Genomic DNA, 42,500 nt, shown 5'->3' with positions numbered 1-42,500 from the left:
GTTGTCACCAGTACCCGCTTCCACGACCAGCGGCACATCCAGTTCGGCCGCACCCGACATCTTCTCTTTGATGAGGGCGATGTACTCTTCCAGCTTCTCTTCGCGGATCTCGAACACCAGTTCATCGTGCACCTGCATCAACATGCGGATCGACTGGTCTTCAATGCCCCGGATCCAGCCATCCACGTTGATCATGGCCCGCTTGATGATGTCGGCAGCCGTACCCTGCATGGGGGCGTTGATGGCGGCCCGTTCGGCCGCCTTGCGCAGGCCCGCGTTGCGAGACTTGATATCCGGCAGATAGAGGCGACGGCCAAACAGAGTCTCCACATAGCCCTGGGCGTCCGCCTGCTGGCGGGTACGCTCCATGTACTCCAGCACACCCGGGTAGCGCTCGAAGTAGAGATCCATGTACTTCTGCGCTTCGGCGCGACCGATCCCCAGCTGCTTGGCCAGACCGAAGGCACTCATGCCATAGATGAGACCAAAGTTGATCGCCTTGGCGCTGCGACGCATGTCGCTGGTCACCGCATCGAGCGCGACGCCGAATACCTCGGCGGCGGTCGCCTTGTGGATGTCCTTGCCCTCGGCAAAGGCGGTCAGCAGCCCCTTGTCACCGGAGAGGTGGGCCATGATGCGCAGCTCGATCTGGGAGTAATCCGCCGCCACCAGCTTGTAACCGGCGCACGGAATGAAGGCCTGCCGAATGCGGCGCCCCTGTTCGTTGCGCACCGGAATGTTCTGCAGGTTGGGGTCGGTGGACGACAGTCGACCGGTCGCCGCCACCGCCTGGTGATAGGAGGTGTGCACCCGCCCGGTCTGCGGCTTGATCATCAGCGGCAGCTTGTCGGTGTAGGTGGACTTGAGCTTGGCCAGCCCACGGTGCTCCATCAGCAGACGCGGCAGATCATAGGTCTCCGCCAGCTCGGCAAGCACCTCTTCCGCAGTGGATGGCGCTCCCTTGGGGGTCTTTTTGATGATCGGCAGCCCCAGCTTGGTGAAGAGGATTTCCCCAAGCTGCTTGGGCGAGGAGAGGTTGAACTCCTGCCCGGCCAGCTCGTGAGCCTGTTTCTCCAGCTCTGCCAGACGCACTTCGATCTCCTGGCTCTGCTGGTGCAGCAACTTGGGCTCGATGGTGGTACCGAGTCGCTCCATCCGTGCCAGCACCGGCAGCAGCGGCAGTTCGATCTCGCTGAACACCTTGGCAAGGCCCGGCTCGGCAGAGAGCTTGCCCCACAGCGTCTGATGCAGACGCAGGGTGATGTCGGCATCTTCCGCCGCATAAGGGGCCGCCTGCTCCAGCTCGATCTGATTGAAGGTGAGCTGCTTGACCCCCTTGCCGGCGATCTCTTCGAACGAGATGGTTTCGGCATTCAGATATCTGCGAGCCAGGGAATCCATGTCGTGGCGGCTGGCGGTGGAGTTGAGCACATAGGATTCGAGCATGGTGTCGTAGGCGATGCCCTGCAGCTCGATACCATGATTGAGCAGCACGTTGCGATCGTACTTGAGGTTCTGCCCCACCTTGAGACGGGTCGGATCTTCCAGCAGCGGTTTGAGCTTGCCCAGCACCACGGCCTCGGTCAGCTGTACCGGCGCCCCCAGATAGTCGTGGCCGAAGGGCACGTAGGCCGCCTTGCCCGGCTCGATGGCAAAGGAGACGCCCACGACGCGCGCTTCCATATAGTCGAGACTGGTGGTCTCGGTGTCGAAGGCAAACAGCGGCGCCGCCTGCAACCGTGCCAGCCACTCATCGAATTCGGCCTCATCCAGGATGCAGCGATAGTCGGTTTTGATGGCGACTGCCGGGGCGGCACCTTCATCATCACCCTCGGCGTCACTCTCCTCAGCGCCGCCGGACTCCAACTCTTTGATCAGGTTGCGCAGCTCATACTCGCGATAGACCGCCAGTAGAGCCTCTTTATCGATGGGGCCAAGCTGCAGCTCTTCCAGACTCTGCTCCAGCACCACGTCGGTCTTGATGGTGGCAAGCACATAGGAAAGGCGCACCTGCTCTTCCTGCTCGCGGAACTTGTCGGCAAACGCCTTGGAGCCACGGAAGCCGAGCGCAGCCACCTTGTCGAGGTTGGCGGCGATCTCGTCGATGCTGCCTATCCCCTGCAACAGAGCCAGTGCGGTCTTCTCGCCGACACCTGTCATGCCGGGAATGTTGTCCACCTTGTCCCCCATCAGCGCCAGGTAATCGATGATGAGCTCGGGCGGTACGCCGAACTTCTCGATCACCCCTTCCCGATCGGTCTTCACATCCTTCATGGTGTCGATCAGGGTGACATGGTCGGAGACCAGCTGCGCCATGTCCTTGTCGCCGGTGCTGATGAGCACAGGCAGCTGTTTCTCGGTCGCCTGACGGGCCAGGGTGCCGATCACGTCGTCAGCCTCCACCCCTTCGACCATCAGGAAGGGGAAACCCATTGCCTTGATCATCTGGTGGATAGGGGCGACCTGGCTGCGCAGATCGTCCGGCATGCTGGCGCGTGTTGCCTTGTATTCGGGATAGATGTCGTCACGGAAGGTCTTGCCCTTGGCGTCGAACACCACGGCCACGTGGCAGTCGGGGTACTGCTTGCGAAGGCTGCGCATCATGTTGGCCATGACACGGACGGCGCCGCTAGGCAAGCCGGTCGAGGTGCGCAGATCGGCCTGCTGCGAGGCAAAGAAGGCGCGGTAAAGATATGAAGAGCCGTCGACCAGAATAAGAGGATTGCTAGAGGCCATGAAAATCGTCCTGCCAAGAATAAACAGTCGCTAGGATGCCACAGGGCCCGCACCACACCAAGGGGACTCCCACCATCACCCCGGCGCACCGGTGGGGCACATTGCTGTGGATAACTCTGTGCTCAAAAATGGCACCATTGCATCACGGCCGTGACAAAGCTGTGGATTAAAACAAAAAATATCTTTTAAAACATTACGTTGAGATCATGAAAACTCAACATGACGCATGCATCATGATCTCGATCAATGTGGAAAAAAATTCAAGGGGGGTACTGAGGCAGGATCCAAAACGAAACAATCCTAGCACAGGGAGATGACTTGACCAGCGGAGGTCGAACGATAACCATACAAAAGTACAACAATCTACCCTGGCTCACATTTTCAACAACGAGGAGCCTGTCATGATAAAAGTGGCCGTGATCTTGAGTGGTTGTGGCGTGTTTGACGGCGCCGAAATCCACGAGGCCGTCATCAGCCTGCTGGCGCTGGCCCGTCAGGGAGCATCCGTTCAATGCTTCGCCCCCAATGTCCCTCAGCTTCATGTCATCAATCACCTGACCGGCGAGGTCAGCGAGGGAGAGAGCCGCAACGTGCTGGTCGAGGCGGCCCGCATCTGCCGCGGCCAGATCAGGGATGTGGCTGAACTGGATGCAGCCGACTTCGACGCCCTGCTGGTGCCGGGCGGCTTCGGCGCCGCCAAGAACCTGTGTGACTTCGCCATCAAGGGCGCAGAGTGCCGCATCCAGCCGGATGTGCTGAAGGCCTGCCAGAGCTTTGCCAGAGCCGGCAAACCGGCCGCCTACATCTGCATCGCACCGGCCATGATCCCGCTCATCTATGGGGCAGGCACCCTGGCCACCATTGGCAACGACGAGGACGCTGCCAACGCCATCGAAACCATGGGTGGCAGTCATCTCGACTGCCCGGTGAGCGAATTCGTGGTGGATCAGGAGCGCAAGGTCATCTCCACCCCTGCCTACATGCTGGCCAACAATATTGTGGAAGCGGCGGACGGCATCGAGAAGACCGTCAAACAGCTGCTGGCACTCTGATTGCCCGGCAGACCAAAACAAGCGGGCCGCTCAAGGAGCGGCCCGCTTTCATTCCGGTCAGTCTAGACGGGATCAGATGGCATCGCCCATCTGGTCCATCTTGCCCAGCAGGGCACGCAGACGCTCTTGCCAGGCAACGTGCTCGTTGCGCAGTTGGTGGTTTTCGTCTTGCAGCTTGCTGTTCTGCTCTTTCAGCTCGTCCAGCTCCATCTTCAGCAAGGAGATGTTGTCGACGGCGGATTGTACTTTGGATTCGAGTTGCTCAAGGACTTCTAGTGACATATGCATACCTGTATGTTCAATTGCGATGCCCCACAGAGGGCGATTCAAGCGCGTGGAGCCAGCATACCCTGATGCGCTCGGCACAAACAAGCCAGCACGTTGCAAAATGCGCCCTGCGGCCCGGTATTGCTTAAATATGCGTCGGTTTTTCTCGCAGGCAGCAGGAACCTCGATCCCGGGCGTCCGCCGTGGCACAACCCGCCCTCCTGCCGATGCCGCCATCAGCCATGCAAGGCGATGAAGCCCCCCATCATCAGACAGGCCACGGCGTACATCAGCAGGCCGTAGAGCAGGTTCCAGCGCAGCAGCAGCCCGGCGCTCAGGTTGTAGCGGGACGCCAGCGCCAGATTGGAGCCGGAAAGCGGGCTCGTCCCGGTCGCCAGCCCCCACCCCATGAGGAAGCACATGCCAAGCAGGCTGGGATCCGGTGCCAGCGGCCAGAGCAGCGGCGCCACCCCCGAGATGCTGATGAGAGGATGCACGCCCACTATGGCCACCAGGAAGATCAGCAGCAGGGTCAGGCAGGCTTCCAGCCAGCCGAAGTGGTTGAACAGCGGCAGGCCGTGGCCACTGCCAAAGTCCAGTACTGACAGCGCGCTGTTGATGCCAGCCGCCAGCAGGCCGGCCCCCAGAAACAGCACCAGCTGGCCACCGATGGCCGGGAAGCGCTCCACCACCTGGCGCTTGAGAGCAGCCCCTCGCCCCGCTTGCGGCATGAACAGCAAGGCCAGCAAGGGCGCCACCAGGGCGATCACCGCCAGAATGCTGAGTCCGGGCCAGAAACGGTGGATCACCAGCACCAGCAGTGCCAGGGTCACCGGTAGCCCCAGGGTCTGGAGCCGCAGCGGATAACCTTCAAAGGTCTCCACACCGAGTCGCTCTACCTGCCAGGCTGTCAGCCCCATGGCCAGCAAGGCCGCCAGTATGCCAAAAGGCAGTATGCTGCCCAGTTGCAGACCCGGTGCATAGGTGAGGGCCACCGCCATGGCGACGAAGAAGGGGGACCAAAACGCAGCCGCACAGAAAATCCGGCTCAGCACCATGACCTGACGCCGCTCCAGCGTCCCGTTGCGCTCCAGCCGATCGCCGATGATGAAGAGCACCGAAAGATTGATGACGGCCCCCAGCAGATTGAGGCTGGCCATGGTGCTCCACAGCCCCTTGCGACCGGACCAGGAGGCGGTGCCGGTCAAGAGGCCGGAGGTAGCCAGATTGAGGGTGCTCACTGCGGCAAACATGGTCAGCATGTTGATGTTCGGCAAGAGCCAGTCACCTGGGCTGAGGCTGGCCCCTCGCCACCAGGAAAAGAGCAGCAGCAGGAGCGCCGCGCCGTAGAGGGCCAGCGCCTGGCGCCGTGCGGCCCCCACCAGCCAGGGCCAGGTGAGCAGGGAGGCGGCCCAGGCCGCGATGGCGGCGGGCCAGGGGGAGAAGTCCAGATAAAGGTGCAGCAGGTTGAGCAGCCACATCCCCAGGATCAGAAAGCCTGACCAGCGCTTGACCATACAACGGCCTCGGTCAGGGGATCAGAGGCACTGATCCATGTCCAGGGAAGGTTTGTCGCACTCGGGGCGGCCCACAATCCTGGCAGGCACGCCAGCGACCGTGGTGTGAGGCGGCACCGGGTTGATCACCACGCTGCCGGCACCGATCTTGGCGCCGACGCCCACCTCGATGTTGCCGAGCACCTTGGCCCCCGCCCCTATCATCACCCCTTCCCGGATTTTGGGGTGACGATCGCCACTCTCCTTGCCGGTCCCCCCCAGAGTCACACTCTGAAGGATGGAGACGTCGTTCTCGATGACGGCGGTTTCGCCGACCACGATACCGGTGGCATGGTCAAACATGATGCCCTTGCCGATGCGGGCGGCCGGGTGTACATCCACGCCGAACACCACGGAGATCTGGTTTTGCAGATAGAGCGCCAGGGCACGGCGTCCCTGACGCCACAACCAGTTGGCCACCCGATACCCCTGAAGAGCATGGAATCCCTTGAGGTAGAGCAGCGGGGTGGAGAAGAGGTCGACCGCCGGGTCGCGATCCTGCACCGCGCAGATGTCGGCGGCCACTGCGGCCAGCAGCTCGGGCTCGCTGCGCAGGGCCAGCTCGATCACTTCCCGCAAGGCGATGGCAGGCATGGTGGTGCTGTCGAGCTTGTTGGCGAGCTGGAAGCTCAGCGCCGAGCGCAAATCCCGGTGATTGAGAATGGTGGAATGAAAGAAGCTGGCCAGCATGGGCTCCTGGGCCGCCATGCTCTGCGCTTCCTGCTGAATTTTTTGCCAGGTTCTGGCAACCAGATCATCCATGTTGCAGCCTACTGTTGTTCAGGGTGAGTGCTTTGTCGTTCTTTTGTCAGCACCGAGATGGGGTCCATGTGAATGATCACATCCATCCGCTCGAAGGCCTGGCGGACGGCCAGTTCAGCCTCGTCGGCTATCTGATGGGCCCTGACCAGAGGCAGTTGATCATCGAGTTCCAGATGCAACTGCACGAAACGGGTCGGCCCGGATTGGCGGGTACGCAGGTCATGTACGCCATGCACCCCCTCTACGGCGCAGCAGAGGGCCATTATTCTCGCTTGTTCCTCCTCTGGCAACTGACGATCGAGCAGGGCCTGCACCGATTCGTAGCCGATATGGACAGCCCCCCACACCAGGAACAGACCGATCAGAATGGCAAACAGGCCGTCGGCCCAGTACCACCCCTGCCCCGCCAGCACCAGTGCCACCAGCACGCCGCCATTGAGCAGCAGGTCGGAACGGTAGTGCAGCATGTCGGCCTTGATGGCCACACTGTTGGTCTTGCGGATGACAAAGCTCTGGAAGCTAACCAGCAACAGGGTCAGCACGATGGAGCCGACGCTGACCCAGATCCCCGCCTCCAGGCGCACCACGGGCACCTGATTCAGCATCGACGAGATGCCGTGCATCACCAGCAGCAGGGCGGACCCCGAGATGAAGGCCGACTGCACCAGACCCGCCAGGGACTCCGCCTTGCCGTGGCCGAAGCGATGCTCTTCGTCGGCAGGGGCCAGCGCATAACGGATGGCCAGCAGATTGATGAGAGAGGCGCTGATGTCCATGAAGGAATCGGTCAGGGATGCCAGCAGGCTGGATGAATCCGTCATCAGCCAGGCGATCAGTTTGCCCAGAATGAGCAGGGTGGCGGTGGTCACAGCGGCCATGCTGGCCAGGGTGACCCAGCGGGAATAGTGTTGGTGGCTCAAAACCGGCTTTCCTCCGACGCGTAAAAACTTATTATACCCTGACCCGGACGTCAGTTTGGCGTGCAAAATCAACAGAGTGACTCCCAGATGAACAAAATACTCCTGGTCGACGACGATCTCGAACTGACCCAGCTGCTCACCGAAATCCTGACCCTGGAGGGGTTTGAGGTCACCGTCGCCGAGGATGGGGAAGAGGGATTGCAGCGACTGGCAGAACAGGCATTCGACCTGGTGCTGCTGGACGTCATGATGCCCAGACTCAACGGTTTCGCGATGCTGACCCGGCTGCGCAAGACCCACGACACCCCGGTGTTGATGCTGACCGCCCGTGGCGACAGCCAGGATCGGGTCAACGGGCTGGAGGCCGGTGCCGACGACTATCTCGCCAAGCCGTTCGACGACAGGGAACTGCTGGCCCGGGTGCGCGCCATCCTGCGTCGAACCCAGAGCCAGGCTCCCCAGCGCGGCGGCAGCTCGGAAGAGGTGCGCTTCATGGATCTGGTGCTGCAGCCCGGCCTGCAACAGGCTCGCTGCGACGATCAGTTGCTGGAACTCACCGCCACCGAGTTCGGCCTGCTGGAGTGCCTGCTGCGCAATCCGGGCCAGATCGTCAGCAAGGGCCTGCTCTCCGAGCAGGTGCTGGGCAAGAAGCTCGAACCCTTCGATCGGGCCATCGACATGCACCTGAGCAACCTGCGCAAGAAGCTGCCGGAGCGGGCCGACGGCCAGCCCCGCTTCAAGACAGTGCGGGGACGAGGCTACTTGTGGCTGGAGCAGGCATGAAATCGGCCCGCACCTTCAACGGCCTGTCCACCCAGATCTTCCTCTGGTTCTGGTTCATCTTGCTGCTGGTCGTGGCCGCGGTGGTAATCCTCCCCACCCTGGACCCCCGCAACATCATCCCGCTGCCGGCCCACGAGATCACCCGTCTCAACAACAACCTGGCGGCGCTGCAACGGGGCGCGGATCCCGAGCAGGATTTCGATCTGGCCAAGGCCATCGATGCCGCGGGCCTCTTGCCGGTGGACAACATCTATCTACGCGATGCCAAGGGGCAGATGCAGTCCAGCACCCGGCTAAGCAAGTTCGTGATCCGTTTCATGCTCGACTCGGACAACCCGGCCAAGCCCATGCTGGGCAGCGAGCACCAGCGCGCCATCGCCGGACCCTTCCAGATGGTCCATCACGGTCAGACCTATCACGTCTATTTCGGTCTGAACGTCGAAAACTCCTACCTGTTCCTCTTCATCCAGATCCTGGATCACCCCATCCAGATCCTCGGCATCGCCATGCTGGTCAGCACCCCGCTCTGTCTGTTGCTCGCCTGGCGCCTGACCCGCCCCATACTGCAGTTGCAGCAGTCGGTCTCCCAACTCGCCCAGGGCAACCTGGAAATACAGATCCCCAACCTGGGGCGGCGCGACGAGATAGGCCAGCTGGCCGAACATGTCAGTCGCATGGTCGATACCCTCAAAGACATGATCCAGAAGCAGAAGCAGTTGCTCTCCGACATCTCCCACGAGTTGCGCAGCCCCCTGACCCGCATCCAGCTCGCACAGGCGCTGATCCGCCGCAAGCAGGGGGACAGCGCCGAGCTGGCGCGCATCGAAGGGGAGATAGCCCGGCTCGACAAGCTGATAGGGGATCTGCTGGATCTGTCGCGGGTGCAGCAACATGTGGAGGCGCCGGTGACGCTGCCCCTGGCGGAGCTGCTGGAGCCCATCCTGGACGATGCCATGTTCGAGGCAAACCAGAACGGCAAACAGCTCAGGCTCCCTTCCCTGCCCGCCGAATCCCTCACCATGTGGCCGGAGCTGCTGGCGCGCGCCCTGGAAAATCCCCTGCGCAACGCCCTCAAGTATGCCCGCGAGTTCATCAAGGTGGACTGGTACCGGGAGGGACGGGAATGGGTGATGACCATACGGGATGACGGCCCGGGCGTGCCGGTGGAGCAGCAGCCCCGGTTGTTCCTGCCCTTCTTTCGGGTGGACGATGCCCGCAACGCCAAGACCGGGGGCACTGGTCTCGGCCTTGCCATCGCCGCCGAGGCAATCCAGCGTCATGGGGGGACCATCCGGGCCAGCAGCAATCAGCCGACCGGACTGGTCATCACCATCCGCCTGCCCATGCCCTGACCTCCCCCTTTTCATCGACACGGGTGCTGGGTATGCTGGCGCCCGTTTCGCACCAGCCCAGGATCCTTCCATGCTCGATATCGTGCTCTACCAACCGGAAATCCCCCCCAACACCGGCAACATCATTCGCCTCTGCGCCAATACCGGCTACCGGTTGCACCTGATAGAGCCCCTGGGGTTCGAGTGGGATGACAAACGGGTCAAGCGGGCCGGGCTCGACTATCACGAGTTTGCCGACGTCAAGCGCTGGCCTGACTATGAGGCGTTTCTGGCGGCCGTCGCCCCCCAACGGGTCTTTGCCTGCACCACCAAGGGACGCACCGCCCACTCGGTGGCCCGGTTTGCCCCCGGTGACGCCCTGCTGTTCGGGCCCGAGAGCCGAGGCCTGCCCATGGAGATCATCGAGAGCCTGCCATTCGAGCAGCGGCTGCGCATTCCCATGCTGCCCCAGAGCCGCAGCATGAATCTGGCCAACGCCGTCGCGGTGTTCGTCTACGAGAGCTGGCGACAGTTCGACTATTCAGGCTCGCTCTGACCGCTGACGATATTGGCAAGGCGGCCAGAATTCAGACTGACTGCGCCGTCCCCTGCGCCGCCAGCAGCCGTCCATCACGCTCCAGTCGCCAGCAGAGCCAACCCAGCGTCAGGCCACGACCTGCCATCAGGGCACTCATGGCGGCCCACAGGGCCGCCACACCCCATCCCTGGCAGAGCCACCAGATGGGAAAGAAGCCGGCAAACACCGCCACCAGCATGCTGTTGCGCATCTCCCGGGCCCGGGTGGCGCCGATAAAGACCCCGTCCAGCAGGAAGCACCAGACCGCCAGCAGCGGCATGGCCACCAGCCAGGGGAGCTGACGTTGCGCCTCGGCGATCACCGCCGGTATGTCGGTAATGTGACGGATGAGCCAGTGGCCCCCCAGGGCAAACGAGAGGGTGAATGCCAGGGCGATCAGCAGCGCCCAGCCCAGATTGAGGACGATGGCCTCCCGCAGCAGCGGCCTATCACGCCGCCCGATGGCGCGCCCTACCATGGCTTCCACCGCATAGGCAAATCCATCCAGCCCGTAGGAAATCAGCATCAGGAAATTGAGCAGCACCGCATTGGCGGCCACCGCCACATCCCCCAGCCTGGCCCCCTGCAGAGTCATGAACACGAAGCAGAGTTGCAGGCAGAGGGAGCGGATGAAAATATCCCGGTTCAGGGCGAGCAGCCGCAGCAGGGCCGGCCACTGGCGCCAGCGCTGCCAGGCGTTGTGCCACACCCCGGGGTCAAGTCGGCGCAGATGCCGGCTCACCAGCCAGAACCCCACCCCGAGCGTGCTGTAATCCGCCAGCAGGGACGCTGCGGCCACCCCTTTCACCTGCCAGCCCAATCCCAGCACGAACCAGGCATCCAGCACCATGTTGACGAGATTGCCCAGGATCAGCAGCAGCATGGGACTGCGTGCATCCTGCATGCCCAGCAACCACCCCATGATGACCAGATTGCACAAGGCCGCCGGGGCACTCCAGACCCGCACCGACACATATTGACCGGCATAGGTCTGTACCTCGGAAGAGCCGCCACCGAGGGCGATGATGGCCGGCAGGAACGGCAACAACAGGAGCAACAGCGCCATGCCCAGTCCGATCGCCAAGCCCAGGGCCCGCGCCAGGGTGTCGAGCTGCCCTTCGGCATGGGCTGCACCCTGAGCCTGGGCGGTCAGCCCTGTGGTGGACATGCGCAGGAAGCCAAGCAACCAGAACAGCAGATTGATGAAGGTCGCACCGACCGAGACGCCGCCGAGAAACCAGGCCTGGCCAAGATGACCGATCACCCAGGTGTCCACCAGCCCCAGCAAGGGCGTGGTGACGTTGGAGAACACCATGGGCAGGGCCAGGGCGAAGACGGCTCTGTGGCGGCGAGGATCCTTCAGCCAGGCGGGAATCAGCATGGTGCGCGCCGGGCTCACTCGCCAGCCAGCCGCACGATGCGCGCGAAGTCGGCCACCATGGCCTGCATGTCCACGTGGGGCACCTCACCCGGTGCTACTTTGGGTCGGAAGTTGGCCACCAGCTTCCCCTCGGGGTTGATCAGCACGATGGAGGCGGAGTGGTCGATCAGGTAGTCCTTGCGATCCCCTTCCACGATGGAATAGACCAGCCCCAGATTGCGGACCAGAGGAAAGAGGGCACTGTGAGGTGCGGTCGCCGCCTTGAACTCGGACTCGAAGAAGGCGGTATAGCTCTTCAGGCGGGCGCTGTCATCCCGCTGGGGATCCGCCGAGATGAATACCACCTGGCTAGTGGGGGCTATCTTCTTCAACGCCGGATAGACGCTGCGCAGATCCGCCAGCGTGGTCGGACAGACATCCGGGCAGTAGGTGTAGCCGATGAACAGAAAGCTCCAGTGTCCCGTCAGGTTGGCTGGGGTAAAGGGCTGTGCATCCGCATCCGTGAGGGCAAACGGGTTGATGTCTCGCCCCGCCGGGTAGTAATCGGCCTGTTCCGGCACCGCGGGCTGACTCCAGTAATAAGCCGCCGCAATGGCGCCGATGAACAGCAACAGCAGTAGGTAAAAGCGTGGTTTAACCATATAAAACAAAGCCTTGCTTATGTTAGAAGCCCAGGGGGCAAAACCGGTAGGGGTCATTGTAACCCGCGCGCCCCCGCTGATGGCTAGTCTTGCATCCCGGCGGGAAAGCGCCTGTGCCATGGATCAGCCGCATCGGCGCCAAAACAAGAGCCCCGCTCTGGCGGGGCTCTTGTCTGTACAGGAAGAGGGATCAGGGCCGCAGCCTGTGCTGCGGCTGGGCACGTCTCAGGGGGACGCGCAGCGGGATGACGGGGGCAGTCCAGGGCTCATCCGGCAATCCGATGTCGTGATGACGGCGAAACAGACGAACCAGGCGGACAATCTTGTCTTTGGGGCACCCAAGCCAGATGGTCCAACCATCTCCCTTGTGATAGACCCAGAGCGCATAGAACCATGTCATCCGACTGCCCTTGATGAATCGGGTGATGGAAGATGCGGGCGCTGCGGCCGGCACCGGATCCCACGGCGAGCTTGAAGCCATACCTGTCCTCCTTGCTCAACAGGTCACGCTGACGGGTCTCTTTGTCCCCAACGACGAGCCAACCACGGCAGCGTACTGACTGTACGAGTCCCCAGTCTGAGGCGACTCTCCCTTATGCGCACCGACCCGGCGATCATGCATCCCTGCCATGGCGTACTGCCCGGTGCGACTCCCCCTTCCCTGATCACCGACCATGACAGGGGCCTTATCAAAGGATATATCCGAAATGCATGTCGTGCGGCGAGACTATGTGCACAGGAAGGAGAAGCGAAAAGGTGGGGAGGGAGATGCCATCGGCAGATGAAAATGAAGAGGCCTCCCGCAGGAGGCCTCTTCATCGCATCGGATGCTTACATCCAGTCAGCGTTGCGGATCACGCCGACCGCCAGGCCCTCTATGGTGAGGTGCTGACTGGCGAGATCCACCTCGATGGGGGAGAGCTCTTCGTTTTCCGGCAGCAGCCATACCTGGCTGCCCTTGCGCTGGAAGCGCTTGACGGTGACGTCTTCGTCCAGACGTGCCACCACGACCTGGCCGTTGCGTACCTCCTGGGTCTTGTGTACCGCCAACAGGTCCCCGTCCATGATGCCGATGTTCTTCATGCTCATACCCTGCACCCGCAGCAGGAAGTCTGCCCGCGGGTGGAACAGGGCGGGATCCACCTGGTAGTGGCTCTCGATGTGTTCCTGGGCCAGGATGGGTTCCCCGGCCGCCACCTTGCCAATCAGTGGCAGGCCGTTTTCTTCAGGCTGCACGTCCTCTTCTTCGAGCAGCAGACGAATGCCGCGGGACGTACCCGGCATGATCTCGATGACCCCTTTTTTGGCCAGGGCCTTCAGATGTTCTTCGGCCGCGTTGGCCGACTTGAAGCCAAGCTTCTGGGCAATCTCGGCGCGAGTCGGCGGCATGCCGGTCTCGTTCATGTTCGCCTTGATGAGCTCGAGTACTTCAGCCTGGCGAGGGGTAAGGGGTTTCATAGCATGGGCACCTGTCTTTTTATACAGCACACTGGCAGTATATACAGTGCTGGGGCCAAGGCAAGGCGCAACTGGCATTTGTCGCGACCCGACGCACATTTGTCCCTCCCCCCGCTCTGAAGTGCCGACTCATCGTACCTCTCGGCGACAAGCAGTCGGTGATTTGCTATGCTCACGCCGCATTTTTTTGGAGAGCAGACGCACATGTCCCTTGGACAGAAGATATCCAGAGCCATCCTGCAATGGCCGGTCAGCGGCTTGGTCAATCACAAGAGCCTGCCGGAAAACCCCATCACCGAGCTCAAGCTGGATCCGGCCAGACCCATCGTCTATGCCCTGAAGACCAGCTCGATCACCGACCTGATGACCCTGCAACAGTGCTGCGAGGATCTCGGCCTGCCCGGCCCCTTCACGCCGCTGGAGCTGAACGGTCAGCTGCTGCCACGCTACGTCTGTCTGGACCGTCCGCCTCCCCTATTCGGCACGCGCAACAAGCCGCTCCCCTTCCTGCAGGAGTTCCACCAGCTGCTGGACCTGCACAAGCAGGATCCGGCTCTGGACATCCAGGTAGTACCCGTCACCCTGTTCTGGGGCCGCGCCCCGGGCCGGGAAGGCGAGGAGGCCTCCGGCTGGAACATCATCAGCAGCCTGGCGCCAAACCGCCTGAAGAAGGCGCTGATCGTGATCCTGAAAGGGCGCGAGAACCTGGTGCGCTTCTCCCCGCCCCTCTCCCTGCGCTACATGGCGGACAAGCACGGCACCGACGAGGCCATCGCCCACAAGCTGGCGCGGGTGGCCCGCACCCACTTCAGCCGCCAGCAGCTGGCCGCCACCGGACCCAAGTTGCCGAACCGCAACCTGCTGTTCAAGCAACTGCTGGATTCGAGCGTGATCCAGCAGGCCATCGAGGAGGAGGCCAGACGGGAAGGGATCAGCCTGGAGAAGGCGCAAAAGCGTGCCCACGGCTACATGGACGAGATCGCCTCCAATTTTTCCTATCGGTTGATCCGCCTCGGGGAAAGCTTCCTCGGCTGGCTGTGGAACAAGCTCTATCGCGGCCTCTCGGTCAACGGAGCAGAGCAGGTGCGTCAGCTGGCCCAGGAAGGGCACGAGATCGTCTACGTCCCCTGCCATCGCAGCCACATGGATTACCTGCTGCTCTCCTACGTCATCTACCACCAGGGCATGGTGCCACCCCACATCGCGGCGGGCATCAACCTCAACTTCTGGCCGGCGGGCCCCATCTTCCGCCACGGCGGCGCCTTCTTCATCCGCCGCACCTTCAAGGGCAATCCGCTCTACAGCACGGTATTCCGGGAGTACCTCAACCTGCTGTTCGCCAAGGGCTACTCGGTGGAGTTCTTCACCGAGGGTGGGCGTTCGCGTACGGGTCGCCTGCTGCCCCCCAAGACCGGCATGCTGGCCATGACCCTGCAGGCCATGATGCGCGGACTGGACAGGCCGGTGACCCTGGTCCCCGTCTACCTCGGCTACGAGCACGTGATGGAGGTGAACACCTATCACAACGAACTCAAGGGGAGCCGCAAGGAGAAGGAGAGCTTCCTGCAGGTGCTCGGCATCCTGCGCAAGCTGCGCAACTATGGCCGTGGCTTCGTCAATTTCGGCGAGCCGCTGACCCTCAACAGCTACCTCGGCGAACATGTGCCCACCTGGAAGGAGAGCATCGGCCGGGAGGAACGTCCCGAGTGGATGGCCTCCACCGTCAACCAGTTGGCCGAGCTGCTGATGACCCGCATCAACGATGCCGCCGCCGTCAACGGCTTGACCCTGAGTGCCCTGGCCCTGCTGGCCGCCGAGCGCCACGCCCTGACCCGGGACGAACTCCAGGCCCAGCTCAACACCTATCTGGACCTGCTCAAGCAGGTGCCCTACAGCCCGCACAGCACCATGCCGGACGAGGACGCCAGGACCCTGCTGGAGCAGGCCATGGAGCTCAACAAGTTCGAGGTGAGCGAGGACAAGCTGGGCCAGATCATCAGCCTGGACCGCTATCAGGCGATCCTGCTCACCTACTACCGCAACAACATACTGCACCTGTTCGCCATGCCCTCCCTGGTGGCGGCCCTGATCGAGCGCTGCGAGGGGATCTCCCGCAGCGAGATCGTCGCCCGCTGTGTCGACATCTACCCCCTGCTCAAGACCGAACTCTTCCTGCGCTATGAAGAGGACGAGCTGCCGGAGCTGATCGATGCCCTGCTGGCCGAGCTGTTGCGCCAGCAACTGGTCGAGGCACGCGACGGCGGCTACTGGGTCAACCCCGGCAACCAGATGCGCCTGCTGCTCTTGGCCGAAAGCATCCAGGAGACCCTGCAGCGCTACGCCATCGTGCTGACCCGCATGCTGGCCCAGCCCCACATCGAGGCGGAGCAGCTGGAAGCGGACGGCCTGATGATGGCGGAACGCCTCGGCACCCTGCACGGCATCAACGCCCCCGAGTTCTTCGACCAGAAGCTGTTCAGCACCCTGATCCACACCCTGCGCAGCGAAGGCTATCTGGATCCGGGCTGCAAACCGGATCTCGGCCGCTTCCAGGCATTGGCCGACAACATAGTGCCGCTGCTCAGCAACAAGATCCGCCGCACCATCCAGGCGGGCAACCGGCTCTGAGGCGTCGACACCCAACAAAAAGGCCGCATCATGCGGCCTTTTTTCATCAAGGAAGGGGGCAGGTTAGAGGTAGTGAACCATAACCCCGAGCAGCACCAGCGCCCCCACGTAGTTGTTGTTGAGGAAAGCCTGGAAGCAGGCTTCCCGCTGCCGCTCCCGGATCAGTCGCTGCTGGTAGACGAACAGCGCCGCCGCCCCCAGCAGTCCCCAGTAATAACCGGATCCCAGCCCCATCAGCTGCCCGATCCCCAGCAGGATCAGCAGGGTCGCCAGTTGCAGCGCGCCGATGATCCGCTTGTCGTGACGGCCGAACAGGATGGCGCTCGACTTGAGGCCAAGCTTGAGGTCGTCATCCCTGTCCACCATGGCGTACTCGGTGTCATAGGCGATGGTCCACAGCAGGTTGGCAAGAAACAACAGCCAGGCTTCCGGCGGCAGGGCATTGGCCTGGGCCGCATAGGCCATGGGAATGGACCAGGAGAAGGCCATGCCGAGCACCAGCTGGGGGATGGGGATGAAGCGCTTCATGAAGGGGTAACAGACCGCCAGCAGCAGACCGGCAAAGGACAGGCTGATGGTGAGCGGGTTCAACGTCAGCACCAGGGCGAACGAGAGAAGCGCCAGCACGGCGAACAGCACCAGCACTTCCCGCTCGGCGACCCGCCCCATGGGCAGCGGTCGCCCGGCGGTGCGTTTCACATGACCATCGAAGTTGCGATCCGCATAGTCATTGATGACACAGCCGGCGGAGCGCATCAGAAAAACGCCCACCACGAACACGGTCAGGATCCAGGGGTCAGGCAGGCCACCAGCCGCCAGACAGAGCGCCCACAGGGTCGGCCACAGCAGCAGCAGGGTACCGATGGGCTTGTCGATGCGGGCCAACTGCGCATAGGCCAGTCCCCGCTCCTTGGTTAACAGCTTCACTCCAGCTCCTTATCCGATGGCAACGAATGAGACGATAGCGAGGGCAGGAAAAGTTCATGGACCAGCAGTGGCCATTGCCCCAGAAACAGGCGGGAACGACGCCCCCAGACGGTGGCGGCCGGACACCAGGGATTGCTCGCTATCTCGAAACAGGCCAGTTGCAGGTGATCCCGCCGCGCCGGTGCCTCACCGAAAATGCGCTCTCCCAGCGGCTGCTCTCCCAGATCCTGCAAACCGCCCCCCTGCAAGGCCGCTTCGGCAAACAGGGTCCAACCCAGGATGGCAGGCCCGCCATCACCGTGCAGGATCACCTCGCGGCACATGCCTACGGGGGCCGACACCGCCACCAGCGCCTGCTCGTCCACCGTCAGCGACACGGCGCGATTGCCGAGCAGTTGCACCGAGAGGTGATGATTGTAACGACGCAGGCGCCGGGTCATGGAATCGGCCTCCAGCAACCAGGGACGCAGCGCCTCGGGTGGTTCGCACTCTGCAGGCGCCCGCCACGGGACGAGCTGGACGAGGGGAACAGTCAACTCGGACTTCACAGCTTCACCATCCGGAGATTTCCGTTGTCAGGTTAAAAACCGGTTTATTATCCGTAAATCAATGGCGAATTGTAAGAACATCCGTGCTTGACGGCCCCGATGGCAGCATCAAAAATGGGGCATCCGTCGCTGCCGAGCCATCCAGATGAAGATCTTCAGAATTCTGCTGCTGTCCCTGGGGTGTACCCTCTTGAATACACAGGCCTTCGCCAATGAGGAAGAGGCCACCGATCCCGCCTCCTCCGCCGTCCAGCCGGGATTCGCCTATCACGCTCTGGATCCGGACATCATCACCAACTACCTTGGCGACGGCAAAACCCTCGGCTATGTACGGGTGACGGTAGAGCTGATGGCCACGGACGCTGCCGACCTCAAGTTGCTGGAGCAGCACGACCCCCTGATCCGCGACGCCATCATCCGGCTGATTGGCAGCAAGACGGGCGCACAGATCAAGTCCCTGGTGAACCGGGAAGAGCTGCGCAAGGAGTGTGAGGCCAAGGTCAACGAGCTGCTGGTCAAGGAGACGGGCAAGAAGGCGGTCCGCGAGCTCATCTTCACCAAATACCTGTACCAGTAACCACACCGGGAGGGGTCCTGCCCCTCTCACCCGTTGCATTCACTGTCGAGGACGTCATGGGTCACAAGACGCTGTGTGAGTGGCGCCGTCACGAGATCCCCGCCGATCTCAAGACGCTGCGCAAGATTGTGCGCAAACCCAAATTCGTGTGTGGCAAGTGTGCCCGCAGCGCCAATGACAAGGATTACCTGTGCCAGCCGCTGCGGCTGAAGCATAAAGAAGGGTAGGTCCCTCTTCTCACGAAGAGGTTCACGCAATATTTCAGAAGAGAGAGGAAGGCTGATTTATTGATCAGTCCAGCCATGGCGACCCTGTTCAAACAGGCGACGGGCCTGCACGTCGTTGGGACAGACGCCGCGATACTCCTCTCCCGACCGTCCTGCCAGATAGAGATGCTCGGGTCGGCAATACCAGGCCAGCCCCTTCTGGCGACCCAGCTCCCAAAGGGCAACGTCCACTTTTTCCCCGCACTGGGTCTGGTGAAAAGCCACCCGATCGCCAGCAAAACCGAGCTTGCCGTCCGCCTCTCCCACGTCGCTCCACACCTTCTCGCAAGGGTCGTCGGAGTTGGAAACACAGCCCCCGAGCAGGGCGGCACAAAACATGATGACGAGTGAGCGCATATTCATCCTTGGCGTCGTTGGAATCGTTGTTGAGCCGCTGCCTGCCTCGTACAGCGTCATTTGAGCAGTTCATTCTAACCAGCCCGCCCCGTTCTCACCAAGGGCTGCCCCCCTCGCCACACAAAAAATCGGGCGGGCACCAGGCCCGCCCTCAGGCGTTACAGGGAGTCACTGATCGTCGAGAGGGTCATAGTCCTGCCAGCTCTCGTCATCCAGCTCCTCCAGCTCGTCTTCCCAGGATTCCGGCTCCCAGTCATCATCGAGATCGAAATCAGGCGTCTGCGTACCCATGCTCATTCTCCTTGGATAGTGCACCGGCCTACAAAGTCTATCCAGAATAATGGTGCTCGCCAGTGGTTCCGCTCAGAGCTTGACCAGGGTGCAGCCAGCCACCTGGAGTCATGGCTCCGGTGGCATCCACGCTCTGCTCCAACCCGGTGACAGACCGGGCGAACACGTCGGCTGGCAGTGCCCGCGCAGGGCGACGGTGCACCGACCTGGCCTTCGGTCACAACGCCTTGAACATGCTTGCCTCGCCCTGTCGTGGCATCGCTCGTCAGGTGCTCTGGCGCTTTTGCAATTGAAAATCCAGGGCGAGGCTCATGCCGGCCACCTCCTCGCCCGCCAGTTGGCGCAGGATCAGCTCCGCCGCCTCCCTGCCCATCTGGTGATAGGGGATCCTGACCGAAGTCAGCGCAGGATGACAGGCGCGTGCCACATCCAGATCGTCGAAACCGGCGATGGCGAGCTTGCCCGGCACGCTCAGATGGCGGCGCTGGCATTCGAACAGCACCCCGGCCGCCAGCTCGTCGTTGACGCAGATCAGCGCATCCAGTTCGGGCCAGCGCAGCAGAAACTCCCCCAGCATGGCCGCCCCCGTGCTAAAACTCGGCAGCTCAGAGGTATTGATGATGGCGTCCGGGGAGAGGTAGTTGTCCAGCAGCGCCTTCTGCCAGCCCTGCATGCGCTGCTGCAGCATCCACTGCTCCTGGCGGGCACAGAGAAAGCCGATGTTGCGATGACCGCGCTCGATGAGGTGGCGGGTCAGCTGATAACCGGCATCGAAGTTGGAGACCCCGACGTTCATGTCGATGGGATGGCGCGCCATGGCTCCCACCTCCACCACCGGCAAGCGAGCCGCCTGCAGGCGCTGCCGGATGACCTCCCCGGGATCCCCCCCAAACAACACCACGGCGGCCGGATTGTGCTGCAGGAAATTGCTGAGCAGGCTGGCCTCCTGCTGCTTCAGGTGCTGGGCATCCCCCAGCATGATCTGATAGCCCTCGGCGAGCAGGGTCTGCTGCAGCCCGGCAATCATATCACCGCAGGCGCGCTCCGCCAGGCTGGGGACGATGACCACTATGGTCTGGGAAGTGGCGGAAGCCAGCGCCCCCGCCGCCCGATTGGGGATATAGCCGAGTTCATCCACCGCCGCCTCGATGCGCTCGCGCATCTTGTCGGACACCAGCTCGGGGGTGCGCAGGGCGCGCGACACCGTCATGGCTCCCACGCCAGCCAACTGGGCCACGTCGTTGAGGGTCACCCGACCCGTGCTGCGGCGTTTTTTCGCTTCTGACATCCTTTCCCTTCCTCGGCATACGGGCATTCACTTTAAGGCAAAAGCGGGGCACTGACTATTTGCTCAAACCGGATTTTACCTTCTTTGAGGCCGATAAGGGGCAGGATGAATCCCTTCTGTGAGAGAAATGATAGCGCTATCACAGATCAATGTTAGCGCTATCTGGTAGCGCTAACTTTCGCGATCAAGCTCACAGTTATCAAGAGGCAAGATCGCTAGATTGGCGCCATCCTATCCAGCCCGGACACTGCCATGCTGACCCAATTGCTGACCGAGGAGGTCATTTCCATCGAAGCGGGCGCCCGCGACTGGCGCCACGCCATCGAGCTGGCCACCGCCCCCCTGCTGGCCAACGGCACCATAGAGCCTTCCTATGTGGCGGCGCTCTATCGCTCCCACGAGGAGCTCGGCCCCTACTACGTGCTGGGACCGGGCCTGGCCATGCCCCACGCCCGCCCGGAAGACGGCGTCAACCGGTTGGGACTGGCGCTGACCGTGCTGAAGGAGGGGGTCAACTTCGGCTCCGAGGGCAACGACCCGGTGCGGCTGCTGGTCACCCTGGCCGCCAGCGACAGCAACTCCCACGTGGAGACCATCGCTCAGCTGGCCGAGCTGTTCATGAATGAAGAAGACGTGACGGCCATCATGGCGGCCACCAGCAAAGACGACATCCTGCGCATCCTGGCGCGTTATTGAGTGGCGCCCTGCGCCCGACAGAGGAAGAGAACATGAAGATTCTGGTTGTATGCGGACACGGCCTGGGCACCAGCCTCATGATGGAGATGAGCATCAAGAGCATTCTCAAGGAGCTGGCCGTGACGGCCGAGGTGGATCACCGGGATCTCGCCTCCGCCGGCAGCGAGAGCGCCGAGATCTTTGTCGCCACCCGCGACATCGCCGAACAGCTGGTCAGCATGGGCGTCAACGGCCGGCTGGTATCGCTGGACAACATGGTCGACAAGGCCGCCATGAAAGAAAAACTCGCCATCGCCCTGCGCGAGCTGGGCGCACTCTAACCCCTTTGCAACTGTCTGGGCGGCCGGTGAGCCGCCGCTTCCATCTGCTTGGAGCTGACCATGGAATTTTTCAATTTTCTGATGTTTGACGTGCTGTCGGAGCCGGCCGTGCTGGTTGGCCTCATCGCCCTCATCGGCCTGATCGCCCAGAAGAAACCGGTGACCGAGTGCATCAAGGGCACGGTCAAGACCATCATGGGCTTCGTCATCCTGGGAGCCGGCGCCACCCTGGTGGTGAACTCGCTGGGCGACTTCGCCACCATCTTCCAGCACGCCTTCGGCATCAAGGGGGTCGTCCCCAACAACGAGGCCATCGTCTCCATCGCCCAGCAGTCATTCGGCAAGGAGATGGCGATGATCATGTTCTTCGCCATGCTGGTGAACATCCTGATCGCCCGCCTCACCCCGTGGAAATTCATCTTCCTGACCGGCCACCACACTCTCTTTATGTCGATGATGGTGGCGGCCATCCTCTCCGCCGGCGGCATGAGCGGCATCCCGCTCATCGCGGTGGGCAGCCTGGTGGTCGGCGTGACCATGGTGCTGTTCCCGGCCCTCGCCCACCCCTACATGAAGCAGATCACCGGCTCCGATGACGTGGCACTCGGCCACTTCTCCACCTGCTCCTACGTGCTGGCCGGCTGGATCGGCGCCAAATTCGGCAACAAGGCCCACAGCAGCGAAGAGGTGCAGGTGCCCAAGAGCCTGCTGTTCCTGCGCGATACCCCGGTGGCCATCTCCTTCACCATGGGCATCATCTTCCTCATCACCTCCGCCTTCGCCGGCCCCGAGTTCGTCGCCAGCGTCGCCAAGGGCAAACACTGGTTCATGTTCTCCCTGATGCAGTCCATCACCTTCGCCGCCGGTGTCTACGTCATCCTGCAGGGGGTACGGATGGTCATCGCCGAAATCGTGCCGGCCTTCAAGGGGATCTCCGACAAGCTGGTGCCCAACGCCAAGCCGGCGCTGGACTGTCCCATCGTCTTCCCCTACGCCCCCAATGCGGTGCTGATCGGCTTCCTGTCGAGCTTTGCCGCCGGCCTGGTGGGCATGGTGCTGCTCTACCTGCTGGGGCTCACCGTCATCATTCCGGGCGTGGTGCCGCACTTCTTCGTCGGCGCGGCGGCCGGGGTGTTCGGCAACGCCACCGGCGGTCGTCGCGGCGCTCTACTCGGTGCCTTCGCCAACGGCCTGCTGATCACCTTCCTGCCGGTGTTCCTGCTGCCGGTGCTGGGTGATCTCGGCTTTGCCAACACCACCTTCAGCGATGCCGACTTCGGCGTGGTGGGGATCCTGCTCGGCCTCATCGTACGCTGATCACTCTTCCCCATCGGGGGCATGGCCAGCGGTGCCATGCCCCCGCTCATCTTCCCGCACAGCCAGCCGGGCCCCACCAGCCCGAACAACGTCGAAAATATGTGCAAACACAGTGCGTTGGATCGGATTTTCACCCCATAGCGGCAGCATCTGACAGGGGAGTGCGATATGCTGATGCGCTGACGTTCAACCCGACCTCGCTCGAGGCCCTTTCCATGAAATACCTGGTAGTACAAACCAAACAGATAGGAGATGTGCTGATCTCCACCGCACTGTGCAACAACCTCAAGCAGCACGACCCTGCCGGGGAAGTTCACTATCTGGTCATGGATTACTGCGCGGGCATGGCAGAGGGAAACCCCAACATCGATCGGTTAATCGTCATCGAGAAGGCGCGCCGCAACGAGTGGCGCTATATGAAGGATTTGCTGCTGGGCATTCGCCGCGAACGCTACGATGTGGTGATCAACAGCCAGGGCCAGATGATAGGCCTGCTCACCTGCCTCTTCTCAGGCGCCCGCCTGCGGATCGGCTTCGACTCCTTCCCATGGCGCCTGGGCCACAACCGCATCGTGCGCTTTCGCCATGACACCGAGCATCAGGGCAACAGCACCCTGGTGGACGACCGGTTTTCACTGCTCAAGCCCCTCGGCCTCGCCAGGGAGGATCGCAACTACTACCTCTGGCTGAGTGAAGAAGAGAAACAACAAGGAAGGGATGCCCTGCTGGCCGCTGGCGTCGACCCGACCCGGCCACTCATCGCCATGGGAGTGAACTCCCTCGGGCATTACAAGCGCTGGCCCATCGACTGCTTCGCCAAGGTCGCCCAGTGGCTCATCGAGGAGCACAATGCCCAGATCCTGGTCTATTGCGGACCGGGGGAAGAGGAGTACAACCGGGGGCTGAAGCCGCTGCTGCCAGAGGCGTTGCAGGCCAGCGTGTTTGACCATGTTCAGACCCGCTCGGTACGGGAGCTGGTGGGGCTCTTCGCCCATTGCCAGCTCTTCGTCGGCAACGACACCGGACCGCGGCACATGGCGCAGGCGCTGGATATCCCTCTGCTCACCATCGTCTCTCCCCTCGGACACTCCGCCATTGCCAATCCCGTCTCTCATCCCCGTTACCGCTTCGTCGACACGGGTCGTCAGGATCCGCAGCAGGAAGTGCGCGAGGTACAGATGCAGCTGGATCAGCTCTGGAGTCAAGTCACACCCGTCACCGGCAAGCAGGCAGATGGAGACATGGCTCCCCTGCCCACTGTCTAGCACGGTGATGCCATATCGCCGTCATTTGCGCAGGCGGAAGAACTCCTTCTGCCATTCATAGAGATACCCTGACCAGCCTTTGGCCTTGGCACGCAGGAACACAAGACCGGATGAGCGTTTCCAGCTGTGCTGGAACCAGTGGGTCATGTAGCGCTCTGCCGCCGGCTCGAAATGAATCGCCTCCCCCTGGTAGTTGTAGAAATAGTGCACGGGGGCGATCAGGGTGGTATCCCCTGATGATGCCAGCTTCTCCGAGACCAGGTGTGTCATGATCTCCGGCCCCATGTACATGGGAGAGGACATGATCTCCTGTTCATAGAAGCGCACCAGTTCGGACAGCATGGCCGAATCCTGTCTCGCGTAGATGACCGCGGTGCCGATCAGCCGATCGGATTCGTAGCCAACGCCAAAGGCCACGGACTCAAAGAGCGGGAAGGGATCCTGGTTGATGGTGACATCAGTATCCAGATACAGACCCCCTTCCTGAGCGAGGATCTTGAGCCGCAGGTAATCGGTCACGAAGGCCAGCAGGCCTCGCCGGTAGCACTCCCGGGCAAAGGTGCACTCCTGTATCCAGCGTTTGACCTGCGGATCCGTGTCCAGCCAGAGCTTGTAGTCGTAACCCTGCTTGCGCCAGTCATCGATGCACACGTGCGCCAGAGGAGGCAAGCGGCTGCCGAGCCAGATGGCGTGAATGGTTCTGTTGGTCGCACTCATGCCTTGCCCCCCGCCTGTTTCATGTTCCACAGGGCCATCCTGACGAAGCGGTAGAAGCGATAGAGTTCACGGGTCAACTTGAATCCCAGCGGAACTTTCTTCAGCACGACCTGATTCTGGATGTCGCTGCCCATGTCCCGCGGACTGTAGATGGCATAGGGAATCAGGCCGGTACAGATGAGCCCGGTGCGATAGGACTCACCGATGAAGTTGTCGACCGAACAGAGCCACCGCTGGCTGTGGGCCAGCAACCGGCGGGCCCCTTGGGGAGAGATGCTGTATCCCGTGGTCCAGCACGAGTTGTTGTGCCAGAACATGAGCTGCATGTTGTCCACTGTAGTCAGGGCCGTGGCGGTACCGATCTGGGGTTCCACCTTCACGTACTCGTACTGTTCGTGGATCTTCGGCAGGGTACCCACCACCTCTTCAAAATACTGGGTGGGCAGGAAATCGTCTTCCAGGATGAGGATGGGCTCGTCGAGCTCGACACACTTCTCCCACAGCAGATAGTGGCTGGCATAGCACCCCTTTTCCCCGGGCGTCAGCGGTCTGCTGCGAAACCGGATCCTGTGCTGATCATCCGGCAGGGCCTGCAGCCGCTCGGGCAGCCCCTCAAAACCGTTCACTGCGCTGAAAAATTCGAAGGGGATGCCTCTGGCAGAGAGCACAGACTCGACACGACTGCGCCGCTCGACGGCCCTGTCCAGACTAATGACGTAAATTTTCATGACCTTCCTTTCCAAGCCTGTTCAGTTCCCAATGCAATGCGGTCGAGTAGATGGCGCCCATGAAGACGCTGAATACCCACTGCCCGGAACGCATGTAGAAGAATGATTCGAAGTTGTTGATGATGAGCCAATAGAGGATGAAGGAGATGGCCAGCATCTTGATGAAACGGGACGAAACCGGACAGCACAGCACCTGGCGGAGCACCGAGAAAAGTGTGCCATACAACACCAGGAAACCGGCTACCCCCCAGCACACCAGTGTTTCCATGTTGGAGTTGTGCAGGTGACGAAACTCCCGGGTAATGTAGTCAGGCAGCGTCTTGGAGAGGGTGATCACCAACGACTGGCTGCCATAGCCTGTCCCGAAGAAGGGGTGAGCCAGGAACCACTGGATGGCCTCCAGCCAGGTCTTCAATCGCACCCCGATGCTGAAGTCCCGTACCTCGTTCCAGTTACCCGTCAGGATGGCATGCACATCCCCCTGATGCACGAAGCCGGCCAGCAGCCGCTCCCGGATGAACGAAACCTGATAAAGCGCCAGCATGGTCATCAGCAAGATGGCGTAGATCAACACCACCTTGCGCCTTGGCCAATGCTCTCCTCCCCCCAACAAGGGGAGGATGGCCAGCGAAGCCGAGATCGCCAGCCAGGACTGACGGGACTGCAGAATGACGGAGAAGACCCCGAACAACAGGATGCCGAGCAGGATCCCGGCATTGCCCAGCGACAGCTTCCTGAATTTCGATGTAAGCAACAAGAGCACAAAAAACAGGAAGCAGGCACCCGCGATCAGGGAGCCGTGCTGGGCATTGCGGTAATTGAAATCTACCCTGGCCCCATCAAGACCTGTCTCGACGATGGAGAAGAAGGAGGAGTGATAAGCAAAGGTGAAAATGACACCGAGGCAGAAGGTCAGCAGGGTGATGACGATGCGGCGCGGGTCCCCCTTCAGCCAGTAGGCGAGACCAAGGAAGAAAAAGAGGTATGCCATCGACTTCACAGAAGGGTATTTGAGGGCATAGTCGGGCACGAACTGTCTGGATGCGACCCAGCTCAGGCACTGTACCACCACGGCCAGACAGAGCAGTTGAAAGATCCTGTTCCTTGTAAAGAAGGCCCTCTCCACATAGAAGGCCATCAGGGTGGCCAACACTATGATGGTCTGGCAGACGTCGGCGATCAGCTGAATCGAATCCTTGAACAGGGTGTAACCCAGAATATTCAGGAAGATGAAGTTGCCGAACGCCTGGCCGTGAAAGATGCGGAGAAAATCGTCACTCGTCGATGAGTCATGATCTGTCATACGGAGCAAGGTGTATTCCCTGTCAGGTTTTTCGGAAGACATAGTTGCCACGAATCTTGCGCCACAGACCGAACATGTCTGTGCGGGGGAAGATGGCGATCCGGCGGATCTGGAACGGATCCCGGTGCATGGCTCTGGGGCCGCTGTTGGTGGCCACAGCATAGCGATAACCGGCGGCAACGGCCTGGGCTTTTGCACTGTCGTTCAGATCCCCGTAAGGATAGGCAAACGAGATCAGGGGATGGCCGAGCAACTGCTCCAGCCAGGCCTTGTTGGCCTGGATCTGGTGGGCCTGCTCCTCTGGGGGGAGCGTACTCAGGCGGGGGTGAGTCAGGGTATGGCCCCCGATCTCCACATGACCGGAGGCCACCAGCGCCTTGATTTCGTCCGGGGTCATCAGGGTCACCGGGGTATCGGGGTGAGTCGGGTGCTCCACATCCCAACGATTGTGATCCTCACCGGTCACCACATAGACCACCGCCTTGTAGCCATACTTTTCCAGTAGCGGCAGCATGCGGGTGAGGTTGTCCCGATAGCCGTCGTCCACGGTGATCATCAGGTACTTCTTGCCGTATTGCAGCCGGTGGATGAACCCGTTCTCCGCCAGGTCGGCAAATGTCAGCGTCTCGTAGCCCAGCCACTTCATCAGCTTGAGGTGCTTCTCGAACATGGCGACCGGGAGCCAGGTGCCATGCACTCCCTTTTCGCTCTCGTGCTCGATGAAGCGGTGATACATGATGACCGGCATCTCCCGGCGCAGGGTCTCGACCACGGCGTCCTGATAGACGGATTCCAGCCCGGTCACGACGCCTTGCAAATCATACTCTTGCAGGATCCGTTGGCGCACTGGGTCTGGCACCACCTTGGAGGCCAGCGCCGAAGGGATCTGCGCCTTCAGCCCGGCAAAGTCGATGGCCAGATCCCTTGGGCCGATGTCGCCGAAGTTGCTGGCGAGGGCCTCGTCCAGATTCTGCTCCGTCACCAGACCGATGGCCCTGGCTTCGCCGATGGCAAACGCCGGACGACCGCACAGCAGCGCCTCCATCGCCACCCGACCGGCACCGATCACCAGATCGCAGCCCGCCATCAGGGTGGGCACATCGTCCACATAGCCGACGAAGTCGACCTTGTCCTGAAAACGGGCAAAACGCGCCGGCACCTGGGTGCCGCTGACGACGCGCACCCGGCAGGCTTCCAGATCCAGCACCTCGTCCAGCAACCGGTAGCAGAGCTCCCCCTTGGGACCGCTCAGCCGACCAATGATGGCGATCACCGGTTTGCCGTTGTCCGGTATCGGCACGGGCTGGAACTTGTCGGTCTCGATGCCGTTGCGCAGCACCTGCACCATGGCCGGGTCCACCCCCAGGTTGTCGATGATCTGGCTGGCGATATCCTCGCACACCGCCACCGCCCTATAGCCCAGCGCATGGAATGCCTTGCGGGAGGCGTGTACCGGCTGGCGCCCGTGCACCGTGGTGATCATGGGGGTGCCGGTCAGCTTGCAGGCGACGTAGCTGCTCCAGCCCGAGGCGCGCGAATGGGCGTGCACAAGCTGGATCCTGTGCTTGCGGATCAGATAGATGAGATAGAAGACGTGCCAGAAGCGGCGCAGGATGCTGCGCTTGTTGAAGCGCAACCGAAAGACCGGCCCCAGAGTCGGCTTGGTCAGGGTGTCAGAGACGTAGAAAACCTGGTGGCCACGGCGGGTCAGCTCGTTGCCGACCGTGGTGGCATAGACCTCCGCGCCCGTCACTTCGAGCTGGGAGAGAGCCATCAATATGTTCATGCAAGCGCATCCGATCGACGGGTGGCCAGAGCCACCCGCCAGAGGGGGATCAAGCCCGGTTCAACCAGGCCATGTAATCGGCCACGCCTTCGGCCACAGTCTTGAACTCGCCGTCATAGCCGACGCCGCGCAACTTGGTGAGATCCGCCTGGGTGAAGCTCTGGTAGCGACCCTTGAGGTGATCCGGGAAGGGAATGTATTCGATGGCGCCTTTCTGGTGATGCCTGATCACGGCTTCCGCCACGTTCTGGAACGGCTCAGCCCGGCCGGTGCCGCAGTTGAAGATGCCGGAGTGCTGCGGATTCTGCCAGAACCAGAGGTTCACCTTGCAGACGTCGTCCACGTAGATGAAGTCGCGCATCTGGCCGCCATCCGGGAAGCCGTCACAGCCCTCGAACAGCTTGGGATTGTCACCCTGCTTCACCTGGGTATTGAGGTGGAAGGCCACGGACGCCATGGATCCCTTGTGCTGCTCGCGGGGACCATAGACGTTGAAGTACTTGAGACCCACCACCTGGGAGTTGATCTCCGGCATCCAGCGACGCACGTACTGATCGAACAGCTGCTTGGAGTAGCCGTAGACGTTGAGGGGCTGCTCGAACCTCGGGTCTTCGATGAAGTTGTCGTTGCGCCCACCATAGGTCGCGGCGGAAGAGGCATAGATGAAGGGGATTTCCCGCTCGATGCAGTAGTGGAACAGATCCTTGGAGTACTCGTAGTTGACCTCCATGATGAACTTGCCGTTCCACTCGGTGGTCGCGGAGCAGGCGCCTTCGTGGAAGATCACCTCGATGCCGTCATCCCACTCCTCGAATTCGTCACCGGAGACGATCCGCGCCTGGAACTCGTCCTTGTCCATGTAGTCGGCGATGGTGAGGTCGACCAGGTTGACGAACTTGGTGCCGTCGGTCAGGTCATCAATGACCACGATATCGGTCCGTCCTTGAGCGTTCAGCTGCTTGACCAGATTGCTGCCGATAAAGCCAGCACCGCCAGTTACTACGATCATGGAGTTTGCCTCGCGTACGTTGTGGCCCCGTGTGACTGCCTGTTAAAGCTGTGTATAGTGGGCCAATTTGAAATTGCCGAAAAGTTTATCACGGGCCGCAAGGGGATTCGACCTCGATGACTTTTCCCCTTCGGGCCCGGCAGAGGGACCAGCGATGAAGACCAGAGACAGGATCATCCACAGCGCCACCGAGCTGTTCAACGATCAGGGCGAGCGCAACATCACCACCAACCACATTGCCGCACACCTTGGCATCAGCCCGGGCAACCTTTACTACCACTTCAGAAACAAAGAAGACATCATCCACTCCATCTTCGATCAGTACGCCCGCCACCTGAGCGACAGCTTCACTCCGATCCGCAGCAGCGAGATCCGGCTGGAGGATCTGATGGGCTACCTGGATGCCATCTTCTATTTGATGTGGCAGTTCCGCTTCTTCTACGCGAACCTGCCGGACATCCTGAGTCGCGACGAGCTTCTGCAGCAGAAATACCTCAAGGCACAGGAGCAGCTCCGTGCCACCGTGGAGACGCTGCTCAGAAGCCTGCGCGAAGGCGGTATCATCGCCGTCAGCGATGAAGACCTGCCGGATCTCGGCCAGACCATCAAGATGGTCGTCACCTGCTGGATCCCGTTCCAGATCGCCCAGGCCCCGGCCACCCGCATCACCAAACCCCTGCTCTACCAGGGGGTCTTGCGGGTGCTGTTTTTGCTGCGCCCCTACGTGCAGCCACAGGTGGCCCCCCAGATACATCAACTGGAGCAACATTATCACCAACTGGCCCAACCAGCCGGGTGAGATCTGTTTCACAATTGTTGATTATCAGCATAAAAATTTGAATTTATACGCAGGGATTACAGTAAAATGTCGCCCATTCTAGGGTCTGTCGGCGTTTCGTCGCGACCGTGACGACGCCAAACCGTGCGGGTTGCACGGCCCGGGATCCTGATAACACAGTCGATACAGCAATGAGGACCGAGGATGTCTAACGGATTCTATCGTCACCTGACCGAACAGCTCGAACAGGTCAAGGCGGAAGGGCTATACAAGCAGGAGCGCATCATCACCTCGGCCCAGCAGGCCCAGATTGCGGTGGGTGGCGAGCAGGTACTGAACTTCTGTGCCAACAACTACCTGGGGTTGGCCAACCATCCCGACCTGATTGCCGCCGCCCATCAGGGGCTCGAGAGCCACGGCTTCGGCATGGCCTCGGTGCGCTTCATCTGCGGTACCCAGGACCAGCACAAGGAACTGGAGCAGAAGCTGTCCGCCTTCCTCGGCACCGAAGACAGCATCCTCTACTCCTCCTGCTTCGACGCCAACGGCGGTCTGTTCGAGACCCTGTTCGGTGCCGAAGACGCCATCATCTCCGACGCCCTCAACCATGCCTCCATCATCGATGGGGTGCGGTTGTGCAAGGCCAGGCGCTATCGCTACGCCAACAACGACATGGCCGAACTGGAAGCCCAGCTCAAGCAGGCCGATGCCGACGGCGCCCGCTTCAAGCTGATCGCCACCGACGGCGTCTTCTCCATGGATGGCGTCATCGCCGACCTCAAATCCATCTGCGATCTGGCCGACAAGTACGACGCGCTGGTGATGGTGGATGACTCCCACGCCGTCGGCTTCATCGGCGAGAACGGCCGCGGCACCCACGAATACTGCGAGGTGATGGAACGGGTCGACATCATCACCGGTACCCTGGGCAAGGCGCTGGGTGGCGCGTCCGGTGGCTACACATCCGGTAAGAAAGAGGTGATCGACTGGTTGCGTCAGCGCTCCCGTCCCTACCTCTTCTCCAACTCCCTGGCACCCTCCATCGTCTCGGCCACCATCAAGGTGATCGACATGCTGGCCGAGGGTCACGACCTGCGTGCCCGCCTCAAGGAGAACAGTGCCTACTTCCGCGAGCGCATGAGCGCCGCCGGCTTTACCCTGGCCGGCGCCGATCACGCCATCATTCCGGTCATGCTGGGGGATGCCAAACTGGCCGCCGAGATGGCGAGCCGCATGCTGGACGCCGGTATCTACGTGGTGGGCTTCTCCTTCCCCGTGGTACCCAAGGGTCAGGCGCGCATCCGGACCCAGATGTCCGCCGCCCATACCCGGGAGCAACTGGACAAGGCGATCGATGCCTTCATTCGCATCGGTCGCGAGCTCGGTGTGATTTGATCACATGGCTGGCTGATTAAAACGGGGGCCAAGGTTGGGCCCCATTTTATTACCCTCTGTACCCGGCATGGCGCCGTGAGGAATCTGTCATGAAAGCACTCTCTAAACTCAAATCCGAAGTCGGCATCTGGATGACCGATGTCCCGGCTCCCGAGCTCGGCCACAACGATCTGCTCATCAAGATCCGCAAGACCGCCATCTGCGGCACCGACATGCACATCTACAACTGGGACGAGTGGGCCCAGAAGACCATTCCCGTCCCCATGGTGGTAGGGCACGAGTATGTGGGAGAGGTGGTCGCCGTCGGCCAGGAAGTGCGCGGCTTCGCCATCGGCGATCGCGTCTCCGGCGAAGGCCACATCACCTGCGGCCACTGCCGCAACTGCCGTGCCGGTCGCACCCACCTGTGCCGCAACACCATTGGTGTGGGTGTGAACCGCTCGGGTTCCTTCGCCGAATACCTGGTGATCCCGGCCTTCAACGCCTTCAAGCTGCCGGACAACATCCCCGATGAGCTGGCCGCCATCTTCGATCCGTTCGGCAACGCCGTGCACACCGCCCTCTCCTTCGACCTGGTGGGTGAAGACGTGCTCATCACCGGCGCAGGCCCCATCGGCATCATGGCCGCTGCCGTCTGCCGTCACGTTGGCGCCCGTCACGTGGTGATCACCGACGTCAACGAATACCGGCTGGAACTGGCCCGCAAGATGGGCGCCACCCGTGCCGTCAACGTGGCCAAGGAGAAGCTCTCCGATGTCATGGAAGATCTCGGCATGACCGAAGGGTTCGATGTGGGGCTGGAGATGTCCGGGGTGCCCAGCGCCTTCCAGGACATGATCGACAAGATGAACCACGGCGGCAAAATCGCCATGCTCGGCATTCCTCCCTCCACCATGGCCATCGACTGGGGCAAGGTGATCTTCAAGGGACTCTTCATCAAGGGGATCTACGGCCGCGAAATGTTCGAAACCTGGTACAAGATGGCAAGCCTCATCCAGTCTGGCCTGGATCTCAGCCCCATCATCACCCATCACTTCCACATCGACGACTTCCAGCAGGGCTTCGAAGCCATGGGCTCGGGCAAGTCCGGCAAGGTGATCCTGAACTGGGATTGACGACACGCGAGGGGCGCCTGGGCAATCAGCGCGCCCTCTCTTGTTCAGCCTCACGAAACCCGGCGCATGCCGGGTTTTTTTATGTGGGATCACCCCTTCCCGCTCTACCACTTTGTTTGCAGATTGCTTAACACTTCACACACAAGCGTTTAAATGGCTGTAACTATTCGGTTATAATCCCGTCGTTTTCTGGGGATAATAAGAGCCTGCTGGGAGTACATGAGCGTGTTGAAAAAACTGAGCTATTTGCTGGCTGCCGGGATGGCGGCCGCCACTCTGTCCGGCGCCGTCCTTGCCGCCGATGACATGTCGACAGAGGCCATCGCCGAGCGTATTGCCCCGGTTGGCCAGGTTTATACCGCCAAGGATCTGGAAGGCATTGCGACCGCGGCGGCCGCGCCTGCGGCAGCCTCCTCCGGCCCACGTGACGGCGAGACCGTGTTCAAGGGTGCCTGCTTCGCCTGCCACGATACCGGTGCCGCCGGCGCCCCCAAGCGAGGTGACAAGGCAGCCTGGGAGCCACGCATCGCCCAGGGATTCGACACCTTGCGCAAACACGCCATCGAAGGCTTCACCGGCAAGGCTGGCATGATGCCACCGCGGGGGACCTGCGCCACCTGCAGTGACGAAGAGATCGAGAACGCCATTCACTACATGATCGACAAGCTCTAAGTAATTGAAAGGGCTCCTCTTGCAGCCCTTTCAATCCCATCACTTCCGACTACGCTTGAAGGTAAGTTTTTTCGGGAGTGTTGCATGTCAGTTCAGCCCACCACACCGCCAGACTCGCACTCCTTGCTGGCGGTCGTCTCCTCCATCATGGATTTTCCCGCCCCCGGCATTGCCTCCCCCGAGGATTACGCCCGACTGGTCGGTCTGCTGGACACACTCTGCCCTCTGCAACATTTCGCCATGCTGGGGCTGGCCGACGGGGGGCTGAACTGGCGCTACACCTATCAGCTTCCCGACGTGTTCAAGCAGCAGTTGGGACGGGAAGAACCTCGCCTCACCGAACAGCTCACCCGGCTCGATGAAGGTCAGGGCTGGTGCGTGCAGCCTGTGGAGCATATCGACGTGCAGTGGTTGCTGGCACGCAGCACCCCGGATCAGGCACCCACCCTGAGGCTGCTGTTGGAGTGCCTGGCCAAACGCCTGCACGAAACCCAGACCGGTACCCAGCTGGCGGGGCAGGCTTCCCCTCTCATGCAGCGGGATCCCCAGTGGCAGGAGAAAATCGAGAAGATCGGCCGAGTGATGCGCCTGGCTCACAACCTGCCTCAGCATGCCCTGTTTGCCCAGTTGGAAGCTGTGTTGCGCCAGATGCTCTCGGTCAGCGACATGTTGCTGATCCGGCTGGAAAACCAGCGACTGGAGCGACTCTATCCACCACACCTGACATACGACGATGACATCATTCGGGCCATGTGCCACAGCACCAACAGCGTAGAGCGCCATGAAGAGGGACTTTACTGGTACAGCCTGCCCCTGCGCCAGCAGCAGCAATACTTTGCCCACCTCATCCTCAACATGACCCGGCCTCTGGAAACCGATGACAGGCTGTTCCTCGATTTCCTGCGCCATCAGCTGACCCTGTTGCTGGAGCTCAAAAGGGTGCGACAGCAACTCGATGAGCTCAACTCGGAGGAGTCCATCAACCAGCGACTCCAACAGCTGCGCCAAACCAACTTGAGGTTGCAGAAACGGCTCAAGCATCATCAGGAGCTGGAGCGGCGGCTCCAGTTCAATGCCCTGCACGACCCGCTGACCCAGCTGCCAAACCGGGCGCTGCTGATGAATCACCTGCATCATGCCATGACCCGCTACCGCCGTTACCAGACAGCCGGCTTCACCCTGATTTTCGTCGATGTGGATCACTTCAAGCAGGTCAATGACGCCCTGGGCCACAGTGCCGGCGATCAGCTGCTGCAGGAGCTGGGCAGCAGGCTGCAAGGCTGCATCCGGCAAAATGACATGGTGGCGAGGCTCGGAGGGGACGAATTCGTCATCTATCTGGACAACAGCCAGCGGGAAGAGGACATCAGCCCCGCGCTCAATCGCCTGATTGGCCGTATCGGCCATCCGTTCCGGCTCCAGGGCAACGAACTGACCATCACCGTCAGTCTGGGAGTCGCCAGCGTGACGGAGCAAACGGCCGATGTCAGTGAGCTGCTGCACCAGGCAGACCTCGCCATGTACCAGGCCAAGCGCAACGGCCGCAGCCGCATCGTCATGTATTCGGAGGCCTGTACCGAACAGGCGGGGTCACCGGAAGAGCGGCTCTTCAGAGCCTTGCGGGAAGGGCGGATTGTGCCCTACTTCCAGCCGGTGATCAGGCTGTGTGACAGCCGCCTGGTCGGACTGGAGGTGATGGCGCGCTGGATAACGGAGGAAGGGGAGCTCAAGGATGCATTCGACTTCATTCCTTTGGCGGAACAGTGCGGCCTCATTCAGGATCTGGACCGCCAGATCCTCAAGCGCACCTGCCAGCAACTGAAGCTTTGGCAACCCGCCTCCGAGGTCGGTCGTTTCAGGATCGCCATCAACCTCTCCGGCAAGCACCTGGCCAGCCACGAGCAGATCATGCAACTCCTCACCATCATGGAGGAGGAGGGTGTCATCCCCGCATGTTTCATCTTTGAGTTCAACGAGCGCGAGCTCTCCCGGCAGAGTGCCGACTCCCTCACTGCCCTGCATGAACTGAGGGCGAAAGGGATCCAGGTCAGCCTGGATGACTTCGGCACCGGCTTCTCTTCTCTCAACGCCCTGTTTCACTTCCCGGTGGATTACATCAAGGTGGACGACAGCTTCACCCATCGCATGTTGAACTCACCCAAGGATCTGGCGCTGATCCGCGCCATGCGGGACATCTGCCAGGACCTCGACTTCACCCTGGTGGTCGAAGGGATCGAAAATCAGCAACAGTTGCAAAAGCTCATCGAGCTTGGCTGCGCCCTCGGGCAGGGACGCCACATCTCCCCCCCGCTACCGGGAGCCGATATTCCCCCCCTGCTGGGTCAGGCCGCCCGAGAGGCCAAGCCTTCCGGCCTCAATCCTTCTTGAACAGGGCCCGCAGGTTGGCGACACCAACCTGCCCCTTCTGCTGGCGCTCCTCTGCCGTCACCTTCTTCTGGTTTTCCCACTCCAGGTCATCCTGGGGCAGCTCCAGCAGGAAGCGGCTCGGCTCCGGCCGTACCGACTCGCCAAACTGGCGACGCTCCTTGCAGAGGGTAAAGGTCAGCTCGGTCTGGGCCCGGGTGATCCCCACGTAGGCGAGGCGCCGCTCCTCCTCCACGTTGTCCTCGTCGATACTGGTCTGGTGGGGCAGCAGCCCCTCCTCCATGCCCACCATGTAGACATAGGGAAACTCCAGCCCCTTGGAGGCGTGCAATGTCATCAGCTGCACCTGATCCGCCTCATCCTCCCCTTCGTTGCGTTCCATCATGTCCCGCAGGGTGAGCCGGGTAACCACCTGAGCCAGCGTCATCGACTCCTCCAGCTCATCCCCTTCCAGCATCTCGCTGATCCAGCGATAAAGGGTGGAGACGTTTTGCATCCGCATCTCGGCCGCCTTCGGACTGGGGGAGGTCTCGTAGAGCCACTCCTCGTAATGGATCTCCTTGATCATGTCCCGTACCGCCTCCACCGGATTGCCGCGCAGGGCCTGATCGCCAAGCCTCACCAGCCAGTTGGTGAAGGCCTGCAGGGCGGATAGACCGCGCCCGGAGAGGTGTTGCTCCAGCCCCAGCTCGAAGCTGGCGGCAAACAGGCTCTTGCCGCGCTGGTTGGCGTACTGGCCCAGTTTTTCGAGGGTAGTGGGGCCTATCTCGCGGCGCGGCAGGTTGACCACCCGCAGGAAGGCAGTGTCCTCGTCCGGGTTCACCAGCAACTTGAGGTAGGCCATGATGTCCTTGATCTCGGTGCGGGAGAAAAACGAGGTACCGCCCGAGATACGGTAGGGAATGCGGTTGGTCATCAGCGCCTTCTCGAAGATGCGCGACTGATGGTTGCCCCGATAGAGGATGGCATAGTCTTTGAACCGGGTGCGATTCATGAACTTGTGGCCCATCAGCTCGGCGGCGATACGCTCCGCCTCGTGCTCCTCGTTCTTGGCAAACAGCACCTTGAGCTTCACCCCCTCGTCCAGCTCGGAGAAGAGCGCCTTGTCGTAGACGTGGGGGTTGTTGGCGATCAGGATGTTGGCGCACTTGAGGATGCGCCGCTTGGAGCGGTAGTTCTGCTCCAGCTTGATGAGCCGCAGATTGGGGAAATCTTCGTTCAGCAGCACCAGATTCTGCGGCTTGGCCCCACGCCAGGAGTAGATGGACTGGTCGTCATCCCCCACCACGGTAAAACGGGCCCGCTCGCCGACGATCTGCTTCACCAGTTCGTACTGGCTGGTATTGGTGTCCTGGTATTCATCGACCAGCAGGTAGCGGATCTTGTTCTGCCAGCGCTCGCGCACCTCCTGGTTGCTCTTGAGCAGCAGGGTCGGCATTACGATGAGGTCGTCAAAATCCAGCGCGTTGTAAGCCACCATCTGGCGGTGGTAACGCTCGTAGAGCTGGGCCATCAGCACTTCTTCAGGCCCGCGGGCGATACGCATGGCCCGGGCCGGCAGGATGAGGTCGTTTTTCCAGTTGGAGATCTGGCTGATGAGGGCCGAGAGCTTGTCCTTGTCGTTGTCGAGCTCCGTCTCGGTCAGCTCCTTGAGCAGCGCCAGCTGATCGGTGTCATCGAACAGGGAGAAGTTCGCCTTGAGGTTCAGGCTCTTGTGCTCGCGACGAATAATTTCGAGTCCCAGGGTATGGAAGGTGGAGACCATCAGCCCCCGCGCCTCCTTGCGACCCAGGGTCTGACCGACCCGCTCCTTCATCTCCCGCGCCGCCTTGTTGGTAAAGGTGACCGCCGCTATGTTGCGTGCGTTGTAGCCGCACTGCTGTACCAGATAGGCAATCTTGTTGGTGATGACGCGGGTCTTGCCCGATCCGGCACCCGCCAGCACCAGGCAAGGGCCGGAGACATACTTGACCGCTTCGTTCTGATTGGGGTTGAGCTTCATGGGCCGGATCTCTTGGCTTATGATGAGGGGCGGCATTGTAGCAGAGATCCCGCAGGCAGCCGAAACCGGGCACGGGATCCCGCCACTTCATCTTGTGTTTGCCCGCCATTTTCCGGATCATGACCGACTTTTCCAGACGAGATGAGGGGAGCATGAATCAGCAACAGCACGACCGGCTGCGCGGCCAGTTTCCAGCCTTGGCGCAGGAGGTGAACGGCCACCCTCTGGTCTATCTGGACAACGCCGCCACCACCCAGAAACCGCAAGCCGTGCTGGATGCGATCAATCACTACTATCGGGCCGACAATGCCAACGTGCACCGCGCCGCCCATGCCCTGAGCGGCCGGGCCACACGCGCCTTCGAAGATGCCCGCGAGACGGTTGCCCGCTTTATCAATGCCCCTCGCAGCCACGAAGTGATATGGACCCGTGGCACCACGGAGGCGATCAATCTGGTGGCCCAGAGCTGGGGGATGAGCGAGCTGAGGGCGGGGGATGAAATCGTGCTCAGCACCCTGGAGCATCACGCCAATATCGTCCCCTGGCAGCTGATCGCCCAACGCACCGGCGCCGTGATCCGGGTCGTCCCCCTCGATGAGCGGGGCGATCTCGACATGGCTGCCTATCACGCCATGCTGGGACCACGTACCCGACTGGTGAGCGTGGCTCACGTCTCCAATGCCCTTGGCACCGTCAATCCAGTCAAAGAGATGGTGGCAGCGGCCAAGGCGGTCGGGGCCCTGAGCCTCATAGACGGCGCCCAGGCGGTGGCCCATCTCGTAGTGGATGTGCAGGCTATCGGCTGCGACTTCTACGCCTTCTCCGGCCACAAGCTCTATGGCCCGACCGGGATCGGCGTGCTGTGGGGCCGCACTGAGCTATTGGAGCGGATGCCCCCCTGGCAGGCCGGCGGCGAGATGATAGACAGGGTCAGCTTCAGCGGCACTACCTTCAACACCCTGCCCTTCAAGTTTGAAGCTGGTACTCCTCATATTGCCGGCGCCATCGGCCTGGCCGCAGCCATCGACTTTGTGATGGAGCAGGACAGGGACTCACTGGCCAGCCATGAAGCAGCGCTGACCGACTATCTGGTTGCCGGACTGCAACAGGTGCCAGGGCTGCGTCTGGTCGGCGAACCCGGTCAGCGCGCCGGCGCGGTCTCTTTCCTGCTGGACGACATCCACCCGCAAGATGCCGCCACCCTGCTCGACATGCAGGGGATCGCCCTGCGTGTAGGACACCACTGCGCCATGCCGCTGATGGAATCTCTCGGTATCGGCGGCACCCTGCGTGCCTCCCTGGCCTGCTACAACAATCGGAACGATGTGGACGCCCTGCTGGCCGCCCTGCACAAACTCAGTGACTTCTTCTAAGGCAGACACCCGATGAACAGCCTCGCAACCTATACCCGGATCGGCCTTGAGCCCAATGCCGATACCATCCGCCAGCAGTTTGCGGCAGCAAACGGCTGGGAGAACCAGTACCGACTCATCATCCAGCTCGGCAAGCTGCTACCCACCTTGCCCGCAGAGTGGCAACAGGAAGAGCACCGCCTGAAAGGGTGCGAAAGCCAGGCCTGGCTAAAGGGAGAAAAAAGTGAGGACGGCAACTGGCACTTTGCTTGCGATTCCGATGCCCGCATTGTGCGTGGCCTGATCGTCATCGTACTGGCGGCACTCAACCACCAACCTGCAGCGGCGATCCACTCCTTCGACATGGAGGGCTATTTCACCGAACTGGGGCTCGAAAAACACCTGAGCCCGTCGCGGGGCAACGGGCTCAGGGCAATCGTGTTGGCGATCCGGGAGCAGGCTGTCTAACCCGCAGTGCAATGGTCGATCAGGCTGCGCCAATCGACCCTGTGTCTTCATTTCCGGCCTCTTTCTCGGCGCGGGCCCCGCGCTCGGCAATCTTCTTCAATACTCGGGAGGCGGCGACCAAGCCAAAGGTGGCCGTCACCGGCGTCACGGCACCGAAGCCGGAGGCACAATCCATCTTCATATTGCCGTCGCTGGCCCCCTTGGCCTGGCAGGTGCCGCCATTGCCATCTGGATAACTCAACTGCTCGGTTGAGAAGACACACTCCACCCCGAATTTGCGCGCCGGATTCTTGCTGAAGTTGTGCAGTCGGCGCAGGTCGGAGCGCACCTTGGCGGCCAGCGGATCCTGAATGGTCTTGGCCAGGTCGGCCACGGTGATCTGGGTCGGGTCCATCTGCCCGCCGGCACCGCCCGCCACGATCACCGGGATCTTGTTGCGCTTGCAGAAGGCAATCAGCGCCACCTTGGCCTTGACCGAGTCGATGGCATCCACCACATAGTCAAACTCCCGCTTGATATGCTCGCCCAGGTTGTCGGCGGTGACGAAGTCATCCACCTCGATCACCTCGCAATCCGGGTTGATGGCACGGATACGCTCGGCCATCACCTCCGTCTTGAGACGGCCGACGGTGCCCTGCATGGCATGGATCTGGCGATTGGTGTTGGTGATGCAGATATCATCCATGTCGATCAGGGTGATCTGGTTGATGCCGGCCCGAGCCAGCGCCTCGGCCGCCCAGGAGCCGACGCCACCGATCCCGACCACGCAGACTTTCGCCTGGCTGAAAGAGCCAAGGGCACGCTGGCCATAAAGACGGGCAATGCCCCCGAATCGCTGTAGATACTCTGCTTTCATACCACCACCTTGCTTGAGGGCGGCCATTATAGCGGCAACCTCTCTCAGGGGCGATGATCGGATGATAGCGGTGTTGATGAGAGGGAAAAGGAGTGCGGTATCGGAAACGAAAAAAAGCCCAGTCGTTAGACTGGGCTTTTTAAGTAGTGGCGGAGCGGACGGGACTCGAACCCGCGACCCCCGGCGTGACAGGCCGGTATTCTAACCGACTGAACTACCGCTCCGCATTCGGTTAGCTTTCGCTAAATCTTTTGCTGCTTGTTTGTGAGGTGTCATCCTCGCAGCCAGCCATGTGATTCTTCACATCACCGTTTAATTGGGTGCCTGGCAGTGTCCTACTCTCGCATGGCGAATGCCACACTACCATCGGCGCTACAGCGTTTCACTTCTGAGTTCGGCATGGGGTCAGGTGGTTCCACTGCGCTATTGCCGCCAGGCAAATTCTTCAATCTCGGAAAGCTGACGTGAATAACGACTTTGCTAGCTGCTTGTCATTATCACTGAATTTGAGTAGTTCGTTCTATTTGCTACAAGCCTTAGAACACTTCTTGGGTGTTGTATGGTTAAGCCTCACGGGTAATTAGTATGGGTTAGCTCAACGTATCGCTACGCTTACACACCCCACCTATCAACGTTGTGGTCTCCAACGGCCCTTTAGGACCCTCAAGGGGTCAGGGATGACTCATCTCAGGGCTCGCTTCCCGCTTAGATGCTTTCAGCGGTTATCGATTCCGAACTTAGCTACCGGGCAGTGCCACTGGCGTGACAACCCGAACACCAGAGGTTCGTTCACTCCGGTCCTCTCGTACTAGGAGCAACTCCCTTCAATCATCCAACGCCCACGGCAGATAGGGACCGAACTGTCTCACGACGTTCTGAACCCAGCTCGCGTACCACTTTAAATGGCGAACAGCCATACCCTTGGGACCGACTTCAGCCCCAGGATGTGATGAGCCGACATCGAGGTGCCAAACACCGCCGTCGATATGAACTCTTGGGCGGTATCAGCCTGTTATCCCCGGAGTACCTTTTATCCGTTGAGCGATGGCCCTTCCATTCAGAACCACCGGATCACTATGACCTACTTTCGTACCTGCTCGACCTGTCCGTCTCGCAGTTAAGCTGGCTTATGCCATTGCACTAACCTCCTGATGTCCGACCAGGATTAGCCAACCTTCGTGCTCCTCCGTTACTCTTTGGGAGGAGACCGCCCCAGTCAAACTACCCACCAGGCACTGTCCGCGAGCCCGATTCAGGGCCCTGCGTTAGAACATCAAACATACAAGGGTGGTATTTCAAGGACGGCTCCAGCGCAACTGGCGTCACGCCTTCAAAGCCTCCCACCTATCCTACACATGTAGGTTCAATGTTCAGTGCCAAGCTGTAGTAAAGGTTCACGGGGTCTTTCCGTCTAGCCGCGGGTACACCGCATCTTCACGGCGAATTCGATTTCACTGAGTCTCGGGTGGAGACAGCATGGCCATGGTTACACCATTCGTGCAGGTCGGAACTTACCCGACAAGGAATTTCGCTACCTTAGGACCGTTATAGTTACGGCCGCCGTTTACCGGGGCTTCGATCAAGAGCTTCGCTTGCGCTAACCCCATCAATTAACCTTCCGGCACCGGGCAGGTGTCACACCCTATACGTCCACTTTCGTGTTTGCAGAGTGCTGTGTTTTTGATAAACAGTCCCAGCCATCTGGTCACTGCGACTCCCGACAGCTCCATCCGCAAGGGACTTCACCATCAAGAGCGAACCTTCTCCCGAAGTTACGGTTCTATTTTGCCTAGTTCCTTCACCCGAGTTCTCTCAAGCGCCTTGGTATTCTCTACCCGACCACCTGTGTCGGTTTGGGGTACGATGACTTGTAATCTGAAGCTTAGAGGCTTTTCCTGGAAGCAGGGCATCAATGGCTTCCGCACCGTGGTGCGTTCGTCTCGTGTCTCAGTGTTGTGTCTCCGGATTTGCCTAGAAACACCACCTACGC

39 protein-coding genes, 1 tRNA gene and 2 rRNA genes (2 of these 42 running past the window's edge) are annotated in these 42,500 nt (G+C 61.1%); 18 read left to right on the top strand and 24 right to left on the bottom strand.

Annotated elements, in window-relative coordinates; genetic code table 11:
- Window positions 1-2,736 carry the 5' portion of a DNA polymerase I gene (gene polA / locus I6L32_RS07935; RefSeq protein ID WP_216944908.1) on the bottom strand. It extends 18 nt beyond the left edge of the window, so only the first 2,736 of its 2,754 coding nucleotides appear in the window; its start codon is at window positions 2,734-2,736; its stop codon lies off the left edge, out of view.
- A gap of 401 nt (window positions 2,737-3,137) precedes the next feature.
- Here polA and elbB point away from each other — a divergent pair, with 401 nt between their 5' ends.
- On the top strand, window positions 3,138-3,788 hold the full coding sequence (gene elbB / locus I6L32_RS07930; RefSeq protein WP_128297265.1) for an isoprenoid biosynthesis glyoxalase ElbB: 651 nt from the start codon (window positions 3,138-3,140) through the stop codon (window positions 3,786-3,788).
- Window positions 3,789-3,860: 72 nt separating this feature from the next.
- Here the strand turns inward: elbB and I6L32_RS07925 are convergent, their stop codons facing one another.
- The 4 genes from I6L32_RS07925 to I6L32_RS07910 form a co-directional block, all read right to left on the bottom strand.
- The gene (locus I6L32_RS07925) at window positions 3,861-4,070 is read right to left on the bottom strand and encodes a cell division protein ZapB (RefSeq protein ID WP_010672454.1); all 210 of its coding nucleotides are present in this window, start codon (window positions 4,068-4,070) and stop codon (window positions 3,861-3,863) included.
- 221 nt (window positions 4,071-4,291) lie between these two features.
- The gene (locus I6L32_RS07920; RefSeq protein WP_010672453.1) at window positions 4,292-5,572 is read right to left on the bottom strand and encodes a hypothetical protein; all 1,281 of its coding nucleotides are present in this window, start codon (window positions 5,570-5,572) and stop codon (window positions 4,292-4,294) included.
- Between the two features lie 21 nt (window positions 5,573-5,593).
- Window positions 5,594-6,373 carry a serine O-acetyltransferase gene (gene cysE, locus I6L32_RS07915; RefSeq protein ID WP_010672452.1) on the bottom strand — a complete coding sequence of 260 codons (780 nt, stop codon included), beginning with the start codon at window positions 6,371-6,373 and terminating at the stop codon, window positions 5,594-5,596.
- Between the two features lie 8 nt (window positions 6,374-6,381).
- On the bottom strand, window positions 6,382-7,293 hold the full coding sequence (locus I6L32_RS07910; protein WP_010672451.1) for a cation diffusion facilitator family transporter: 912 nt from the start codon (window positions 7,291-7,293) through the stop codon (window positions 6,382-6,384).
- A gap of 87 nt (window positions 7,294-7,380) precedes the next feature.
- Between I6L32_RS07910 and I6L32_RS07905 the strand changes: the two genes are divergently transcribed.
- From I6L32_RS07905 to trmL, 3 genes are all read left to right on the top strand, one after another.
- Window positions 7,381-8,076 (top strand): response regulator, encoded by a 696-nt coding sequence (locus tag I6L32_RS07905; protein WP_010672450.1) that lies wholly within the window; start codon window positions 7,381-7,383, stop codon window positions 8,074-8,076.
- On the top strand, window positions 8,073-9,428 hold the full coding sequence (locus tag I6L32_RS07900) for an ATP-binding protein (RefSeq protein ID WP_039041147.1): 1,356 nt from the start codon (window positions 8,073-8,075) through the stop codon (window positions 9,426-9,428). The genes I6L32_RS07905 and I6L32_RS07900 overlap by 4 nt, the downstream gene beginning before the upstream one ends.
- A 70-nt stretch (window positions 9,429-9,498) precedes the next feature.
- A complete protein-coding gene (gene trmL / locus I6L32_RS07895; protein WP_216944907.1) occupies window positions 9,499-9,963 on the top strand; it encodes a tRNA (uridine(34)/cytosine(34)/5-carboxymethylaminomethyluridine(34)-2'-O)-methyltransferase TrmL in 465 nt (154 codons plus the stop codon).
- Between the two features lie 31 nt (window positions 9,964-9,994).
- Here the strand turns inward: trmL and dinF are convergent, their stop codons facing one another.
- The 4 genes from dinF to lexA form a co-directional block, all read right to left on the bottom strand.
- On the bottom strand, window positions 9,995-11,365 hold the full coding sequence (dinF, locus tag I6L32_RS07890; protein ID WP_216944906.1) for an MATE family efflux transporter DinF: 1,371 nt from the start codon (window positions 11,363-11,365) through the stop codon (window positions 9,995-9,997).
- A 14-nt stretch (window positions 11,366-11,379) separates the two neighbouring features.
- Complete coding sequence (locus tag I6L32_RS07885) at window positions 11,380-12,006, bottom strand: SCO family protein (RefSeq protein WP_216944905.1); 627 nt, start codon at window positions 12,004-12,006, stop codon at window positions 11,380-11,382.
- A gap of 190 nt (window positions 12,007-12,196) precedes the next feature.
- Window positions 12,197-12,406 (bottom strand): hypothetical protein, encoded by a 210-nt coding sequence (locus I6L32_RS07880; protein WP_080560358.1) that lies wholly within the window; start codon window positions 12,404-12,406, stop codon window positions 12,197-12,199.
- Between the two features lie 431 nt (window positions 12,407-12,837).
- The gene (gene lexA, locus I6L32_RS07875; protein WP_010672444.1) at window positions 12,838-13,464 is read right to left on the bottom strand and encodes a transcriptional repressor LexA; all 627 of its coding nucleotides are present in this window, start codon (window positions 13,462-13,464) and stop codon (window positions 12,838-12,840) included.
- 204 nt (window positions 13,465-13,668) lie between these two features.
- Between lexA and plsB the strand changes: the two genes are divergently transcribed.
- On the top strand, window positions 13,669-16,092 hold the full coding sequence (gene plsB / locus I6L32_RS07870) for a glycerol-3-phosphate 1-O-acyltransferase PlsB (protein ID WP_010672443.1): 2,424 nt from the start codon (window positions 13,669-13,671) through the stop codon (window positions 16,090-16,092).
- 63 nt (window positions 16,093-16,155) lie between these two features.
- On the opposite strand, the gene ubiA is transcribed toward plsB, so the two are convergent.
- Complete coding sequence (ubiA, locus tag I6L32_RS07865; protein ID WP_042864636.1) at window positions 16,156-17,019, bottom strand: 4-hydroxybenzoate octaprenyltransferase; 864 nt, start codon at window positions 17,017-17,019, stop codon at window positions 16,156-16,158.
- Window positions 17,016-17,567: a chorismate lyase gene (locus I6L32_RS07860; RefSeq protein ID WP_042879173.1), complete on the bottom strand. Its 552-nt coding sequence runs from the start codon at window positions 17,565-17,567 to the stop codon at window positions 17,016-17,018. The genes ubiA and I6L32_RS07860 overlap by 4 nt, the downstream gene beginning before the upstream one ends.
- 145 nt (window positions 17,568-17,712) lie before the next feature.
- Between I6L32_RS07860 and I6L32_RS07855 the strand changes: the two genes are divergently transcribed.
- The gene (locus I6L32_RS07855) at window positions 17,713-18,144 is read left to right on the top strand and encodes a flagellar basal body-associated FliL family protein (RefSeq protein ID WP_010672440.1); all 432 of its coding nucleotides are present in this window, start codon (window positions 17,713-17,715) and stop codon (window positions 18,142-18,144) included.
- 56 nt (window positions 18,145-18,200) lie between these two features.
- The gene (locus I6L32_RS07850) at window positions 18,201-18,371 is read left to right on the top strand and encodes a hypothetical protein (RefSeq protein ID WP_010672439.1); all 171 of its coding nucleotides are present in this window, start codon (window positions 18,201-18,203) and stop codon (window positions 18,369-18,371) included.
- A 57-nt stretch (window positions 18,372-18,428) separates the two neighbouring features.
- Here I6L32_RS07850 and I6L32_RS07845 read toward each other — a convergent pair whose 3' ends face one another.
- The 3 genes from I6L32_RS07845 to I6L32_RS07840 form a co-directional block, all read right to left on the bottom strand.
- Window positions 18,429-18,767, bottom strand: a complete 339-nt coding sequence (locus tag I6L32_RS07845) for a DUF2799 domain-containing protein (RefSeq protein ID WP_010672438.1) — start codon at window positions 18,765-18,767, stop codon at window positions 18,429-18,431.
- Between the two features lie 168 nt (window positions 18,768-18,935).
- Window positions 18,936-19,058, bottom strand: coding sequence for a hypothetical protein (locus I6L32_RS23500; protein ID WP_010672437.1), 123 nt, complete (start codon window positions 19,056-19,058; stop codon window positions 18,936-18,938).
- 265 nt (window positions 19,059-19,323) lie between these two features.
- Window positions 19,324-20,346, bottom strand: coding sequence for a LacI family DNA-binding transcriptional regulator (locus I6L32_RS07840; RefSeq protein WP_041212112.1), 1,023 nt, complete (start codon window positions 20,344-20,346; stop codon window positions 19,324-19,326).
- Window positions 20,347-20,598: 252 nt separating this feature from the next.
- On the opposite strand from I6L32_RS07840, the gene I6L32_RS07835 reads away from it, so the two are divergent.
- The 4 genes from I6L32_RS07835 (at window position 20,599) to I6L32_RS07820 (ending at window position 23,944) form a co-directional block, all read left to right on the top strand.
- Entirely contained in the window at window positions 20,599-21,042 is a 444-nt protein-coding gene (locus I6L32_RS07835; RefSeq protein ID WP_216944904.1) for a PTS sugar transporter subunit IIA, read from the top strand.
- A 32-nt stretch (window positions 21,043-21,074) separates the two neighbouring features.
- Window positions 21,075-21,362 carry a PTS sugar transporter subunit IIB gene (locus tag I6L32_RS07830; RefSeq protein ID WP_042879175.1) on the top strand — a complete coding sequence of 96 codons (288 nt, stop codon included), beginning with the start codon at window positions 21,075-21,077 and terminating at the stop codon, window positions 21,360-21,362.
- A 60-nt stretch (window positions 21,363-21,422) separates the two neighbouring features.
- Window positions 21,423-22,679: a PTS ascorbate transporter subunit IIC gene (locus I6L32_RS07825; RefSeq protein WP_011704190.1), complete on the top strand. Its 1,257-nt coding sequence runs from the start codon at window positions 21,423-21,425 to the stop codon at window positions 22,677-22,679.
- Between the two features lie 215 nt (window positions 22,680-22,894).
- Window positions 22,895-23,944, top strand: a complete 1,050-nt coding sequence (locus I6L32_RS07820) for a glycosyltransferase family 9 protein (RefSeq protein WP_307772557.1) — start codon at window positions 22,895-22,897, stop codon at window positions 23,942-23,944.
- Between the two features lie 21 nt (window positions 23,945-23,965).
- Here I6L32_RS07820 and I6L32_RS07815 read toward each other — a convergent pair whose 3' ends face one another.
- Genes I6L32_RS07815 through rfaD form a run of 5 tightly spaced genes read right to left on the bottom strand, consistent with a single transcriptional unit; the run spans window position 23,966 to window position 29,487 of the window.
- Window positions 23,966-24,661, bottom strand: a complete 696-nt coding sequence (locus tag I6L32_RS07815) for a glycosyltransferase family 32 protein (RefSeq protein ID WP_216944903.1) — start codon at window positions 24,659-24,661, stop codon at window positions 23,966-23,968.
- Window positions 24,658-25,389: a glycosyltransferase family 25 protein gene (locus I6L32_RS07810; protein WP_042864640.1), complete on the bottom strand. Its 732-nt coding sequence runs from the start codon at window positions 25,387-25,389 to the stop codon at window positions 24,658-24,660. The genes I6L32_RS07815 and I6L32_RS07810 overlap by 4 nt, the downstream gene beginning before the upstream one ends.
- Window positions 25,370-26,692 carry an O-antigen ligase gene (locus I6L32_RS07805; RefSeq protein WP_254203900.1) on the bottom strand — a complete coding sequence of 441 codons (1,323 nt, stop codon included), beginning with the start codon at window positions 26,690-26,692 and terminating at the stop codon, window positions 25,370-25,372. The genes I6L32_RS07810 and I6L32_RS07805 overlap by 20 nt, the downstream gene beginning before the upstream one ends.
- Window positions 26,693-26,714: 22 nt before the next feature.
- A complete protein-coding gene (locus tag I6L32_RS07800) occupies window positions 26,715-28,478 on the bottom strand; it encodes a polysaccharide deacetylase family protein (protein WP_216944901.1) in 1,764 nt (587 codons plus the stop codon).
- A 49-nt stretch (window positions 28,479-28,527) separates the two neighbouring features.
- A complete protein-coding gene (gene rfaD, locus I6L32_RS07795) occupies window positions 28,528-29,487 on the bottom strand; it encodes an ADP-glyceromanno-heptose 6-epimerase (RefSeq protein ID WP_039041134.1) in 960 nt (319 codons plus the stop codon).
- Window positions 29,488-29,641: 154 nt separating this feature from the next.
- On the opposite strand from rfaD, the gene I6L32_RS07790 reads away from it, so the two are divergent.
- From I6L32_RS07790 to I6L32_RS07770, 5 genes are all read left to right on the top strand, one after another.
- A complete protein-coding gene (locus I6L32_RS07790; protein WP_010672429.1) occupies window positions 29,642-30,286 on the top strand; it encodes a TetR/AcrR family transcriptional regulator in 645 nt (214 codons plus the stop codon).
- Window positions 30,287-30,469: 183 nt separating this feature from the next.
- Window positions 30,470-31,660, top strand: coding sequence for a glycine C-acetyltransferase (locus tag I6L32_RS07785; protein WP_052815560.1), 1,191 nt, complete (start codon window positions 30,470-30,472; stop codon window positions 31,658-31,660).
- Between the two features lie 89 nt (window positions 31,661-31,749).
- On the top strand, window positions 31,750-32,775 hold the full coding sequence (gene tdh, locus I6L32_RS07780) for an L-threonine 3-dehydrogenase (RefSeq protein ID WP_216944900.1): 1,026 nt from the start codon (window positions 31,750-31,752) through the stop codon (window positions 32,773-32,775).
- 219 nt (window positions 32,776-32,994) lie between these two features.
- Window positions 32,995-33,447: a cytochrome c5 family protein gene (locus I6L32_RS07775; protein ID WP_039041132.1), complete on the top strand. Its 453-nt coding sequence runs from the start codon at window positions 32,995-32,997 to the stop codon at window positions 33,445-33,447.
- Between the two features lie 84 nt (window positions 33,448-33,531).
- Window positions 33,532-35,835, top strand: coding sequence for a bifunctional diguanylate cyclase/phosphodiesterase (locus I6L32_RS07770; protein ID WP_216944899.1), 2,304 nt, complete (start codon window positions 33,532-33,534; stop codon window positions 35,833-35,835).
- Here I6L32_RS07770 and rep read toward each other — a convergent pair.
- Window positions 35,822-37,834 (bottom strand): DNA helicase Rep, encoded by a 2,013-nt coding sequence (rep, locus tag I6L32_RS07765; protein WP_216944898.1) that lies wholly within the window; start codon window positions 37,832-37,834, stop codon window positions 35,822-35,824. The genes I6L32_RS07770 and rep overlap by 14 nt on opposite strands.
- Window positions 37,835-37,986: 152 nt before the next feature.
- Here rep and I6L32_RS07760 point away from each other — a divergent pair, with 152 nt between their 5' ends.
- Together I6L32_RS07760 and I6L32_RS07755 are read left to right on the top strand one after the other, a co-directional pair.
- The gene (locus tag I6L32_RS07760) at window positions 37,987-39,207 is read left to right on the top strand and encodes an aminotransferase class V-fold PLP-dependent enzyme (RefSeq protein ID WP_216944897.1); all 1,221 of its coding nucleotides are present in this window, start codon (window positions 37,987-37,989) and stop codon (window positions 39,205-39,207) included.
- Between the two features lie 12 nt (window positions 39,208-39,219).
- The gene (locus tag I6L32_RS07755; protein ID WP_216944896.1) at window positions 39,220-39,654 is read left to right on the top strand and encodes a SufE family protein; all 435 of its coding nucleotides are present in this window, start codon (window positions 39,220-39,222) and stop codon (window positions 39,652-39,654) included.
- A gap of 19 nt (window positions 39,655-39,673) precedes the next feature.
- On the opposite strand, the gene tcdA is transcribed toward I6L32_RS07755, so the two are convergent.
- The 4 genes from tcdA to I6L32_RS07735 all read right to left on the bottom strand — a co-directional run.
- Window positions 39,674-40,510: a tRNA cyclic N6-threonylcarbamoyladenosine(37) synthase TcdA gene (gene tcdA, locus I6L32_RS07750; RefSeq protein WP_043155679.1), complete on the bottom strand. Its 837-nt coding sequence runs from the start codon at window positions 40,508-40,510 to the stop codon at window positions 39,674-39,676.
- A gap of 147 nt (window positions 40,511-40,657) precedes the next feature.
- Window positions 40,658-40,734 (bottom strand) — tRNA-Asp (locus I6L32_RS07745).
- A 98-nt stretch (window positions 40,735-40,832) separates the two neighbouring features.
- Window positions 40,833-40,947 (bottom strand): 5S ribosomal RNA (gene rrf, locus I6L32_RS07740).
- Between the two features lie 122 nt (window positions 40,948-41,069).
- Window positions 41,070-42,500: ribosomal RNA gene (locus I6L32_RS07735) — 23S ribosomal RNA — on the bottom strand; it runs 1,458 nt beyond the window's last position.

This window comes from Aeromonas sp. FDAARGOS 1402 (genome assembly GCF_019046925.1).
In the GTDB taxonomy this organism is placed as follows: domain Bacteria; phylum Pseudomonadota; class Gammaproteobacteria; order Enterobacterales; family Aeromonadaceae; genus Aeromonas; species Aeromonas caviae.
Note: the sequence above shows the minus strand (reverse complement) of the source record. Positions and strands in the feature narration are given on the sequence as shown.

Bases quoted from the DNA above. Each gene is read 5' to 3' on its own strand.
- elbB (WP_128297265.1), top strand. From the start codon at position 3,138: ATGATAAAAGTGGCCGTGATCTTGAGTGGTTGTGGCGTGTTTGACGGC.
- I6L32_RS07925 (WP_010672454.1), bottom strand. From the start codon at position 4,070: ATGTCACTAGAAGTCCTTGAGCAACTCGAATCCAAAGTACAATCCGCC.
- I6L32_RS07920 (WP_010672453.1), bottom strand. From the start codon at position 5,572: ATGGTCAAGCGCTGGTCAGGCTTTCTGATCCTGGGGATGTGGCTGCTC.
- cysE (WP_010672452.1), bottom strand. From the start codon at position 6,373: ATGGATGATCTGGTTGCCAGAACCTGGCAAAAAATTCAGCAGGAAGCG.
- I6L32_RS07905 (WP_010672450.1), top strand. From the start codon at position 7,381: ATGAACAAAATACTCCTGGTCGACGACGATCTCGAACTGACCCAGCTG.
- I6L32_RS07900 (WP_039041147.1), top strand. From the start codon at position 8,073: ATGAAATCGGCCCGCACCTTCAACGGCCTGTCCACCCAGATCTTCCTC.
- trmL (WP_216944907.1), top strand. From the start codon at position 9,499: ATGCTCGATATCGTGCTCTACCAACCGGAAATCCCCCCCAACACCGGC.
- dinF (WP_216944906.1), bottom strand. From the start codon at position 11,365: ATGCTGATTCCCGCCTGGCTGAAGGATCCTCGCCGCCACAGAGCCGTC.
- I6L32_RS07885 (WP_216944905.1), bottom strand. From the start codon at position 12,006: ATGGTTAAACCACGCTTTTACCTACTGCTGTTGCTGTTCATCGGCGCC.
- I6L32_RS07880 (WP_080560358.1), bottom strand. From the start codon at position 12,406: ATGACATGGTTCTATGCGCTCTGGGTCTATCACAAGGGAGATGGTTGG.
- lexA (WP_010672444.1), bottom strand. From the start codon at position 13,464: ATGAAACCCCTTACCCCTCGCCAGGCTGAAGTACTCGAGCTCATCAAG.
- plsB (WP_010672443.1), top strand. From the start codon at position 13,669: ATGTCCCTTGGACAGAAGATATCCAGAGCCATCCTGCAATGGCCGGTC.
- I6L32_RS07855 (WP_010672440.1), top strand. From the start codon at position 17,713: ATGAAGATCTTCAGAATTCTGCTGCTGTCCCTGGGGTGTACCCTCTTG.
- I6L32_RS07850 (WP_010672439.1), top strand. From the start codon at position 18,201: ATGGGTCACAAGACGCTGTGTGAGTGGCGCCGTCACGAGATCCCCGCC.
- I6L32_RS07845 (WP_010672438.1), bottom strand. From the start codon at position 18,767: ATGCGCTCACTCGTCATCATGTTTTGTGCCGCCCTGCTCGGGGGCTGT.
- I6L32_RS23500 (WP_010672437.1), bottom strand. From the start codon at position 19,058: ATGGGTACGCAGACGCCTGATTTCGATCTCGATGATGACTGGGAGCCG.
- I6L32_RS07840 (WP_041212112.1), bottom strand. From the start codon at position 20,346: ATGTCAGAAGCGAAAAAACGCCGCAGCACGGGTCGGGTGACCCTCAAC.
- I6L32_RS07835 (WP_216944904.1), top strand. From the start codon at position 20,599: ATGCTGACCCAATTGCTGACCGAGGAGGTCATTTCCATCGAAGCGGGC.
- I6L32_RS07830 (WP_042879175.1), top strand. From the start codon at position 21,075: ATGAAGATTCTGGTTGTATGCGGACACGGCCTGGGCACCAGCCTCATG.
- I6L32_RS07825 (WP_011704190.1), top strand. From the start codon at position 21,423: ATGGAATTTTTCAATTTTCTGATGTTTGACGTGCTGTCGGAGCCGGCC.
- I6L32_RS07820 (WP_307772557.1), top strand. From the start codon at position 22,895: ATGAAATACCTGGTAGTACAAACCAAACAGATAGGAGATGTGCTGATC.
- I6L32_RS07815 (WP_216944903.1), bottom strand. From the start codon at position 24,661: ATGAGTGCGACCAACAGAACCATTCACGCCATCTGGCTCGGCAGCCGC.
- I6L32_RS07810 (WP_042864640.1), bottom strand. From the start codon at position 25,389: ATGAAAATTTACGTCATTAGTCTGGACAGGGCCGTCGAGCGGCGCAGT.
- I6L32_RS07805 (WP_254203900.1), bottom strand. From the start codon at position 26,692: ATGACAGATCATGACTCATCGACGAGTGACGATTTTCTCCGCATCTTT.
- I6L32_RS07800 (WP_216944901.1), bottom strand. From the start codon at position 28,478: ATGAACATATTGATGGCTCTCTCCCAGCTCGAAGTGACGGGCGCGGAG.
- rfaD (WP_039041134.1), bottom strand. From the start codon at position 29,487: ATGATCGTAGTAACTGGCGGTGCTGGCTTTATCGGCAGCAATCTGGTC.
- I6L32_RS07790 (WP_010672429.1), top strand. From the start codon at position 29,642: ATGAAGACCAGAGACAGGATCATCCACAGCGCCACCGAGCTGTTCAAC.
- I6L32_RS07785 (WP_052815560.1), top strand. From the start codon at position 30,470: ATGTCTAACGGATTCTATCGTCACCTGACCGAACAGCTCGAACAGGTC.
- tdh (WP_216944900.1), top strand. From the start codon at position 31,750: ATGAAAGCACTCTCTAAACTCAAATCCGAAGTCGGCATCTGGATGACC.
- I6L32_RS07775 (WP_039041132.1), top strand. From the start codon at position 32,995: ATGAGCGTGTTGAAAAAACTGAGCTATTTGCTGGCTGCCGGGATGGCG.
- I6L32_RS07770 (WP_216944899.1), top strand. From the start codon at position 33,532: ATGTCAGTTCAGCCCACCACACCGCCAGACTCGCACTCCTTGCTGGCG.
- rep (WP_216944898.1), bottom strand. From the start codon at position 37,834: ATGAAGCTCAACCCCAATCAGAACGAAGCGGTCAAGTATGTCTCCGGC.
- I6L32_RS07760 (WP_216944897.1), top strand. From the start codon at position 37,987: ATGAATCAGCAACAGCACGACCGGCTGCGCGGCCAGTTTCCAGCCTTG.
- I6L32_RS07755 (WP_216944896.1), top strand. From the start codon at position 39,220: ATGAACAGCCTCGCAACCTATACCCGGATCGGCCTTGAGCCCAATGCC.
- tcdA (WP_043155679.1), bottom strand. From the start codon at position 40,510: ATGAAAGCAGAGTATCTACAGCGATTCGGGGGCATTGCCCGTCTTTAT.